This is a genomic window from Pseudomonas sp. GW821-FHT04C07 (assembly GCF_059420325.1).
Genome location: NZ_JBWKTM010000003.1, coordinates 1 through 55,886 on the forward strand (window position 1 = coordinate 1; position 55,886 = coordinate 55,886).

Genomic DNA, 55,886 nt, shown 5'->3' on the forward strand with positions numbered 1-55,886 from the left:
TCGTCAAGATTAACTTCCGAAACCCCTATCTGCATCTGCAGGTAGGGGTTTTGTTTTGCGCGCGATTTGTCGGCGCGAGCTGGCTCGCGATGGCGATTTCCAAGACGCCATGGCGCGCACTCGGGCGTCGACCGGCTGGCTCCTACAGAATAGACTCAATCTTTTTCCGAGCCAGAGCCTTTTATGCCTGATCCGGTTGACGCCTCCAGGGTGTCAGATTTGCCGCTGGACGACTTGGTAGCGTGCCATGAGTGTGATTTGCTGATGCGTAAACCACGGCTCGCTCATGGCGAGAAAGCCCAATGTCCGCGCTGTGGTTATGAGTTGTACGCCCATCGACACAATGTGGTGGATCGTAGTCTGGCATTGGTCATCGCCGCACTGCTGTTATATATCCCTGCGAACTTTTTACCCATCATGCGGCTCAATCTCTTGGGGCAGTCGTCAGAAGATACTGTTTGGACTGGCGTTGTCGGTTTGTTCAATACCGGCATGCAAGGTGTGGCCGTCGTGGTGTTTCTTTGCAGTATGGGGATTCCGCTGCTCAAGCTGATCTGTCAGTTTGTCGTGCTGCTGAGTATTCGCTGGAATATTGGGCGCAGCTACGGCCTGTTGCTCTATCGCACTTATCACCATTTGCGCGATTGGGGGATGCTTGAGGTCTACCTGATGGGCGTATTGGTGGCCATCGTGAAGTTGGCAGATATGGCCGCGATCGCTGTCAGCCTTGGCTTGGCGTGTTTTATCAGTTTGCTATTGGTTCAGGTCTGGCTGGAGGTGGTGATGTCGCCTCATCAAATCTGGCAAGCATTGTCAGGAGAGGATGCTCATGCGGGCGATTGATGCAGGCATTTTGATTTGTGCCGAATGCCATGAGTTGAACAGGCAGGAAGCGGACCGCGATGAGCAGGTCTGCACTCGCTGTGGTGCGCTGGTTCATGCGCGTCGCCCGAATAGTTTGATGCGCACCTGGGCATTGCTGATTACTGCTGCGATTCTCTATGTACCGGCGAACGTATTGCCGATTATGACGGTCAGTTCTTTAGGCCAAGGTGATCCCAGCACCATTATGTCGGGCGTGATTCAGCTGGTTCAGCATGGGATGTTCCCGATCGCCGCCGTCGTATTTATCGCCAGCATCCTGGTTCCCACCTTCAAGTTGGTGGGAATCAGTTTGCTGTTGTTCTCAGTGCAGCGCCACCAGCCGCTTTCGGCCCGCCAGCGCATCATCATGTATCGGTTTATTGAGTTCATTGGCCGCTGGTCGATGTTGGATATCTTCGTGATCGCCATTCTGGTGGCGGTGGTGAATTTTGGTCGGCTTGCCAGCATCGAGGCTAATCTCGGCGCTATAGCCTTTTCCAGTGTGGTGATTTTGACGATGCTTGCAGCAGTAACTTTTGATCCCCGACTGATTTGGGATAACACGGAATCGGACGGCGACCATGACTGATTTGCCTGACGCTAAAACCCGACCGGCTTCCAATTGGTCAGCCATTTGGGTACTACCGCTGATCGCCTTGGTGATTGGCGGTTGGCTGGGCTGGCGTGCCTACAATGAGACCGGAATAGAAGTTCAGGTCCACTTTGAAAGCGGCGAAGGCATTCAGGCAAAAAAGACTGAAGTGGTCTACAAAGGCATGTCGGTCGGTAAGGTTAAAGCCCTGGCCCTCGATGACGAAGGTGATACCAAAGGGGTGGTTGCCACCGTCGAGATGAACAAGGATGTCGAGCAATACCTGAGGACCAGCACTCGCTTCTGGCTGGTCAAACCGAGCGTGACTCTGGCGGGGATTACCGGGCTCGAAACGCTGGTTTCGGGTAACTACATTGCGGTTAGTCCGGGTGAGGGTGAGCCGACCCGAAAGTTCAAGGCCCTGGCGAAAGAGCCGCCGTTATCGGATTCCAAGCCAGGCCTGCACCTGACCATCAAGGCTGAGCGCCTGGGTTCGCTGAATCGCGGTAGTCCAGTGTTCTACAAGCAGATTCAGGTCGGTCAGGTTAAAAGCTATCAGTTGTCTGGAGATCAGAATACCGTCGAGATTAAAGTTTTTATTGAGCCAACCTATGCCAGCCTGGTGCGCAAATACACGCGTTTCTGGAATGCCAGCGGGATCAGTATCGATGCCAACTTATCCGGGGTAAAAGTACGCAGTGAGTCTCTGGCCAGTATCGTGGCGGGTGGTATCGCGTTTGCCACTCCGGATAACCGCAAAGACAGCCCCCCCACTGATCCGAGCCTGCCATTTCGCCTCTATGAAGACTTCGAGGCCGCTCAGGCCGGTATTCGGGTCAAGGTGAAACTCAGTGACTTCGAAGGTTTGCAGGCTGGTCGCACGCCGGTCATGTACAAAGGCATTCAGGTCGGTAGCTTAAAAGCCTTGAAGGTCGATTCTGATCTATCCAGTGCGAGCGCCGAACTGACCCTGGATCCGCTGGCCGAAGATTATCTGGTGAATGGCACCCAATTCTGGGTGGTCAAACCGTCGATTTCGCTGGCAGGTATCACCGGGCTGGAGGCGTTGGTCAAAGGTAACTACATCGCGATCCGGCCGGGTGACAAGGGCGGTGCACCGCAACGCGAGTTCGAGGCGCGTGCCAAGGCTCCGCCGCTGGATTTGCGCTCCCCTGGCCTGCATATGGTGTTGTTGACCGACAATCTGGGCTCGCTGGAGGTCGGTAGCCCGATTCTCTACAAGCAGGTCAAAGTCGGCTCTGTGCAGAGCTATCAGTTCTCGCGTACTCGTAAACAGTTGGTCATCGGTGTGCATATCGAGAAAGAATACGAAGGGCTGGTCAACGGCTCGACTCGATTCTGGAATGCCAGCGGGATCACGCTGTCGGGCGGTTTGACTGGCGGTATTCAGGTCAAGAGCGAATCGCTGCAAAGTCTGATGGCCGGTGGTATCGCTTTCGAAACCCCCGAGGCGAAAGTCCCTCTGAGCAAGCGTATTCCACGCTTTCGCCTGTACGCGAACCATGAAGAGGCGCTGCAGAAGGGCACGCTCGTGACGATCAAGGTCGATCGTGCCGACGGATTGCGAAGTGGCACGCCAATTCGCTTCAAGGGGCTGGATGTCGGCAAGGTTGAGGATGTCGACCTCAGCGATGACCTGCAATCGGTGTTGCTGACGGCGCGCATCACCGAGGTGCCGGAACGTATTGCCCGAATTGGGAGCCAGTTCTGGGTGGTCAAGCCGGAGCTTGGTCTGATCAAGACCTCCAATCTTGAAACGCTGGTCACCGGGCAATACCTGGAAGTTCAGCCGGCCGCGAAAAATCTTGGTCCACAAAAAAGCTTTGTAGCGTTGGCCCAGCCGCCGGAGTCGGCAGTGCCCGAGGCGGGTCTGAGTCTGGTACTGAGTGCCGCTCGCCGTGGTTCGCTGAAGATTGGTGTGCCGGTGACGTACCGAGAAGTGACCGTGGGTAAGGTTACCGGCTATGAGTTGGGCCAGACTGCGGACAGGGTTCTGATTCATATCCTGATCGAGCCGAAGTATGCGCCATTGGTGCGCAGCGGCAGCCGATTCTGGAACAGCAGCGGTTTCGGTGTGGACTTCGGCCTGTTCAAGGGGGCGACAGTGCGCACCGAGTCCCTGGAGACGTTGATCCAGGGCGGCATTGCCTTTGCCACACCGGATGACGAGCGTATGGGCAATCCGGCCCGGCCTGAGCAGACCTTTCCGTTGTTCGACAAGTTTGAGGAAGAGTGGCTGGTGTGGGCGCCGAAGATTTCCCTAGGTAAATAACGTCCCCAGCAGGAGCAGCCGGTCGACGCTCGATTGCTCGCGATTCAGGCACTTCGGCGTGTCTGATTCACCGATCGCGAGCAAGCGGGCTCCTACAAAAAACGGGTAACAAAAAAGGCCGCGATCCAATGGATCGCGGCCTTTTTCGTCTCTGCGCCAGTGAGCGCTTAAACCTCGTCGAGCTCCGGCTCGGTCGATTCAATGTTAACCATTGACTTCACCTCGTCATGCCGACGGATGTACTTCCAGTCCGCCTCATCGATGTAGATCCCGTTCGGCCCGCTGCCGCCTTCCAGGTCGATGGCGACATGGGCGGAAACCTGCGGCTTCACACTGGCCAGAATCGGCACGAAGCCCAGCTGCAAGCTGGTTTCCAGCAACGCCGCCTGGTTTTTCTCGTCGATGTCTGCGGCCTCGTCGAGGTAGTACGGCAGACGCACACGCCCGGCCTGATCGCGGTCCATCAAGTGCAGCAACAAGTACATGTTGGTCAGCGCCTTGATGGTCATGGTTGTGCCGTTGGACGCCGCACCATCGATATCGGTGTGGATGACCGGCTGGCCGTTGACCTTGGTGATCTCGAACGCCAGTTCGAACAGGTCCTTGAGGCCCAGCTGGTTATGGTTCGCCGCTACCAGACGCGCCAGGTATTCCTTGGCCTCTTCGTTCTTGTTGTCCTGATCGGCGCTTTGGCTCAAGTCGAATACCGAGAGGGTTTCGCCTTCTTCATACTGACCGGCGCTGTGGATGATCTGGTCGATATGCTTGAGGGCTTCCTTGTTCGGCGCCAGGACAATGCGGAAGCTTTGCAGGTTGGACACCTGACGCTTGTTGATCTCGCGGTTGAACAGGGCCAACTGGTGTTCGAGGCTGTCGTAGTCGCTGCGGATGTTGCGCAGGGTCCGGGCGATATCGGTGACAGCCGCACGGCGGGCTTTGCCCAGGGTCAGTGCTTCGTCGGTACGGTGCGCGTACGCGTTGATCAGCAGTTGCAGGCGACGCTCCACATCGTCTTCACTGTCGAACTTGGCCACGCCCTTGAGGCGAACCTGAGCATATAGCGCTTCGATCTGTCCATCGCTGCGCAGCAGGCCTTGCCAGCTGTCCTGATAGTCATTGAGCAATGGCAGCAGGTTGTCCATGGAGTCGTCGACCGGTTCCATGAACGGCGTGCCGAACGGCAGGTCGGCAGGTAACAGCTGACGGCGACGCAGGGCATCGTCGAGCGTGCGTTGCTTGGCTTCCATGTCACCGATCTGCCGACCGACGAGTTGAAGTTTGGCCGACAGTTGCTGGACACGTTCGGTGAAGGCATCGCTGGAGCGTTTCAATTCATCCTGAGCGGCTTCCATCTGTGCCAGTTGCTCAAGCTTGTCGTCTTCCTCGGCGCTCAGGGTTTGCGAGCGACGGAAGTCTTCCAGAGCTTTCTGTGCATCCAGCACTTGCTGATACAACGCTTCGGTCTGGGTCTTGCTGGCTGCACGGTCTGCCGCGACGGCCGCTTGAGTTTTCAGTTGCTTGAGTTCTTTTTCCAGACGCTCTTTCTGATCCCGTAGCGCGGCGCGGTCGGCCAGGGCTTGCAGCGCCGGCGGCTCGATGTGCGACAGATCTATGGACAGGCCCGGTACTTCGAAGCGCTCGCCCTTGAAGCCATCGAGAATCAGCTCCATGGATTTGACCCACTCGCCGTTCTCGTCCAGCGCAATGCCGTGCTCGCCCAGCGGCAAGCTGAACAGCGCGCTGTTGAACAGGCGCATCAGGCGCTCGACGTCCTGTTGCGAGAACTCTTCACGCAGACGGGCATAGCTGTTGTTGTCGGCGTGGTCGAGTTGCTGCTTGACCGACTTCAGGCGTTTTTCCAGATCGCGAAGACGTTCTTCCAGATCTTCGGCGCTGAACTGTCGGGACTGCGCGAGGGCGCCGGCCAGCTCATCGTGAGCATCCTTGGCAGCCAGCAATTGCTGTTCGAGGACTTTGACGTCGTCGATCAGGGCGAAACGATGCTTGAGCACCGACAATTCGCCGAGCCAGCGCTGGATGCCGCTGATTTCCCGTTCCAGGCGCATCAGTTCCTGGGTGCCACCGCGTTGGTCGTTTTGCAGGGCGTCCTGTTCATTGCGGTAATGCTCGGATTGAATCAGTAACTCTTCCTTGCGCGCGCTGGCGTAGTCCGACCAGGTTCCGAGCAATGAGTCGAGCAGCGGCGATAGCCGGTGCAACTTGCCGCGCAGGATGTTGCGCTGCGTGACCCCGGAGGCCAGGGCTTCGACCAGGGGACCTGCGGTGACCAGCGAATTGTAGTCCTGCTCCATCCGGCGAACGTCACGGAAGGCTTCTTCGCAGGCAGCGATGTAGTCGACGCTGCCGGAACGCAGGCTGTGCTCGAAGGCATCGAGGAACAGTTGCTTGAGCTTGGCCGCGGTAATTTCACGCATGTGCAGCAGGTTGATGAACAGTGCGCGGAAGGTTTTCAGGCTCTGTTCGCTGGTAGAGCGCAACGGGATCAGTGTCAGGTCCAGCGGAATCGATGTGTGACCGCCTACCAGCAAACGACGCAGTTCCTCGGGCTTGAGCTCGTAGGCTTTAAGACCCTGGCGCTCAAGATTGGCGAACAACTCTTTCTGCCGCAGGCAGGTCTCGTCTTTCTGGTAGTGCGCCAGGTCCAGTTTTCCGGCGTAGGCAAAGAACTGGTGACCGAAGCCGCCGCCCGGACCACGGCCGACCACGCCGATGACGTGCGGACCGTGGGGCAGGGAGACTTCGACGAGGATGTAGCTGGTGTCCGAAGCAAAGTAGAAGCGCCGCGATTGCTCCAGGCTGTACTTGCCGAAGCTCATGTCGGACATGCGCGCCAGGATCGGGAACTGCAAGGCGTTGATCGAGGCAGATTTACCGAGGTTGTTCGCGCCGTACACCGACAATGGATGTTCCAGCGGGAACAGCCCGAGACTGTAACCGGCGGTGTTCAGCAGGGCAAAGCGGCGAATGCCGTAGCGTTCCTGGCTCATGCGTCGATCTCCTGTTCATCGGCAATGGCGCGAGCCAATGCGTCTTCCTCGCTCTCTATCTTGAATTCACTGAGGTCCAGCGGGTCATCGGTTTCCAGCAGTTTTTCGTCACTGTCGTCATCGATCAGCACCGGTGCCGGCAACGGCAACACGCTATGCAGGCTCGCTGCCAGGTCACGGTCCTGCTGCACAGACAGGCAAACATCGAGGAAGCGGTGCATCGGTGGCAGGAACCGGTAGATGCCGTTTTCTTCGCTGGCAAAGCCGAGCTGGGTCATGCGGCGCATGATTTTTTCTTCCAGCTCTTCCTGAGTCTGCACTTCGGCCTGGATAAACAGGTCGCGGTACTTTTCCAGCAGCGATGGCAGTTCATCGCGGCCAAGGCTGCCGCCATCAAGGACCGCGACCGGATCGCGACCCTGATCAGCCAGATGCTCGACGATGATGAAGGTGAACAGCGCCAGACGTTGCGCGGTCTTGTTCACCGCGGCGGCGGCCAGCTCCGGAACGAAGTAGTAGAAACCACGGGTGTCGCAGACCAGCTCAAAGCCCAACGCCTTGAACAGCGTGCGGTATTGATCCTGGAAGTTCGACAGTTGCGCGTACAGCTCCGGGTCCCGGCGGCTGACGTGGTAGCCCTTGAACAGCTCGCGAAAGATCGGCGCCAGCTGGGACAGTTCGGAAAGATCAAGATGCATGGGGAGTGCTCGCAGAATTCTCAGGCGCGTCATCGCGGGCCGAGAGCAGGGCGAAGGAGCGCAGGCTGACCTGGTGCTCGTGTGTGTGGTAGTTGCGACGCTCGAGACGCTCGCGTTTGAAGCGTTTGTCCCGCGAGAGCCGCGAGAACCAGTACAGCAACTCGTCGGTGGCGCCGTCCGGTTCTTGCGCCAGCAACCAGGTCATGAGATCTGGCATTGGCAGGGCGTCTTCGCAGCGTTCAAGCATTTCGCGAACGGTGCGCGGCGCACGTGGGGCCTCGCCTTTTTGGGTGTTGTGGGCTTTGGGGAAACGCGCCGGTTTCGGCTCGAAACGAGCCAGGGCGTAAACATAGGCCTCGACCTGGCTGGCACTGCCCAGAAACGTACTTTGCGGCCGGGTGAACATGGGCATCGCCGCTTGCGGCACCGCATCGATACCTTTGCGACGAATGGCCGACAATGCGAGTGCCGCGCCACGGGTCACGGCATTGTGCCGGCGGGCTTCTTCGCGCAGCGGCAGCAGCAGTTCCCGGGCGTGACGCAGCGTCAATTGGGCGCTGGTCTGCATCTCGAGGATGCGCGCGTGGGTACGCAGCAGCATGTCGTCATCGACCAGGTGGCCGAGGCGCTGCTGTTCGCTGAGCATGCGTAGCAGCACGTTCTCGACTTTGCGCACGCCTTGCTCGAAAGCGCCGTCAGCGTTGACCAACTGGATCATCGGCTCAACGTATTCGTCCCAGGTCGCCAGCACTTCGGCGTAGCGCTGACGCAGCGGGATCTGCCGGTCGCTGGTCTTGGCTCGCTCGGCGACAGCCACCAGGGCCTGTTCGTCGTTGGCGAGTTTCTTCAGGACATCCCGTACCCGCATGTCGAGCAAGCGCAACTGGCGCGCCAGGTCACTGCCGTCGCGAATGTCGAAGGCATCCTGGATATAACCGGCCAACCGCTCCAGATGTCGCAGATAGGCTTCGATTTCCAGGCACAGGCCAAGACGGTGTTCACGTCGCAGGTAGGCGAGGAAGTCGTGGATCTGCGCATTCAGCTCGAAACGGTTCGGGCTTTTCGCCACAGGAACCAGAATATCCAGGCGGATCCACACGTCCAGCAGGCTGGTGATGTCCTGTGGCGTGCTGTCCAGTTGCTGAGCGGCCAGTTGTGAACGCAGTTCGTTGAGGCTCAAAGTGCCTTGGTCGAAGTGCTCGCACAGTGGCTCCAGGAGTGCCCAGTGTTCGGCGAGGGCGCGCAAGACGCGCTTGGGTTCGATCATGGGAAAGGCCGGCTGGTTGGCGATTAAAAGCGGCGATTGTACTGCATCAGACGGGTTGCGATTCACCCCAGGGCGTTTGATGAGACGGGCTGCCGGTTTTCTATTGATCAACTGCGGGCGATCTTGGGCGAAGGGCGGTAGAATCCCCACTCTTTAGTTATCCACAAGTGGCCGACCTTTGCTTATCGAGTCCCGTCGCCGCGCTTATCTGACCGCCATGCAGGTGGTCAATTGGCTGCCGCGCACCGAATTGCCGTTTGCTGCACCATCGCGCCCAGAGTTGCTGGTGATGCCTGAGCCGCTGGTCGAGCCGGTTGCGCATGCTCCAGTCGCCAAAACGGCTGCCGAGCCTGTGGCCAGGCCTGCCGAGCGGGCGAAGATCGAAGTGCCGCGTCCGACGAGCGTGAGCAAGCCGGCGGTCCAGGCCCAAGAGGCTCCAGCCCCGGTGGCCAAGGCGCCGCAAGTGCCCCCGCCACGTTTCGCCTTGCAACTGCTGCGGGCCGGTGCTTGCCTGCTGCTGGTAGAGTTACCCACAGGCGAAGCCTTCCAGACCCGCGATCCTGCCTATTTATTGCTTAAAGACCTGCTGCGCGCCGCCGGTCTGCCGGACAGCCCGCAAATCGTTGGCGAGCCAGTGCGCTGGCCATTGCTGGTGCGCGGCACGATGGATCAAGGCCCTGAAGCGGCCCGCGACTTCGTGCAGGGTTTTGTTTCGGCACGTCTTGAGGACGCGCCCTGCGTCTGTCTATGGCTGATCGGCCTGCCAGCAGTACGTTTTGCTGGTGAAGCGAATGCGCAATCCTACAATCTGGAACTGCAGGTCGAAGGTCTGGGCTCGGTCTGGGCGCTACCTGGCCTGGAACTATTAATGGAAGAGCCACAGCGTAAGGCTGATGTCTGGCAAGCCATGCGTCGGCTGATGGCGCGCTGGAAACGTAACGATGAGTGATGCTGTAACTTTCCGCCCGATGACCGAGGCGGATCTCGATGCTGTACTGAAAATTGAATACGCGGCGTTCAGCCATCCCTGGACCCGCGGCATTTTTCTGGATGGCCTGGGCAAGTATCAAATCTGGCTGATGTTCGAAGGCGAGCAACAGGTGGGGCACGGTGTCGTTCAGATAATCCTTGATGAAGCGCATCTGCTGAACATCACGGTCAAGCCGGAGAACCAGGGCCGCGGCCTCGGTTTGCGCCTGCTGGAACACTTGATGTCTCGCGCCTATGAAGTAAAGGCACGGGAATGTTTCCTGGAAGTGCGTGACAGCAACCGAGCGGCCTTTCGGTTGTATGAGCGCTATGGTTTCAACGAAATCGGCCGCCGCCGCGATTACTACCCGGCAGTGGGCGGGCGCGAAGACGCGGTGGTTATGGCTTGCACGTTGGTCGACTAGATAAGAAGCTCCCATAGGAGCTGCCGCAGACTGCGATCTTTAGCGGGCTGCGCCGCGCTGCAGATTCAGGACCGACGTCATAACGTCAAAGACCTGCGGCAGCTCCTGTGGGTTTGGCGCTTTTCCAGTGATACGGATGCGCTACCGATTACCATCCACGGGGTCAGTTTCCGCCATTTCGGCTTCATCCAGGCCATTGCCGCCACCGATTTCGTCTTCATCGACGATGCTCAGGTCCCAGTCGGCCGGTTCATCATCACCGGCTTCATGGGCGTCGCGCGCTCCGTCTTCAAGTATCATGGTTTCCTGGCTGAGGTCGTCGTCGGTTGACTCATGGTCAGGTGTCGTGGCGCCAGTCATGCCAGCTTCGTGGCCACGCTTGGGCGGTTGTTCTTGATAGCGTTCGCTCTCGGGCGTCAGCCCAGAGATGCGGCCACTGGTTTCTTCATCATCGAAGTGCAGCTCCTCCATCGTGCCCATGCGATCGTCGTTGTCATCAATGGGCTCGGGTTGCGGAGCGCCGTAGGGACGTCGTGATTCGGTCATGGCAATTCCTCATAATGTGGGGCCTATAGGATGGACAGGCCCTACCCTTTAAGATTCCACGGTATTCCCCGCTTGGCTAGTTGCATTCTGAGCGTGACCTCGACCGGCGGTCGTCTGTCAAAACAGCGCATCATTCTTGAGGCTTCAAAGATGAACGAACTACAAGATCTGATTGATAACAACGAGCGCTGGGCCGATGCGATCAAGCAGGAAGATCCTGACTTTTTCGCCAAACTGGCTCGCCAGCAAACCCCTGAATATCTATGGATCGGCTGTTCAGATGCTCGCGTACCGGCCAACGAGATCGTTGGCATGCTGCCTGGTGACCTGTTCGTCCACCGCAACGTGGCCAACGTGGTGCTGCACACTGATCTCAACTGCCTGTCGGTCATCCAGTACGCGGTGGATGTGCTCAAGGTCAAACATATCCTCGTCACCGGTCACTATGGCTGCGGCGGTGTGCGCGCCTCGATGCAGGATCGTCAGTTGGGTCTGATCGACGGCTGGCTGCGTTCGATTCGCGACCTTTATTACGAACACCGTGAGCCGCTGGCCCTGTTGGCTACGGAAGAAGAGCGGGTTGATCGTCTCTGCGAGCTGAACGTGATTCAGCAAGTGGCCAACGTCGGTCATACCAGCATTGTGCAAAACGCCTGGCATCGCGGACAGAGCCTGTCGGTCCACGGTTGCATCTATGGCATCAAGGACGGCCGCTGGAAAAGCCTGAACGCGACTATCAGTGGCTTTGAACAACTACCGCCGCAATATCGATTGCGCCCGGTCGGGGCGATTTAACGTTCGCTGCTCAAAAGAGTCTGTGCCAGTGCTCTATCCTGCGTCAGCAACGTCTGACGCAGGATAGGCGGCTGGATTTACAGGTGCAAGGTGGCCACCGAAGGCGCCGGTGCGGGGGCTTTCAGCTGGTCCAGCTGAGATTTGATTGGGGTTGTAGAGCATTTGGCCTGAGCTTGTTCGGGTGTCAGATTGCGGATTGAGGTGTAGAACAACTCACAGGTTTTTTCTTTCTGGGTGACTTGCCAGGTTTGCGTACAGCTTTTCAACTGCGCATCCGGATTACTTCCTGGTTTGCTGCCCATCCCGGCCTGCCAGCACGCGGCACTCAAATCCTGCCCCATGACTTTCAAGCCGGCGGCATCTGCCTTGGCTTCATCGCCGTTATAAGTCGCAGGGTCTGCCGCATACCAGATATAGCTTGGGTGATTGGAGCCTAGAACCGGCACCTTCACGCCTTCGGTCGGGCTGATCTCTGCCAGGCCCAGCACACTTACGGTCGCACCATACTGCTGCTTGATCCAGTTACGCACCGGTGCGCCGAAGGCAACCATTGGCAAGGCTGCGCCACTGGCGTTCAGGCTGACTTCCTTGACCATGGTGGTCTGGTAGTCCTTGAAGTAGTCGTAGACGCCTTCCAGGTCCTTGCCTGCGGTGGAGGGCGCTGCAATCGGCGCGATGTCGATGATGGTCTGGTAGCCCGGCGTCTGTTCGGCGGGAATGTCGTTGGCCGTCAACAACGTGGCCCAGCGATCGGTGGTCTTGGATTCCAGATAGTCCTGCGCCTGGGTCAGCGAGTAGTCCGGCGGGAAGTGCAGCAACTCGACACTCTTGCGGTTCTCCAGCGCCATTCCCAGCGGCAGGAACAGATACCAACTATAAGCCCACTTGCCGTCGGCATTCAGTTTGCTCGCGCCGTTGTAGGCCAAATCTCCGGCATTGAGCAGCGCCGCAAGAGGTTTCTCATAACCGGCAGGCACACCGCTGATCGCCGCATAAAGCTGATCGTTGTCGGTTTTGACGCTGACTTTCGCCGCACTGTAGCCATCGCGTTGCACGCTTTGGGTCAGGTAGTGCTCGACGGTCTGCTCAAGCGTCCAGTTACGGAAACAAATCACATCGCAGTTGTTGGGGTAGGCGAACAGTCGGGTGACACGCTCGGTGCTGCCCAGCTTCAGGTCGGCGTTGGCGTGTACGGTTGCACTCAAGGTGAGCGCGGTGAGGGTCAGGGCGAGTCCAGCGACTTTCAACATGCTTGGCTCCTTGTCAGCAAAGACCCCGTTTGTACGGGGCGGACGTCCATACTGGAGCAGTAACGGGTGACAAAGAAGTAGGTGGGAGAATCTTTTTTCAAGATGCTGGCGACCGCTCACAAAACGGGTCTGGAGCGGTCAAATGCCAGGTTTCAATCAAACCGCAAAGTGCAACGCATTGCTCAAATCGCCCATTGGCTTCTGCCCGCGGGCTACCATCGCCTCATCTCGCTGCTTGAGCCCGTCGAGTTTCTCCAGCTGAAATACCCGAGTAATCAACCGCAGAATCGAAGCGGTGTCATAGACCGTATGATCCACCGTGCCTTTGCGGGCGAACGGCGAGACCACCAGCGCTGGCACCCGCGTTCCAGGGCCCCAACGATCACCTTGTGGAGGCGCAACGTGATCCCACCAACCGCCGTTTTCGTCGACTGTGACCACGACCACCATGTTTTTCCATTGCGGACTTTCGCGCAGCACCTTCAGGGCGCGGACAATGTGCCGGTCGCCGGATGCGACATCGGCGTAACCGGCGTGCATGTTCAGATTGCCCTGAGGTTTATAGAAACTCACGGCCGGCAGTTTTCCTGCCTCGGCATCGGCGAAGAATTTGTTGGTGCCTGATTCATCGCCCAGGCCAGCGTCCCGCAAGCGCTTGCTGCGCTCTCCGGGATTCTCCGGACCCTGTCGTTTGAAATAGTTGAACGGCTGATGGTGGTACTGAAAGTTCGGAATCTTCGGAATACCGCCCGAGTCCTTGTACGCATCCAGAGTCGCTTGCCAGGCACCGGCGTACCAGGCCCAGTCGATGTTGTTCTTTGAGAGTTTGTCGCCGATGTGCTCGTGAGTCTGCGGGACCAAGACATTGGGCAAGTCGGGTTTGGAGTATTCAGGGCGTTCGGGATCGCGGATCCATGTCGGCCAATACGGCGGAGCCAGGGTATTGACCGCGTAGCCGTCGGGCGTCAGAGCGCTGGGGCCGAACTGCGGCGGGCCGGTCATGGCGCTGGCCGGTGATTTCTCCAATGGCTTGAGGCGAGTGTCCAGCGGGTCATCGCTCTGCAATGAGGCGATCTGCGCTTTGGCCACCGAGTTGGCGGCGTCCGGATAAAACGGCACGGTGGCGCTGATCAGATACTGATGGTTGAGAAATGAACCGCCGAAAGCGCCCTGGAAAAAGTTGTCGCAGAGCACAAACTCTTTGGCCACATCCCACAAACGCAATGAATACCGGCTTTGGGCGTAATGCCCCATGGTCAAGCCACCGGAGTCAGCCCAGGCGACGAAACGGTCGTTCTTGCCACCGTTGATCTGCATCTGATTTTGATAGAACACATGCCACAGGTCGCGGGTGACCAGTCCGAATGGCAAATCCTCACCGTTCGGGCCTTTGAGGGCGAACGGGGCATTGGGCAGGTGTTCCTGAAATTGGGTTTCGTTTGGGTAAGTCACACCATCGAGGGTTTGCGGGCCGATTTGCAGCACTCCGCCCCAGGCCGGTGGCAAAGTTTCCAGCAGACTGCCGTCACGGTCGTGTTGCTGATAATCGGCAGGTTTGAGTGATGACAGTGGCTTTTCCACACCGGGAAAGTCGCCGAACAAATTGTTGAAACTGCGGTTCTCGGCATAGATCACTACCACGGTTTTCACCTGATCGTGCAGTGCCTTGTCCAACTCGGCAGGCGACAGCGGACGCTCGGCAGGTTTACCTCCCTCATCGCCATTGCTGCCGCAGGCGCTCAGCGTCGCGCCGACACCTAAAACCGCAACGCCGCCAAGGAAGCGACGGCGGCTGGTGTCGGTGGGGTTGTCCACTTCAAGAGATTGCGCGCCGTTGCCTTCTTTTTCGTCAGTCATTCGGTTTTGCTCGCTGGTTCGTTAAATAGTTACAAAGTTTTTCGGTCGAAAGGTAGCAATGAAACATGACCGAAAGGCTACACGGGGGCTCTAGGTCAGGGGGCAGTCTGGATGAAACAGCGGAACTTTTGGTTTCGCAGATGTTTCATTAGCTTTCAGGTTGATTGCAGATACGCCTTCGCGGGCAAGCCCGCGAAAGGTCGCGAAGCGGTCTCGATTGACCTACGGCATCACCGGTGGCACATGCGTCAGCGTCGTCCCAAGTGCCCACAGCAGAAACAGCACCAGAGGTGCGTGTACCAGCAACTGCACAAACGAAAAGCCGATCAAGTCTCGTGCCTTCATCCCGAGCACGCCCAGCAGTGGCAGCATGTAGAACGGGTTGATCAGGTTTGGCAACGCTTCGGCAGCGTTATAGATCTGCACGGCCCAGCCCAGGTGGTACTTCAGGTCGTTGGCGACTTGCATGACATAAGGCGCTTCGATGATCCATTTACCGCCGCCTGAGGGGATGAAGAAGCCCAGCACCGCCGAATACACGCCCATCAGCAGGGCGTAGGTATCGTGGGAGGCTATCTGTACGAAGAAGGTCGAGATATGGTGCGCCAGGGCTTGGCCGTCAGAGCCTTTGACCACGGTCATCAGCGCGGCGATGGAGCCGTAAAGCGGAAACTGGATCAGCACGCCGGTGGTGGTGGGTACCGCACGGGCCACTGCATCGAGGAAGCTGCGCGGACGCCAGTGCAGGAGTGCGCCGAGCATCAGAAACAGGAAGTTGTAGGTGTTCAGACCGGAGATCGCACTGATTGCAGGTTTGGTCGAAAACTCATGGAACAGCCAGCCTAGCGCCAACAGCACCAGCAAAATCGTCAGCACCGGACTGTATTCCAGCCATTCGCCAGGGCGTGTGCGTGGTTGCGGTTCAGGGATGCTGAAACCCGGGTCGACACCGCAAGCCTTGGCATCCCGGGCGGTAGCCGGGCCGGGCGCGGTGGCGTAGGCGATGGTCAGCGAGACCACGATCAACGCCAGCAGCAACACGCCGGACTGCCAGAGAAAAATGGTTTGGGTGAACGGAATCACACCTGTGATCGACAGAATCGACGGCGGCAGGCTGGCGGGGTTGGCTTGCAACTGCGCGGCGGATGAAGAAAGCCCCAGTGCCCAGACTGCGCCCAGCCCCAGATAGGCTGCGGCACCCGCGGCGCGGTAGTCCATGTGTAAATCGGTGCGACGGGCCAGTGCGCGAACCAGCAATCCGCCAAACACCAGCGACAGGCCCCAATTCAACAGCGATGCGACCATGGAAATCAGCGCCACCCAGGCCACGGCGGAACGGCCGTTCTTCGGGATGTTCGCCAGACGATCGATCAGCTTCACCGCTGGCGGTGAACTGGCAACCACGTAGCCGCCGATGACCACAAAGGCCATTTGCATAGTGAACGGAATCAGGCTCCAGAATCCGTCGCCGAAGGCCATGGCGGCCTCGGTCGGTTTGGCGCCGATGGACATGGTCGCCACAGAGACAATGATGACTGCCAGCGCAGCAAACACCCATGAGTCAGGAAACCAGCGCTCGGCAAAGCTTGAGCAATGCAGGGCAAAGCGGGCATAGCGGCTATCTTCGATATCAGCGGCCATGAAAATACCTCAAGGATTTTTATGTTTATTGTGGTGTCCGCAGAGCAGCAGTGGCTCTTTTGGTCGTGAGCGAACAGTAGATCAATCCAACTTTTGTTGCCGAAGCTATTTGGGTTTTTTGCAACGACCTTTGTCTGATTGACGTGCTTTATGTGGGGGGATCCCGGCTTTGACATTCATGCGAGCCTGCCTATGGCGACTTTCCTGATTGTGCTGCGGGTTGGAAAGTGCCCGATTATTGGTTTCGCCCGGTTGAATTCAATGTACAGAAAATCGCTAAAAACCAACCCAGTGACCTGGTCGGGTTGTTCCTGAGGGCTTTTGCGTAGACCATTGGCGCCGTGGTTTTGCCTATTCAGGGTTTGTTTTATGACTGCCATTACCGATTTACGACCGGCGCCGTTCTCCCGGTCTGACTACAAAACCCTAGGGCTGGCGGCCCTCGGTGGCGCGCTGGAAATTTACGATTTCATCATTTTCGTATTTTTCGCGCTGACCCTCAGCCAGCTGTTTTTCCCACCGCAAATGCCAGAATGGCTGCGCTTGCTGCAAAGCTTCGGGATCTTCGTCACCGGATATCTGGCGAGGCCACTGGGTGGGATTCTGATGGCGCATTTCGCCGATCAGTTGGGGCGCAAGCGGGTTTTCAGCCTGAGCATTTTACTGATGGCACTGCCGTGTCTGCTGATCGGGATCATGCCGACCTACGCCCAGATCGGCTATTTCGCACCGTTGCTGTTGCTGGCGCTGAGGGTGCTGCAAGGCGCGGCGGTGGGCGGTGAGGTGCCGAGCGCCTGGGTGTTTGTCGCCGAGCATGCACCGGTCGGCCATCGCGGCTATGCCTTGGGTTTTCTGCAGGCCGGGCTGACTTTCGGTTATCTCATCGGAGCGCTGACCGCGACGTTTCTGGCGCAGGTCTACTCCCCGACAGAAATCCTCGATTACGCCTGGCGCTATCCATTTCTACTGGGCGGGGTGTTTGGCGTGGTGGGCGTTTGGTTGCGTCGCTGGTTGAGCGAGACACCCGTGTTCATGGCTATGCAGGCCCGCCGCGAAGCCGCCGCCGAACTGCCGCTGCGTACCGTGCTGCGTAACCATCGTCAGGCCATGCTGCCGGCGATGATCCTGACCTGCGTCTTGACCTCGGCGGTGGTGGTGTTTGTGGTGATTACCCCGACCATGATGCAAAAAACCTTCGGCATGACTGCCAGCCATACCTTTGCCCTGAGCAGCCTGGGAATCGTTTTCCTGAACATCGGCTGTGTACTGGCCGGGCTGATCGTCGACCGCATCGGTGCCTGGCGCACGGTGATGCTCTACAGCCTGCTGCTGCCGCTGGGCATTGGCGTGCTTTATACCTGTCTGATCGCCGGTGGCAGCTGGATCGGCGTCGCCTACGCTATCGCCGGCCTGAGTTGCGGGGTGGTCGGCGCGGTGCCGTCGGTGATGGTCAGCCTGTTTCCGGCGCGGATCCGCGTCTCCGGGATCTCCTTCACCTACAACATCGCCTATGCGCTGTGGGCAAGTATCACTCCGCTGTTGTTGATCGGTTTGATGCCCTGGAGCCCATGGGTGTGCGTGATTTATTGCGCAGTGATGGGCGCGCTCGGAATGGCTAGCGCGGCGTATTTCGGTTCGCGTGTGCAGCGGGTTAATTGTGGCGCGGTGGTTTCTGGCATTTAGAAACGTCATTCACGGGCAAGCCCGCTTCCACACGGACTTTGCAGCCGACGCGGCAAACTGCCACTATTTTTGCAGGGCAACCTCGAGCCGCTCTTCAGAAAAGCTTTGCGTGGCCGATGGCTTGGCTGAATGCCGCTCTTAACCCTGCCCATCGGTAAATTTTCCCATGTTTAACAAACGCTTGAAGCAGGAGCTGTCGGCTCTTCGCGAAGAACTCTCCAGCCTTGTACAAGTGAAAGAAAGCCTGGAGAGCGAGATGCTCGTCATCAACCTTGACCCCGATGGACGGGTTCAATCAGCCAATCAGAACTTCATTGCCGAGATGCTCTATAAGAGCAGTGATTTGCTCGGGCGGCACATCGAAGACATCGTCCCGGCCCATGTGAAAACGGATGAATTTCACCATCGTTTCAAGGCCGCGCTGACCCGCGGTGAGCACTTTTCCGGGGCGGTTCGCTTGCTCAGAGGCAACGGCGAGGAAGCCTGGCTGCGCTCGATCGTGCAGCCTGTCAGAGGCTCGGACGGGCGGATAAAGAATTTTTCGATTTACGCCAGCGACCTGACCCGCACCATTGAAGCTTCCCGTGAGCACGAAAACCTGATCGGTGCGTTGGTGCGTTCAACGGCGGTGATTGAGTTCGATATGAGCGGTAACGTGCTGACGGCCAACGACCGGTTTCTCAACGGCATGGGTTACAGCCTGGCGCAGATCCAAGGTAAACATCACCGTACGTTCTGCGCGCCGGAGGAATACAACAGCGAGGCATATCAGGGGTTCTGGAAACGCTTGAATGCTGGCGAGTTTGTTGCCGACCGCTTCAAACGCATTGACAGCCATGGTCGAGTGGTCTGGCTGGAGGCCTCCTATAACCCGGTGACCGATGCTAACGACAAACTCTACAAAGTCGTCAAATTTGCCACGGTGATAACTGATCAGGTAAATCAGGAACAAGCCGTCGCCGAAGCCGCGAATATCGCCTACAGCACTTCGTTGCAGACCGACAGCAGCGCCCAGCGCGGCACCACGGTGGTCACTCAGGCAGTGAATGTGATGCGCGATCTGGCCAGGCATATGCAACAGGCCGGCGAAGGTATCGAAGCGCTGAATGAGCAATCACTGGTGATTGGCACCATCGTCAAAACCATCAGCGGCATCGCCGAGCAGACCAACTTGCTGGCGCTCAACGCCGCGATCGAGGCTGCCCGTGCCGGCGAGCAAGGTCGAGGTTTCGCAGTGGTCGCGGACGAGGTTCGACAGCTGGCCTCGCGTACCAGCAAAGCCACCGACGAAATCGTCGGGGTGGTGCGCCAGAACCAGGACATGGCTCGTGACGCCGTGGCCTTGATGAGCGATGGCAAACTCCAGGCCGAACAAGGCCTGGCGCTGGCCGCCGAAGCGGGCACGGTGATTGTCGAGATTCAGGACGGTGCGCAGAAAGTGGTCAGTGCGGTGGGGCAGTTTGCGAATCAACTGTCCGCGTAAATGCTTTACGCGGAACTGTGAAGAGTGGGCTATCCCTGTAGCAGCAGGCTCCGCCAGCTGCTACGGACCGCGTAACGACCGGCAATCTCATGCCATGTGCCAGACGAAACCCGGATTTTTGCTTTCCGGGAAGCGCTTAGTCTTTCCGGTGAATTTCATAGTGCAGCAGGTCAAACCATTCGCCGTGCAGCAGAAAACTCTTGCGCGAGTGGCCAAACTGCTTGAAGCCACTGACCTCAAGGACTCGGATCGATCCAGCGTTTTGCGGTCGGGCCGTTGCCTCGACCCGCATCAGCGACAGCTCATCAAAGGCGATTTCCAATCCCCGACGAACCGCTTCTTTAGCGAGACCGCGTCCGGTGTATTTGGAGCCAATCCGGTATCCCAGCGCCGCTGACTGAAAATGCGGCCGCTTGATTTGGGTCAGATTGAGTCGTCCCACGAGAATGTCATTCTCGCGAACAAGAAATTGGTACGCGAGGTCTTGAGCGGCGTCCTGAGCTGCTGTTTCGATTGCTCTCGCCACGCCTTCCCGAGAGTAATAGTCCGCAGGTCGGGCATTGATCCAGCTCTCGAAAAACGCCCGGTTGCCGAGTTCGAACCCGAGCAATTCATCTGCGTCGTTTTCGTGGGGGGCTGCGATATTCAGTATTGGCATGACGTCAGCGCCTCAATCCATTGTGCGAGGGGGCTTTCATCTCACGATCGGCAATCGGATTCAAGCCCGTAATCCACGCCTGCCGTATACCGTTACAATCGGCTCTTTTCTCAGGAGCAGACAGCCATGAGCGTTTCCCACCGTCGTCCGGTTCCCCTGTCCAAAGCCTACCGTCTGCTCAACCACGGACCGACCGTACTGGTCAGCGCTGCCCACGCCGGGCAGCGCAATATCATGGCCGCCGCTTGGGCCATGCCGCTGGATTTCGAACCGCCGAAAGTTGCCGTGGTCCTCGATAAATCCACCTGGACCCGACAACTGCTCGAAGCCTCGGGCACCTTCGTACTCAACGTTCCTTGCGCCGCTCAGGCCGATATCGTGCAGACCGTAGGTTCGACCTCCGGGCTCGAACTGTCTCAGGGCGAAGGTCGCGATAAATTCCAGACCTATGGCCTGCAAACTTTTGCCAGCGATATCGTCGAAGCGCCGATGCTGGAAGGTTGCGTCGCCTGGCTGGAATGCCGGCTGTTGCCGGAGCCCCACAACCATCAACAGTACGATCTGTTCCTGGCCGAGGTGATATCCGCCCAGGCAGACGAGCGAGTCTTCAGCGACGGCCGCTGGCACTTCGAAGGGCAGGATGCGCTACGCACCCTGCACCATGTCGCAGGCGGGCATTTTCTGAAGATTGGCGACCCTGTGGATGGGAAGACGTTGCAGGATTGAACACAGTGGTTCTGATCCAGGCGGGGTCGACTCCGAACTACTTCATGGCTTCAGCATCACCGTGCATATCAAGCAGCATCGGCGCGTCGCTCATGACGATTTCACGCATAAACAGGCGATCAGTTTCGAGCCTGGGGAAGTCGTTCAATGAATGTCCTTATTCGTTGGTCGGGAGGTCCTGGGGCATTTGAAAAGACCACGGCATTTCATCTTGACACAAGCTCAAGGCGAGATCATTTCAGGCTTGGCTCACCAACGGGCTTGCCCCAATGCATCGGCAAATGCCATCAGCTTCGGCGAGTATTGCCGTGACGGCGGGTAGACCAGAGAAAGTGCACGGCTGCGGCCGGCATAGTCCTCCAGCAGCGGCACCAGGCGGCCATCACCTATCGCGTCCTTGACGGCGAACGTCATCAGTTGGGCAATACCGTAGCCGCCGAGCACAGCATCCACCAAGGCGTCGCCGATATCGAAGATCAGCCGGCTACTGACGCTTATGTCGCGCACTTTGCGGTCCAGCATGAACTGCCAGTCCACCAAACGGCCACTGCGCAGATTGCGCACGCTCAGGCAGTTGTGCTGTTGTAGATCGTCGACCGTTTGCGGCGTGCCATGGCGTGCGAGGTAATCCGGTGATGCCACTGTGACCCAGCGTAACGGTTGCATTGGGCGGGCGATCAAGCGCTGGTCCTGGATTTCTCCGGTGCGCAGTACCGCATCGAAGCCCTCATCGACGATGTCCACCAAGCGGTCGGACATCACCGCCTCGATGCACAGGTCGGGGTAACGCTGAGTCAATTCGCCGATGACCGGCATCACCACTTTGCGCCCGAACAACGAGGGAGTGCTGATCTTCAGCAACCCGGACGGCGAGCAACGACGGTCCAGCAGCAGCTTCTCGGCTTCAGCAAGTTCGGCGAGCAGTGGTGCGCTGCGTTCATAGAGCACCTGGCCGTCTGGCGTGAGGCTGACGCTGCGGGTATTGCGTTGCAGCAAGCGCACACCCAGCTCGCTTTCCAGCCGCGAGATGGCTCGGGACAGACCTGATTGCGTGAGCCCCAGATCACCGGCGGCGCGGGTAAAACTGCGAGTCTCTGCGACCCGGACCAGCAAGCGGACGGCGTTTAGATCCATGATTAAAGTCATCACTGAAAGAGCTGGATTGGTATTTATCATTTAATCGGCATCAAAGACACTGGCGCCTCTTCATTTCTGGAAAGGACGCGCAAAGATGCCCTCCAACTGTTTACCCAAGCCCTCAGGCTGGATGCTTTTGCTGCTGGCCGCTGCGCAGCTGATCATCGCCCTGGACGCGACCATAGTGTTTGTTGCGTTGCCTGAGATCGGCAGCCATCTGGGTTTTTCCGCGCAGCAATTGCAGTGGGTGGTCAGCGCTTACAGCGTGGCCTTCGGTGGTTTCCTGCTGTTGGGCGGGCGCGCGGCTGATCTGTTGGGCAAGCGCCGCTTCTACGTGGTGGGACAAGTGCTGTATGCGTTGGCGTCGCTGGCCGGCGGGTTGGGTGGCAGCGCATTGCTGTTGGTATTGGCACGAGCGGTACAGGGCGTGGGCGGGGCGATGTTGTTCCCGGCGACGTTGGCGTTGATCAACACCCACTATGCAGAAGGGCCGGCGCGTAACCGTGCCTTCGCGATATGGAGCGGCGCTTCGGCGGCAGGTCTGGCCTTGGGCGCGTTGTTGGGTGGCGTGTTGACTCAGTGGTGGGGCTGGGAAGCGGTGTTTCTGGTCAATGTCCCGTTGGCTGGAGCCTGTGCCTTGGCGGCACGGCGCTGGATACCGGCCGATGGAGAACGGCAACGCGGGCGCCACTTCGACCTAAGTGGTGCATTGACCGTTACTGTCGGCGGTACGCTGTTGGTGTTCGCCATCGTTCAGGGCCCGGAGTGGGGCTGGACGGCCCCCGCTACCCTCGGTTGTATGGCGTTGGCGGTCGCGTTGCTGGGGCTGTTCGTCTGGATCGAGCACAAAGGCCACGACCCATTGATGCCGCTGCGCCTGTTCAGCTATAGCGAGTTGCGCATGGCGATGCTGCTCACGGCCATATTCATGAGCAGCTTCGGCGTGCAGTACTACTTCTTGACGCTGTACTACCAACAGGTTTACGGCTACAGCGTGTTGCAGTCCGGGTTGGCGTTCCTGCTGCCGACCCTGCTCTGCACCCTGGGCATATGGTTGGCCGAACGTTCGCTGTTGAAACTGGGGCTGCGCACTACTCTGGTCAGCGGCTTGCTGGCTGGCGCTGTCGGAATTGCGCAGGTGTATTTCGCGCTGCCTGACGGCGCGGGCTATTGGCGGTTACTGCCCGGGATCATCATCCTCAGCATTGGCCAGGGCATGACCTGGACCGCCATGTGGGTGTCTGCGGGGCAAGGTATCGCGCCGGGTGAACAAGGTGTTGCGGCAGGTATGGCCTCTACCAGTCAGCAGATCGGTGGCGCTATGGGATTGGCGCTGTTGGTTTCTTTGGCCAACACCGGGTTGAGCGGCGAGGGCAATGCAACGCTGGCGAGAGGGATCGAGCTGGCGATAGGTGCCAGTGCGGTGATTGCCTTGGTGGGCGCGGCGTTAGCGTCGCGACTGCGCAGCCGATTGCAGGCTGGATTGGTGACGATAGGGGAACACGGCTGATGGTTGGAGAGGGGCTGATTAAAACAGCCCCGGTCACATCCAGTGGTTTCAGATCCACACATCATTCACTGCTGTCCGCTCGCCACCTTCGTGCCCGGTGTTCAGCACTCCCTTGGGCTCGATCAGCAGCAGCTTGACCTCGTGCTCGGCAAAGGGTTTGTGCTCGACACCTTTGGGCACGACAAACATCTCACCCTGGGAGACAGACACCTGGCCGTCGCGAAAGTCGATGCGCAGCTGACCTTCGAGCACGATGAAGGTCTCGTCAGTATCGGCGTGGTCATGCCAGATGAAGTCCCCTTGCAGCTTCACCACCTTGAATTGGTAGTCGTTCATTTCGGCGATGACCTTGGGCGTCCATTGCTCGCTGAACAGGTTGAGTTTTTGCGCAAAGTTCAGACTTCGATAATGGTTCATGAGGTTTGTCCGCTGACTGATCGTGAACCCACGATAGCCAAGGCGGCAGCGTGTTTCTTGTACGATTGTGCAGCCATCAGCGTCCGTGCATTTTCAACCAGCGCGCTGGCGACAGGCCGTAGGTTTTGCTGAACTGTCGGGTCATGTGGCTTTGATCGGTGAAACCGGCGATCAGTGCCGCGCTGACCAGTGGCTGGCCCTGCATCAGCAATGAGCGGACCAGATCCAGGCGGCGCATGGTCAGGTAGCGGTAAGGGCTGGTGCCGAACAGCAGGCGAAAATCCCGCGACAGGCCCCAGCGATCCCGGCCGCTGTGCTCGGCCAGTTCCTCCAGTGTCACGGTGCGATCCAGTGCGCTGTGCATGAATTCCCGAGCCCGTTCTGCCGCCAGGTAGTCGAAGCTTTGACGGGGCGCTGTCACGCCTGACACGGCACTCAAGGCATTCGCCAGGTCGAACAGCGCGTCCTGTTCTTCCAGTGGATCAAGGGGGCAGTCCAGGCTCTGCAGCAACACATTGGTTGCCGCGTACAGCCGTGGGTCGTCAGACAGGCCAGTCTTGATAAAGGGCAAAGGCTTGCCACCGAGCACCTGCTGGATCAGCGCCGGCTCGATGTACATCATCCGGTACTTGAAACCATCCTCGGTGCCCGCCTCGCCGTCGTGGACTTCATCCGGGTGCAGCACCATGGTCCCGCCCGGCAGACTATGACGCCACGCGCCGCGATACTGAAAGCTTTGCACGCCAGCAAGCGTGCGGCCTATCGCATAGGTGTCATGACGGTGCAGGTCATACCCGTAACCCGAGAAGTACGCTTCGATGCGCTCCAGGCCACTGGTGCGGGGCGCGCGGTGGAGCCAATCGGTGTGGCTGTTGTGTTTGCCCATGGGTGGCGGTCCTTGCTCTGTGTGCGCAACGAAAATACGGTAACGCACTGCGAACCGGCTGTCTTCATCGGGCGCGAAGGCGTTTTTCGAGGCGCCTTTCGCTCATTGCGGTCATTCGGAAGGGTGAGGGGACTTTTCGGCTTTTTTACCGACCGTTCCAAACTCAATCGGGGTCTTGGTGTAGAACAAGGAAAAGTCCTCGGTCTCCAGACGCTCAAACAAGCGCACGCACTCATCTTCGGTAATCGCCAGCCGAATCTCGGTGGGCTGGTCGGCCAGCTCAAAAAAATGCGCGGAATGCAGGCGGCCCGTATGCCCAAAACCCTCGATGGCGGTTGCCAGTGTGGCTCCGCGCAGCCCCATTTCTTTCGCTAAATCGACGATCCAGTCACCCAGCATTTTGCCGTGGTAGCGACGACTCTGCTGAGTAAAGAAAATCACCAGGAAACCGCTCATGATCAATCTCCCTTAGTGTGCGCTTAACAGTTGGAACGAAAGAAGGCCCCCAGCGATCATCGCCAGCGAGCCTGCGACGTGGAGCAACATGGCGCCCGTTGCCTGCTGAGTCTCCCTTCCTGGATCAAGCCTGGGGTTTGTGCCGAGAACGTAGTCAGGCCCCCGCAGAAACCGGAGATGACCCGTAATTTCAGCATAGCTGCCAACTTCCTCGTTAGAGGCCGGAGCCGACAATCGCGGGGAAGAGGTTGTTTTAAGGTGCAGAGCCTTCTAAAACGGCTGTTGGTCCATACGTCTGAATTCGAGTAGAACTACCCAAACGAGCGCGGTTACCCATGGCGCCATGACTTCACCACAACAACACAAGGATGGTTTGTTCGATGAAGCTACTACATCTGAGGCACGCCGGTCCGTTGTCGTTGCGGGTATTGAAGCGTGGCCAGGCTCTTTGTCAGCAGTCGGGTTGAGTGCGTTTGCAGCTCAATCGCTGAAGAGCAGGATCGCAGCGAATAACCGCGACGACACACGCAAAATGTCAGGAGACTAAAAAATGAAATTTGGCTACCGACCGGTAGAGGAACAGGACGTCCCACGGATTTGCAGCTTTACCCGGAACGAGGAGGAGTTGTTTTTCTTCTTTCCCGCGGCCACCTGGCCGTTGACCCATGAGCAACTGCGCAACTCGATTGCCCAGCGATCAGATTCGACGGTGATTGAGCAGGACGGGCAAGTGGTCGGTTTCGCCAACTTCTACCGTTGGGAAACCGGGGGAGCCTGCACCATCGGCAATGTCATCGTCGATCCCGAAATGCGTGCGGGCGGGATTGGCGGGCACCTCATCAAGCACATGATCGAGATTGCGCTGACCAAGCACCGCGCCAAGGAGGTGACGCTGTCTTGCTTCCACCAGAACCTTGCAGGACTGCTGTTCTATCCCAAACTCGGGTTTACGCCTTACGCCATCGAAGAGCGCAAAGACAAAAAAGGCGCGCGGGTGGCGCTGATTCATATGCGCTTGGCACAGGCCTGAGTCTTTTGCTGGATGCGATTGCCGGGTCAAGAAACCGTATTTTCAAAATGAGGCTGGATAATGAGCAAGTTGCGGGTCGGGTTATTTTTGGTGGCCGCTCGGCAGAACATGAAGTTTCGCTGCAGTCGGTGAAGAACATCGTCGACGCGCTGGACCGCTCGCGCTTCGAGCCGATGCTGATCGGCATCGACAAGCAAGGAAGCTGGCACCTGAATGACACCTCGAACTACCTGATCAACCAGGAAAACCCGGCGCTGATCGCCCTCAACCAGTCGAACCGCGAGCTCGCCGTGGTGCCAGGCAAGTCTAGTGGCCTGTGTGGTTAGTTCTGTTAGTCAACTTCGGCGCCACAAGCCCCTATCCTGCGTTGCTGTTCCTCGCCATAGCGGGCTATGACTCGTCACAGCGCCTTGGCCAGGGACTTCTGGCATCCGAATTTGAACTAACGAACTAACCGTACAGGCCACTGCCAGTAGCTGCTGGGGCATGTCGACGTGATCTTCCCCATCGTTCACGGCACCCTCGGTGAGGATGGATGCTTTCATGGTTTGGGCCACCGAACAGCTTCGCGAATGTAATTGATATCCCACTCGCTTTCGTCGACTCGCACAAATCCATGACGTTGATAAAAGCGATTCGAGTCACTGCCGCGCAATGCGCCCAGACGGATCGGGAGTCCTTCCTGGGCGGCATTGTCGAGAACGGAACACAAGGCTGCCGAGCCAAGGCCTTTGCCTTGATGTTCTGGCATGACGTACAGATGCTCCAGGAACAAGTGATCAGCTTTTCGCCTGATCTGAAGAAAGCCTGCCCGTTGACCATCACTGACGATGAAGCTGCACAATGCTGGTTCAAACGTGGCGAGAAATCTGACGCGCGCCCTTTGCGGATCAAAGCGACCAATGCGCTCAAGACTTTCTTGCATCGACGCAATCCGCATCAGGACAAGGACTTCGGCGTCGTCCTGCGTGGTGGCTTCGAATGCGATGTCCATGCTTACCTCCGTTCAATCCATGAGTACTGAAACGACTTTGCCTCATCGCGATGAGTGCTTCGTCGATAATCGGCAAATTCAGGCATTGAGCTGTAAGTACGCAGTTCGCTGATCTCTTCTGCTCTTTTTGGATGTCAGCAGCCTAACCTCGATCAATCCCCCAGCGCTTCACCCTCACGCCGCGGATCGGCGCCGCCAGCCCATGAAGCTTTGCCTTGAACATCGCGGACACGGACGATGGCTTGGGTGCCGCTGGTCATATCGATCTCGTTCACGGTATGCCCTTTATCTTTGAGGGCTTGCACCAGTGCGGGTGTGAATTGCCCTTGCTCCAATTCGGTCGGGCCGTTGCGGCTGCCAAAGTTAGGCAGGCTGATGGCGGCTTGCGGGTCCATGTTCCAGTCGAGCATGGCCACCACTGACTTGGCCACGTATTCGATGATTTGCGAGCCGCCGGGAGAGCCGACTGTGGCTACCAGTTCACCGCTCTGGCGGTCGAAGATCAGTGTCGGAGCCATGGAGGAGCGCGGACGTTTACCGGGTTCGACGCGATTGGCGACGGGTTGGCTGTTTTCCTCAGGGACGAAGGAGAAGTCGGTCATCTGGTTATTGAGCATGAAGCCCTGAACCATGAGGTGAGAGCCAAAGGCCGCTTCCACCGTGGTGGTCATCGACACGGCACCGCCCTGGTCGTCTACCGCCACTACCTGCGAGGTGGATATCCGCATCGGCGAACGGTCTGGAGCGTACGCCACCTGGATGCCGGCCGGGTGGCCGGGCTTGGCCGTACCCATGCTGTGCTCACTGATCAAGGCTGCTCGACCTGCCAGATAGCTGGGGGCGACCAGGCCTGCGATCGGGACGGGGACGAAGTCTGAATCAGCCACATAGAGCCCGCGGTCGGCATAGGCCAGACGCTCGGCTTCGGCAATCAGGTGCACGGCTTCAAGTGCAGGTTCTGTTCCGGCCGGGGCGTTGGTTTTGACCGGCTTGAGCGGCGGCAGGGCAAAGCGGCTATCCCGTACTTCCAGCGCCTGCAAGGTGCCGAGGATTTGCGCGACGGCTATCCCGCCCGAGGACGGCGGCGGCATGCCGCAGACTTGCCAGCGTTTGTAGTCGGTGCACAGCGGCGTGCGCTCTTTGGCGGTATAGCCTTGCAGATCGGTCATCGACAGGCTGCCGGGGTTGGCGTTGCCCTGAACCTTGGTGACGATCTCGTGGGCGATCGAGCCTCGATAAAGGGCATCCGGACCTTCTTTGGCAATCCGTTTCAGAACGCCGGCCAGGTTTGGGTTTTTCAGCAAGGTACCGATGGCTTTCGGGCTGCCGTCGGCATTCAGGAAATACTCGGCCATGTCCGGCGAGCGCGGCAGGAATGGGTCAGACGCAATCATCGCGTGAAGCCGCGGCGAGATCGGGAAACCTTGCTCTGCCAGGCGAATGGCCGGTTCGAACAATTGCGCCCAAGGCAGACGACCTTGTGTCTTATGGGCCAGTTCAAGCGCACGCAATGCACCTGGTGTGCCCACCGAACGACCGCCAATCTGTGCCTGACTGAACGGCATCGGCTTGCCGTCAGGTTGCAGGAAGAGCTTTTCGGTAGCACCTGCCGGTGCGGTTTCGCGTCCGTCATAGGCGCGCACTGCTTTGCCGTCCCAGAGCATGATCAGCGCACCGCCGCCGATGCCTGAGGATTGCGGCTCCACCAACGTCAGTACCGCTTGCATCGCGATCGCGGCATCGATCGCCGAGCCCCCCTGACGCAACATCTCACGCCCGGCCTCTGCTGCCAGCGGGTTGGCTGCCGCCGCCATGTGGCGCGCGGCGTATTGGGTGCGCATGTCGGTGCGGTAACCCGAGGCGATTTCCGGGGCGACCGGTAGAGCGCTGACGGAGGGTGCAGACGGCGGGGTATTGCAGGCCGCGAGGGTTAAAGCGGCGGCTATCAGCGAAAGGGCAGATAGGCGGTAGTGGCTCAAGTTGAAGGCTGAGAACACGCGGGGCACTCCGTCCGTGGGTAGATGAGGTATCGAGCGCAGCCAATAGATGCGCTCGCGTGCGGGGGAATGTATCGGCCGACAGCGGTAGACGCAACGCGTTGGACGATTTTGCTGGCTGCTCAGGCGAGCGTCTTCGATGCTGCTCCTATCGTTTCAGAGCAGGGTTTTGGAAAAGTATCGACTGGGTGTCTCACCCAGCACCCTGCGAAATACGTTAGTGAACGCGCTGGGACTGCTGTAGCCCAGATCCATCGCCACTCGAGTAACAGGTTCTCCGTTACCCAAGCGAACCACGGCCGCCAGCAAGCAGGCCTGTTGACGCCACTCAACAAAGCTGATGCCGGTTTGCTGGCGAAATAGCCGGGTGAAAGAACGACGACTCATTGCGACCTGATTGGCCATGTCGTCGATGCTCATTTCCAGCGAGGGCTGGTTCAGCAGATCACCGCAAGCTTTCGCCAGTCGGGGGTCAGCGGGTAGCGGTGCATTAAGTGAGAGTACCGGCATTGCCGCGATTTCGTGCAACAACAGCGCCATCAAATGGCCGTCCCGGTTCTCTTCGGCATATAGCGCAGGGACGTCCAGAGCTCGTGTCAGGAGGTGGCGAAGCAGATCCGACACACCGAGCACCTGGCAGTTCGCAGGCAGGCCGAGTCGCGTTACCGCGTGACTGTGAATGTAAGTGTTGAGCATGGTCACAGGTCCGCTCATCAGCATTTCGTGAGGTACGCCTGCCGGTACCCATATGGCCCTATGCGGCGGTACGACCCAGTTGCCTTCGCTGGTGAAGACACTGATGACGCCTTTGGCTGCATAGGCGAACTGCCCGCGTGGGTGCGTGTGCAGAGCGAAGCGCAGCCTGTCGGGGTAGTCATATGCAGTGACCACAGCGTCACGTGGGGTGTTCTCGCAGGGATCTACATGATGGATTTGGCTCATGGCCCGAATTTAATTATTTATGACCTGGTATTGCAAGCAGGCCAATCCCAGGCCTGGTCATAGTGGCGCCTTCGCCGGAGCATCTGCTCGCCGGCACTGCCCCTGGAACGATACATCATGCAGAAGAAACACCTGATCCTGGCCGTGTTGGTGACGGCTGTCTGGGGGGTGAATTTCCCCATCACCAAGCTTGGTCTGACCAACATCGATCCGCTGCTGCTGACAGCACTTCGCTTTACGCTGGCGGCGTTGCCCTGGGTATTCTTTGTCAGGCGCCCGCAGGTCGCCATTCATTGGTTGGTGGCTTACGGCCTGATTTTCGGTGTTGCGATGTGGGCCCTGATCAATTTGGGGATCGAGTTGGGCGTGCCTCCCGGAACCGCGGCATTGTTGATCCAGTTCAGCGTTTTCTTCACCCTGGGCTGGGGGGTATTGCTGTTTCGTGAGGGCCTGAGTGTGGGACAGGTCGTGGGCATGGTGCTGGCGGCACTGGGGTTTTTCAGTATCGTTCAAGGCAGCCCGGGCGAGGCCACAACTGCGGGCTTTGTTCTGTTGATGGTGAGCGCATTCAGCTGGAGCATCGGTAACGTCATTATCAAGCAGTCCAGGGTGCGGGAAATGTTTGCCTTTGTGGTATGGGCCAGCCTGTTCCCGCCGATCCCGCTGTTGCTGCTCACCTGGTTAGCTCACGGGGCAGCGCCGTTCATGACCCTGGTAACGCACCTTGATCGAGTGGCAGTGTTCTCGCTCCTGTTCCAGGTCTATGCCGCCACGCACTTGTGCTATTGGGGCTGGAACCTGTTATTACGTGAATATCCGGTTTCCCGAGTGGCACCGCTGTCGTTATTGATTCCGGTGTTTGGAGTGCTTGGCTCCATATTGATTCTCGGACACAGGGTTGACGTCCGTGAGGGTTTTTCCATCGCGCTTATCCTGTCAGCACTCGTTGTTGGCTTGATAAAAGGCCGGCCCCTGTTCGTGCGCGATGCCCGGTCGGGCGAATAGTGAGAGCCTACGCGGTGTTGTTCATCGGCAATGATGGAGCCTGATTTTGCGTGTTTAATCGGGCAAGCAGCATCAGCCCACGCTTTTTCTCGATAAGTCGGAGTTAGCTACATGGAAGTGATTAATCAAATGCGCCCTGACGAGTGTCAAGGCATGGAAGACATCCGGCGCGAGATCGATCTCCTCGATCGGGCAGTCATCAATATGCTGGGAGCGCGCTTCAAATACGTTCAGGCCGCGTCGAAATTCAAAACCTCTGAAACCTCTGTGCGGGCCCCGGAGCGTTTCCGCGCGATGCTGGGCAAGCGTCGTGAATGGGCGGAAACCGAAGGTCTGAGTCCCGAGGCGATCGAAAAGCTCTACACCGACCTGGTCAATCATTTCATCGAAGAAGAGATGAAACACTGGAAGGCCCATCGCTGATGGAAAACCAATACGACGTCGTCATCGGCTTGGGCGCCATGGGAGCGGCGACGCTCTATCAACTGGCAAAACTGGGCATCCCCGTGCTTCATCCTGACCCACGGCCCGAACGAGAGCGACGCCTGCTACGGTTTCCCACCCATACCGGGTGAGGGCAGCATGAAAGTCGCCACCGAGCAGTTCGACGTCAGCACCTCTGCGCAATCGATCGACCGAACCACTAGCCTGACGCAGGCAGAGACTTTTTATCGTGCGCACATGAAGGGCCGGTTCGCTGGCGTATCAGCGGATTTACTCAAATCCAGCGTTTGCGCTTACACGGTGACCCCGGATTTCGGCTTTATCATCGACGAGCATCCTGAGCTTCGGAATGTAACGGTAGTCAGCGCCTGCTCCGGACATGGCTTCAAGCACTCGGCAGGAGTTGATGAGGCATTGGCGCAGCGATTCGCTTATGGGCAAAGCGACGTAGATCTTCTGGCGTTTTCAGTCGGGCGGTTTGCGCGACTGTTGGAAAACTGATTCCGAGATCATTTGAAGGTTAAACGCCCATTTTTCATGACTGAAAAATGGGCGTTATCAGGTCAGCTGAATCTAACGGATCAGAACTGCCAGCGCACCTGCACGTCACCGGTATTGGCGGTGTAACCGTTCGCCGCTTCCAGGGTGTACTTCGCCCCCAGGCTGAGGTTTTCGCTGTGCAGCAGCGTGACGCCCAGTGCCAGGACCCCGGTGTCATTGACCGGTTTCGCCCCCGGGCTGGTGAAGCTGGTGGCGCCCGAGGTATCGGCGGCATAGTTGGCGACCGATTGCAGGCTGGTGTCGTGGTACTCATGACGCCAGGTCAGTTGCGCCGACGGTACTACGCTGCCGTAGGACGTGGCGAAGGAGCGTTCCAGCTTGGCGCCCAGATCGCTTTTGAGCGAACTGGTGCTGGTGGAATCGACATGTAGTGCCGCGCCGTTGCCGCCGGTTTCGGTGAAGCTGTCCTGGCGCAAGGTGCTGTAGGTCAAGCCGGCAATTGGCGTGAGGACGGTGTGGGCCAGCGCCGCGCCGAGGTCGATCGGGTAACCGGCCTGTGCGGAGGCAATGTACTGCATTCCGTCGTGCTGGCCTTTGGCCGAACCGCTAAAGCCGGTGAAGTCGATTTCACGCGTGGTGTCGTATTGGTGCTGAACGGCACCGGCCGACAGGTCCAGGTACCACGGCTGGCCTTGGTAGCTGGCATAGCCGAACAGGCCGTAGGACTTCACGTCGGCAGAGCTGCCGGTGTTGTCGCCGTCGTTGTTCACCGTGGTTTTGGTGTAGCTGAACAGACCGCCGGCGCGCCAGCTGTCGTTGAGCGCGGCATCGGCCCCCAGCAGCAGGCCGCTGTAGTGGGCGTGGTAGCCGGCCACATCGTCGCGCTCACCCAGTCGGGAACTGCCGCCAAAGGCCTGGCCCCAGAGCCCGGTGTTGCTGGCGCTTTCACCGGTGGCGACGCCGCTGCCGAGGTTGTCGTTCTGCGCGGTGCGCAGGCCTTCGAGGTGCGCCGTGGTGACATTGAGCACTTGCACCGTAGACGCGGTAGACGCCTGAGTGGCAGCCGTCAGGTTCGCGGTCGGACTCAATTGGGCCCCGGCGTGGTTGCCAGCGGTCGGGGAGTCGAGGGCCGCGGCAGTGTTGAACAGGTTCATCAGGCCGGCATCGTAACCGCCGTAATTGAACAGCCCGGCCAGCGGGGCGACACTGCTGGCACTGGTGGCCCGATTGATCGGCGCATAAGAAGGTGTGACCGGACCAACCGGAGGCGTCGCAGGTATGGCCGCACCCAGGGTCACCAGCAAGTCGGCATGGGAGCCATCGGTCACACTGGTGCCCACTGCGTTATAACCCGGGACCGTGTAGTGAAGGCTGCTGGCATTGTAGGTCGTGCCAGCGGTGTTGGCCTGGATCACGATGTATCGCTGGCCTTGGGCAAAACCATAGCTGCCAAGCTTCTGCAAACCGACCGTGGAGCCCGCAGCGATGTTCGCCTTACCGGACACCACCAGGCGCCCATAGCCGCTGTCGGTGCTGATATCACCGGTGGTCACGGCATTGTCGGCCACACCGAGAATCAGGCTGGCGTCGCTGCCTTGGTAGTAATTGCCGGTGATCTTGATCGTATTGTTGACCTGCAGCGTGCCGGTAGTGTCATTGGCGGCAGTTTGAGTGTCGACGTTGATGTGGTCATTGAGCAACTGGTTGCCCGGCCCGAACACCACATTCGAGCCGATACTGCTGATCAGGCCGATGTTGGTGGCGCTCACACCGCCCGTGCCTGCGCCGGTCAGGATGCCAAACACCGATCCTGGACCGCCATTGATCGTCATGTTCGACGCGGAGTCATTGCGGATCGTGCCGGCGATGGTTCCGGAGTTGGTTATGGTGCCCAGCGTCGAGTGTGGACCGGTATAAATGGCGAACCCATTACTTGTGATAGTGCCACTGTTGTTCAGTGTGTTGAGGGTGTCGATGTTGTGAATGCCAAAGGTGCCGCCACTGATGGTGCCACTATTGCTCAACGTATCGATGTCGTAGCTGCGAATACCGGCATTGCCGCCAGAGATGGTGCCGCTGTTGCTCAGCGTACCGATTCTGCCCGAGTTCCTGATACCTGCACTGTTTCCACTGATAATGTTGCCCGCCGGGTTGTTCAGCAACGTGAGCGTGCCGCTGTTGTCAATGCCATACTCATTGGCCCGAGCGACGCTGACCTGGCCAGCTGCCAGTACCGAAGCGGTGGCGATGGCCAGGACTGTCAATCGGCTTGGTGTCTGTGAGGGCTGGCGTGTAAAAGAGTGCATGAGGTACTCCCTGTAATATTCCTGTTATTTTCGTAAAAGTCTCGTTGAGACCTTCGGAATCAGCCATGCAGAACAGCGCAGGCCCGTGATTCACTCCCTGGTTGGCAGTCTAGTAAGGTTCTTGCGCGATTGTGCGGAGCTTTACGGGGAGGGGGGGGCATTGAGCGTGCGTCTGGCCGTCAGGTTTTACTCTGAATGCAGGCCGCCGGGATCCAGCTCGCGGTACTCCCAGGCGTTCGGCTTCAGTCCCAAAAGGGCGGGCTGATAAGGGCAACGTTTGATGTTGGAGCGTTTCATTTCCTTGTATCCCCTTGGTTCAGTTTTCTTGCAAGGAGTCACAGGGGGGACATATGGAAGGAAGGTATGGGGGGATGCAAGGACAGATAGCCAGAAACAAGAAAGCCCGCACTAGGCGGGCTTCTTGATTTGTTTATAGGCCTCGGTAGAGGTCTATAAACAGGTACTTGGTGGCTACACAGGGACTTGAACCCCGGACCCCAGCATTATGAATGCTATGCTCTAACCAACTGAGCTATGTAGCCAAGTGGCGCGCATTATTCGCCGAGAAGGGAAAAGCGTCAAGCGTTTTTATTGAAAATTTATCTACGCTATCAATTGTTTATCGAAATACCTCTGTCAGCCGGGGCGCCGGGCAACGTTGGAACCACTGACTGGCCTGTTCATAGGCGTGGGCCAGCTGCAGTACGGCGAAGTCGGCCTGGTGCCGGCCGATGATTTGCAGACCCATCGGCAGGCCGTTCTGGCTGAAGCCGACCTGCACGTTTGCCACCGGGCATCCGCAGAGGGTGCCGGGGATGACCACTTCCATCCAGCGGTGATAGGTGTCCATGGTCACACCTTCGATGGAGGTCGGCCAGGGAGTGGTTTTATCGAACGGGAAGACCTGGGCGCTGGGCAGCAGCAGGTAATCGTAACGTTCGAACAGTTTGCTGATGGCGCGATACCAGTTGCTGCGGGTCACTGACGCAGCGAAGACGTCGCTGGCAGAGAGCTTCAGGCCATTTTCGATTTCCCAGCAGGCCTCCGGTTTCAACTGTGTGCGCTTTTGCGGGTCGGCATAGGCAGCGCCCAGGGAGCCGGCGACCATCCAGTGACGCAGGCTGCGCCAACTGTTCCAGAGCTGTTGCGCAGCGAAGTCCGGTTGCGTGGCTTCAATGCTGCAGCCAATGGCTTCAAAGTCGGCGAAGGCGCTCTGGCAAAGCTCGAGAATGCCTTTCTCCATCGGCAGATAGCCATTGAAGTCGCCGAGCCAGCCGAGGCGGGTGCCTTTGAAGTCGCGCTCCAGTGGTGCGGCGAAGGCGTTGCCGGATTCGGCGATGGACAGCGGTGCTCGCGCATCCGCGCCGGCCTGTACCGAGAGCAGCAGCGCGGCGTCGCGTACGCTACGGCCCATAGGGCCTTCGTAGCCGAGTTGGTCGATGAATAGGTCGGCGCTGTCATCGAACGGCACCCGGCCCTGGGATGGGCGAAAGCCGAACACGTTGTTGAACGCTGCCGGGTTGCGCAGTGAACCCATCATGTCGCTGCCGTCGGCCACCGGCACCAGGTGCATGGCCAGCGCTGCAGCGGCACCACCGCTGCTACCGCCTGCGGTTTTGCTCGGGTCGTAAGCGCAGCCGGTGGCGCCAAACAATGGGTTGTAGGTCTGTGAGCCGAGGCCGAATTCCGGGGTGTTGGTCTTGCCGATAATGATCGCGCCAGCGGCCTTGATCCGCTCGGTCATGATGCCGTCGCGCTCTGGCACGAAATCTTTGTACAGCGGTGAGCCGAGCGTGGTGCGGATGCCACGGGTCAGCGACAGATCCTTGATGGCATGGGGCAAACCGTGCATCCAGCCACGGCAGAGACCGCGAGCCAGTTCTGCGTCGCGCAGGTCTGCCTGGGCCAGCAATTGGTCAGCCGGTTGCAGGCTGATCAATGCGTTGACCAATGGGTTGAAGCGCTCGATGTGGGCCAGGTAAGTCTGCATCACTTCCCGACACGACACCTGGCGCAGGCGAATGCGTTCGGCGAGTTCGTGGGCCTGCAGCAGGACCAGTTCGCTGATGTTATTGGAGGTCATTAAAACGCTGCCTTGTAGAAGACTGGGAAAACGCCCCGACGCCCTGTCGGGGCGGTCGGGTCAGCGCATCAGGCTGGTCCACAGACGGTCGGCAAGGCGGATAGCGCCTTCGCCGCAGGTCTTGCTGAACACCACTTGGGTGCCCTCCGGGATGTGCAGCTCGGGCGCGTCCTTGAGGCCAGCATCGAGGAAGGGTTCCACGCCCTTGATCGGGCTCTGATGCTTGAGGAAGTTCTGGGTCATCGCGGCATTTTCAGGCTGGCTGAGGAAGGCGATGAAAGCCTTGGCGTTAGCCGGGTTTTTGCTGCCCTTGGGGATGACCATGTTGTCGACCCAGGCCAGTACGCCTTCTTTCGGGTAGAGGTAGCGCAGGCTGGGTTTCATCTCACGGGCGCGCATCGACGATCCGCCCCAGAAGGTCGACATGTCGACTTCACCCGAGGCCAGGTTCTCGCGGATCGAGCCGGCCTTGGAGCTGTAGGTTTTGACGAAGGGCTTTTGCGCTTTGAGCAGGGTCAGCACTTGCTGCATCTGTTTCGGGTCTTCGCTGCACAGCGGAATGTTCAGATACAGGCTGGCCATGTCGACCACATCGCTTACCGAGTCGAACATGTTGATCCGCCCTTGCAGTTCGGCTGGCGGCTCGTACAGCACTTTGTAGCTATCCGTCGGGCCTTTGTAGCGCTCGGTATTGAGCACCACGCTGGTGGTGCCCCAGATGAACGGCACGGAGTACGCACCTTCCGGGTCCCAGGTGGGTTTTTTCAGATTGTCGGCGATGCTGGCGTAATAGGGCTGGTTGACCGGGTCGAAGCGCTCGAGCAGTTGTTCCTTGATCAGGATCGGAATGAACTGGTGCGACGGAATCGCCACGTCGTAGCCCGCGCCGCCCTGTTTGAGCTTGGCCAACAGTGTCTCGTTGGAGTCGTAGGAGTCCACGGTGACTTCGATGCCGGTCTGTTTCTGGAACCTGGCGAGAATCTGCGGCGAGAAATAGCCGCTCCAGCTCACCACGTTCAATTTTTCGGCCGCCTGAGCACTGCCGAGCAGAGGCAATGTCAGTAACAAAGAGGTGCCGAAGCGTGCGATCAACTTGCTCATGGTATTTCCTCAAGGTGGAATTGGCAGGTTCAGACTTTCTTTTTACCCAGCAGCCAGGAGAGGCTGACGAACAGCACCGAGACCCCGAGGATCAAGGTCGAGACGGCATTGACGTCGGGTGTCACGCCCATTCGCAGCAAGCCGAAGATGAAGATCGGCAGGGTGGTGGTGCCGGCCTGGGAGACCATCATCGAGATCACGAAGTTATCCAGCGAGACGATGAAGGCCAGCATCAGCCCGGAGACGATCCCCGGCATCAGCAGTGGCAGGGTGACCTTGCGAAAGGTCCTCCAGGGGCCTGCATAGAGGTCGGCCGAAGCGTGTTCCAGGGACAGGTCCATGTCGTTGAGCCGCGCGCGGATCGGCAGGTAGGCGAAGGGGATGCAGAACACCGTGTGGGCGATGATCAGGTTGCCGTAACCGAGCGACAGGCCGATGGTGGAGAACAGCGCCAGCGTGGCCACGCCAACGACGATTTCCGGCAGCACCAGTGGCAACATGATTGCGCCCATGGACAGTTGCATCCCCTTGAATTTGGCGCCCCGCGAGGTACCGAGTGCCGCGAGTGTGGCAATCGCGGTGGCGATCATGCTGGCGCACACGGCGATCAGCAGGCTGTTACCGGCGGCCTGTCGCAACGCCTGATTGGCAAACGCCGCGCGGTACCAGTCGAGACTGAAACCGGTCCAGACCGTGGCCGATTGATTGGCGTTGAAGGAGAACACCACCAGCACCACGATCGGCGCGTAGAGGTACAGGTAGAACAGCAAGCTGAAGCCGCCGAAGCCCGGGAAGTCCTGCACGCTGAGCCCGTTTCGTTTGAGCAGACGCAACATCATTCACCTCCTTTGGCGATGCGCTGGTGTTCGGCGCGCAGGGCGTAAACGGTCAATACCAGCATCACTGCGGCCATCAGCACTAGAGACAGGGCCGCGCCGAACGGCCAGTTACGGGCATCGCTGAACTGCCGGAAAATCAGGTTGCCGAGCATCATTTTGGTTCCGCCACCGAGCAGTTCCGGGGCAATCATCGCGCCCAGGCAAGGGACGAAGGTCAGGATCGCGCCGGCGAAAATCCCCGGTTTGGCGATCGGTAGCACGACTTTGATCAGCGTCCGCCAACGCCCGGCATACAAGTCCTGCGCAGCTTCCAGCAGGCGGATGTCCATCTTTTCCAGGGTCGCGTAGATCGGCAGCACCACGAACGGTGCGTAGGTATAAACCAGCCCCAGCAGCACCGCGCCATCGGTATAGAGCAGTTGCAATGGTTGATCGATCACGCCGAGCCCCATCAGGCTGTTGTTGATCACCCCGGTGTTACGTAGCAGCAGAATCCAGGCGTAGGTGCGGATCAGCAGATTGGCCCAGAACGGCACGGTGATCAGGAATATCAGCAGCCCGCGACGATGGGCCGGCTGCATGGCCAGCCAGACCGCCACTGGAAAACCGATTAACAGCGTGATGACCGTGGTCAGCCCGGCGATGCCGATTGAACGCAGGGCGATGATCAGGTACGAGTCGGCAAAGGCCAGGCTGTCGTCCAGTTGCCGTTCGAACAGCAACGAGGTGTAGGCATCGCTGCTGAAGACCTTGTTCACCCCGCCATAGGGGTTGGCTTCCATCAGTGAATAGCCGATCACGATCAGAATCGGCACGATCAGAAACAGGCCGATGGCGAGCAGCGCGGGAGTCACCCCGAGGAAGCTGCCGAAGGCCTTGCGTCGTGCCAGAGTGGTGGATATCGGTGAAGCGTGCATGGGAATCCCTTGCTCAATCCAGCAAAACGCTGGCGCTGCCTCGATCGAACAGCAGGCCGGCCCGACTGTTGACCGGGAAGCGCTGGCTTTGGTCGACGCTGTTGGGCGTGCGCACGGTGAGGCGCGAACCGTCGGCCAGGCTGACCTGGTATTGCAGGTCGGTGCCCAGGTAGATCTGCGCGTCGATCCTGCAGGGCAGGGCACCGGTGGCGCCATCTGGCACCAGATGCAGGCGTTCCGGACGCACCGAGAGCGCAACGCTGTCGCCGATGGCTACGTCGCTGCAGGGCTGAGCCGGCAAGGGGTGACCGGCCGGGCCATCGAACCAGGCCAGCCCGGCCTCGACTCGTGAGACCCGGCCTTCGATGAAGTTGGTCTCGCCAATAAAGTCGGCGACGAAGCGATTGCGCGGGCGCTCATAGATGTCTTCCGGACGACCGACCTGCTGCACTTCGCCTTCGGACAATACGGCGATGCGGTCGGACATGGTCAGCGCTTCTTCCTGGTCGTGGGTGACGAAAATGAAGGTGATACCGGTCTTGGCCTGGATGGTTTTCAGCTCTTCGCGCATGGCTTGGCGAAGCTTGAGGTCAAGGGCCGAAAGCGGCTCGTCGAGCAGCAGCACCTTGGGATGCGGCGCCAGTGCCCGGGCCAGGGCAACCCGTTGCTGCTGGCCGCCGGACAATTGTGTCGGGCGGCGCGTGGCGAAGCGTTCCATCTGCACCAGTGCGAGCATTTCCCGCACGCGCTCGGCGATCTGCACCTTGCTCAGGACTTTGCCCATGGGCTGCGATTCGAGGCCGAAGGCCAGGTTCTCGGCGATGGTCATATGTGGGAACAGCGCGTAGTGCTGGAACACTGTGTTGACCGGGCGCTTGAAGGGCGGGCGGTCGGCGATGTTTTCGCCATAGAGCAGAATCTCGCCCTCGGTCGGAAATTCAAACCCGGCGATCATCCGCAGGAGAGTGGTTTTACCGCAGCCTGAAGGGCCGAGGAGGGTGAAGAACTCGTTGTCGCGGATATCCAGGTCGATGCTTTTCAGCGCCACCGGACCGGTTTGCGGATCTCCGTAAACCTTGCGTACCGAGCGAATGGACACAGCCAGCGTTTGCAGCGAATGCAGGGCATTCATGCGTTACCTCCGATTCCCCCATCGCCTGTTCGAATTGCTCGGCAAAGAGCTGCGTCGTCAGGCCATGGATATTATTTTTTTGGGCAGGATCGAGATGTTTTCGGGTGTGCAGCGAGCCGCGTCGGCGGGCTCTTTGTTCTGTTCTTGTTGTTCTGGTGTGGCTCGATTATCAGTGAGGGGTTGCAGGTGCGAAACTTCAATTTTAACATAGGGGCTGTTAAATAATTTAATAGCTAGAGGCGGTTCTACCCAATGCCTACCCACCGTTTGCCGCCACTCAATGCCGTACGCGCTTTTGATGCGGCGGCGCGTCTGGGCAGCTATGTCGAAGCCTCAAAAGCGCTGCACGTGACCCAGCCAGCGATTGGCCGGCATGTGAAGTTGCTTGAGGAGTGGCTTGGCGTGCAGCTATTTGAGCGGACCTCACGCGGGGTTGTGCTGACAGTCGCCGGGCAGAAATACCACCACAAAATCTCCGCGGCTTTGCAGTTGATCGTTGAGGCCGGGAAGGAGTTGCTGCCCAGGGATTCCGAGCGCTGGCTGCGGATCATGGTGGTGCCGGGCTTCGCCAAGCGCTGGCTGACGCCCAGGCTTGAGGCGATGCGGCATCTGCGACCGGGGTTGAAGTTCGCCATCGAACCCAACTCGACCTTTACCGAAGTAGATGGCAAGAGCGCTGACTTGGGCATCGTTTATGGCCTGGATGGGCAGTACGCCAATTCCCGCGCGACCTTGATCTGCCCGCGGGTATTTCCGATTTGTACGCCGGGGTACCTGGCGAGCATCGAGCCGATTCACAGCCCGGTCGATCTGGTGAAACACAATTTGATCCACTTTGACGACGGCGAATGGTGGAACATGTGGTTCGCCGCCAATGATCTGGATATTCACCTGACTTCCGACGTGTTGTACGTCAACAATGACCACGCCTTATCGGTGGCCGAAAGCGGCCAGGGTATTGCACTGGCCAACGAAGTATTGGTACGCGATGAACTCGAGGCCGGCACCCTGGTGCGAGCAGTTGAGGCCCAGGTGAAACTGGAAAGCTATCGCGTACTGACGCCGTCAGCCGCGTTGTCGGCGGATGTGCAATGGTTTATCCAGTGGTTGTCGACGTCGCTGGAGCAAGAGTTTCCAGAGGCGGTGGTCGGGGTTTGATGGCCCCGACCTGACGTCAAAAGTGAAGGCCTGCACCTACCCCGTAGCAGCTGCCAAAGGCTGCGTTCGGCCGCACAGCGGTCGTAATCCGGGCAACTCAAGTGTCCTGTTGAATCGTGTCAGGACTCTTTGCGACTGCTGCGCGCTCGAACGCAGCCTTCGGCAACTGCTACAGAAGATTGCGACACCTAGTTCAACCGAAACCTCCCCGTATTCTCACTCAGCGCCTTACTACCCTGGCTCAAGGTATCCGCCGCGCGGTTCACCGCTCGTGCGCCTTCAAGCAGGCGCATGGCCGCTTGATCGACCTGTTGAATATTGCCGCTGACTTCATCGGCGGTGCTGGCCTGTTCTTCGACGGCAGTCGCAATCTGCGCCAGGGTATTGGTGACGCTTTGCACCGCACTGGCAATTTCTACCAGGCGTTCGCCAAGCCCGGTCACTGCCTGGGCATCGGTTTGTGCCTGATCGCAGGCGGCTTCCATCAAGGCCACGGCCTCGCTCACCGTGGCCCGCAGGCTATCGACGGTACCGGCGATTTGCGCGGTGGAGGATTGGGTGCGCTGCGACAGGCTGCGCACTTCATCGGCCACCACGGCAAACCCACGACCTTGCTCCCCGGCCCGGGCCGCCTCGATGGCGGCATTCAACGCCAGCAGATTGGTCTGCTCGGCAACGCCGCGAATGGTATCCACCACCAGCTGGATCTGCTGCCCTTGCTCGCTGACCCGGCCAAGTGCTGCGGCAGTCTCGTTCAGGCGCTGGTTGAGTTGCTGGATGCTGGTGGTGGTCCGCTGACTGTCGCGGCTGCTGTCGGCGGCAATACGCTGGGTGTGCCGGGCACTGCCGGAAGCCTGTTCGCAGCTGTGTGCGACACCTTGTGAGGTGGCGGCCAGTTGGGTCGCCGCCGCGGCGATCTGGCTGATCTGCAATTGCTGTGCTTCGACTTCGCCCAAGGCGCCGCTGGAGTGGTCGTTGAGGGTGCGTACTGCGTCACTCAGTTGCAGGGTTTCGTGATCAACCCCGAGCAGACTGGTACGCAACTGCACCACCGCGACGTTGAGCGCGCTGCTGATGGCGGCCAGTTCATCGCGCCCGTGTACCGGTACTTGCAAAGACAGGTTGCCGTCACGCAAGGACTCGGCCAGCAAGGTGATGCCGCTGGCACTGCGACGGATCGATGTCTGCAAGCAGATGAACAGGTACAGCGCTGCCAGTAGCAGGCCGCCGAAGATCGTCGCCACCAGGATGAATTGGCGGATGGCCGAGCTCTGGTAGTAATCCAGGCGGCTGTCCAGCGACACCAGGGACTGTTGGCGCAACGATGACAGGTCCATGAGGAGGGCGTCGAGGCTGCGCTCGAAGTCTTGCGGCTTGAGATTGATGCTGCCGCCGAACACGCCGTCGTCGAGCACTTTGAGGCCGTCATCCAGATGCTTCAGGCTGTCGTGGTATTGCCCGGCCCAGGATCGCAACGCGCTGGGCAGCCGGGCTTCGAGCAGGCTGCCGGTCTTCACCAGTTGCTCGCGGGCGTCGCCGATGCGGCTGCGCAGGTCCCGCAGTTGCAGGCGGCTTTGCAGGGTGAATTGCCCGGACACCACTGAGGCCTGGCCGACACTGGCCAGGCGACCAACCCGTTCGATCAGGTCTGGAGCGTGCTGAGTGGAAATCTGCGTCAGCAGGCAGGTTTCCAGCCATGGGGCGAGGATTAGTCGGTTGTCCATGGCTATCTGCTCGCGCAGGGCTTGCAACGCGCTCAATGCGGCGGTGAAGCGCTCGTAGCCGTCCGGCCACCAGCCGACGCTGCTCAGGCTTTTGGAGTCCAATCCGCTTAGAGCCGCTTGCAGCCCTTGATAGCGACTCAAGGTGTCGCCGACGGCACCTTCGGTTTGCAGAGCGGTGCCGAGGTCGGTGACGGCTTGAGTGACTGCGGGCTGGACCGAGTCGAACGCAGCCATGGCGGCAAGGGTCGCCGGTGTAGGCTGACGATTGGTTTCTGTTGCTCGCCAGCGGGCGGCGCGGTCACGCTGAGTGGCCAGCAAGTTGTCCAGACTGTCGAGGGCCAGCAATTGGCGAACTCCGGCACGCTCGCCGGAGATCAGGCTTAACTTGTCGCGGTAGTCCTGGCCGATTATCCACAGGCTGCCCATCAGCGGCAGGATGAACAGCAGAAACAACAGCTGAAACTTGCGGGCAAAGCCGAAGCGCCCAAGCAGTCTGATTCCTGGTGATAGAAAAACCTGCATGCCCGACTACTCCTCTGAGCACCACGCACCAATGGCGTGCAGTCCTGGCGGTGTGGCCTGGACCTGTGCTTGCTGTTAAAGGCCTCGGAAAATCGCAATCGCGAGCCCTGTGCGGTGAGCCCTGTAGCGAAACTTCCCATTCTCGGTCCCCTTTGTAAGGGGCCGCGTTGAAGTGGATAAGCAAGGCAAGATTCAGACCATGGCTTTGAGCTATCACGTTATGCGTTGTAAGGTTTGAAGTTGTTGGCAGGCTAGGGGGATGGCTTTGCTGCACTGAAAAATGGCACATTGACCCACCTGCAAATGCGCACCCATCTGTTGTACGGAAACTCTTATGGCTATCAGTAACCTTCAGACCTCCGCGAGCCCGGCTTCTACCGCCCCGCAAACCAGCCCTTTGGTCATGCGCATCATCGGTGCCGTGGCTTTGGCGCATTTGATCAATGACCTGATTCAGGCGGTGTTGCCATCGATCTATCCAATGCTCAAGGCCAACTATGGACTGACCTTCACTCAGGTCGGTTTGATCACATTGACCTTTCAGCTCACCGCTTCGCTGTTGCAGCCATGGGTCGGGTATTACACCGATCGCCATCCCCAGCCCTATCTGCTGCCGCTGGGTATGGTCAGCACGTTGATTGGCATTTTGATGCTGTCTCAAGTCGGTAGCTTCCCGCTGATTCTGTTGGCCTCGGCGTTGATTGGTATCGGCTCTTCGACCTTTCACCCGGAAGCTTCGCGGGTCGCGCGACTGGCCTCGGGCGGCCGTTATGGCTTGGCGCAGTCGACCTTCCAGGTCGGTGGTAACGCCGGCTCGGCGTTCGGGCCGTTGCTGGCGGCAGCGATCATCATTCCGTTCGGCCAGGGCAACGTCGCCTGGTTCGGGGTGTTTGCGGTGTTCGCCTTGGGCGTGCTGTATGCGATCAGCCGTTGGTACAGCAATCACCTGAATCTGTTCAAACTCAAGCAGGGCCAGGCCGCAACCCATGGCTTGTCGAAAGGGCGGGTACTGAGTGCATTAGTCGTGCTTGGGCTGCTGGTGTTCTCCAAGTACTTCTACATGGCCAGCTTCACCAGCTATTTCACTTTTTACCTGATCGAGAAATTCGACCTGTCGGTGGCCAGCTCGCAGTTGCATCTGTTCCTGTTTCTCGGTGCGGTCGCGGCGGGGACGTTCTTTGGCGGCCCGATCGGCGACAGGATCGGTCGCAAGGCGGTCATCTGGTTCTCGATTCTCGGCGTGGCGCCGTTCACGTTGTTGCTGCCTCACGTGGACCTGTTCTGGACCAGCGTGCTGAGCGTGGTGATCGGCTTCATTCTGGCTTCTGCATTCTCGGCCATTGTGGTTTACGCACAGGAATTGGTACCAGGTAACGTCGGGATGATTGCCGGGGTGTTCTTTGGTCTGATGTTTGGTTTCGGCGGGATTGGTGCGGCGCTGCTTGGGCATCTGGCCGACATACACGGCATCGAGTACGTGTACCTGCTGTGCTCGTTCCTGCCGTTGTTCGGTGTTTTGGCGATCTTTTTGCCGAGAACCAAAAAGGCATAAGTCAGAGATCCTGGAGCGAAGCTTGCCCGCGAAGAACGATGACGCGGTCTAATAGAAAGACCGTAGCGTCTATATCGCGGGTAAGCCTCGCTCCTACGGAATATGTGGTGGTTTGATAATCACCAGGCACAAAAAAGCCGCGTCGAGACGCGGCTTTTTCTTGGGCGTTTCTTTTACACGTTGAAGCGGAAGTGCATCACGTCGCCGTCTTTGACGATGTAATCCTTGCCTTCCAGACGCCATTTACCGGCTTCTTTGGTGCCGGCTTCGCCCTTGTACTGGATGAAGTCGTTGTAGGCGATGACTTCGGCGCGGATGAAGCCTTTTTCGAAGTCGGTGTGGATCACCCCGGCCGCTTGTGGCGCAGTAGCACCGACTTTTACGGTCCAGGCGCGGACTTCTTCAACACCGGCGGTGAAGTAGGTCTGCAGGTGCAGCATTTCGTAGCCGGCGCGGATCACGCGGTTCAGGCCAGGCTCTTCCAGGCCCAGGGCCTCGAGGAACATGTCTTTCTCTTCGCCGTCGTCAAGCTCGGCGATTTCCGCTTCGATCTTGTTGCAGACCGGTACAACCACTGCACCTTCTTCTTCGGCGATGGCCATGACCACGTCGAGCAGCGGGTTGTTTTCGAAGCCGTCTTCGGCAACGTTGGCGATGTACATGACCGGTTTGGTGGTCAGCAGGTGGAAGCCACGGATCACCGCTTTCTCGTCGGTGCTCATGTTCTTCATCAGGCTGCGCGCAGGCTTGCCTTCGGTGAAGTGAGCGATCAACTGCTCCAACAGGCCTTTCTGAACCACGGCGTCCTTGTCACCACCCTTGGCGTTGCGGGTGACTTTCTGCAGTTGCTTCTCGCAGCTGTCGAGGTCGGCGAAGATCAGTTCGAGGTCGATGATCTCGATGTCGCGTTTCGGGTCGACGCTGTTGGAGACGTGAATCACGTTCTCGTCTTCGAAACAGCGGACCACGTGGGCGATGGCATCGGTTTCACGGATGTTGGCCAGGAACTTGTTGCCCAGACCTTCACCTTTCGAGGCGCCGGCAACGAGGCCTGCGATGTCGACGAATTCCATGGTGGTCGGCAGGATGCGCTTGGGTTTGACGATTTCCGCCAGTGCGTCCAGACGCGGATCGGGCATTGGCACTATGCCGCTGTTCGGCTCGATGGTGCAGAAGGGAAAGTTCTCGGCCGCGATACCGGATTTGGTCAGGGCGTTGAACAGGGTGGACTTGCCGACGTTAGGCAGGCCGACGATGCCGCAGTTGAATCCCATGGTGTTTCCCCTCGGATAAGAGTCAGGCCTTCTGGCTGTGCAGGTTTTTCATCGCGCGGTTCCATTCACCAGCGAGAATATCCGGCAGCACGCCGAGGGCAAAGTCGATGCTTGCATCGAGTTTTTCCTGTTCGGCGCGTGGCGCACGACCCAGGACAAAATTTGAAACCATACTGGCGACGCCTGGGTGGCCGATGCCAAGCCGCAAGCGGTGGAAAGTATTCTGATTGCCGAGCTGCGCGATGATGTCGCGCAGGCCGTTATGCCCGCCATGCCCGCCGCCCTGTTTGAGCTTGGCTACGCCGGGTGGCAAGTCGAGTTCGTCGTGCGCCACCAGTATCGCTTCCGGTGGGATGCGGTAAAAACCGGCAAGTGCCGCTACGGCCTGGCCACTTCGGTTCATGAACGTGGTGGGAATCAGCAGACGAACATCCTGACCCTGATGCGTGAAGCGCCCGGTCAGGCCAAAAAATTTGCGCTCGGGCACCAGATTGATGCGTTGGGCCGATGCGATGCGCTCAACAAAAAGGGCCCCTGCGTTATGCCGGGTCTGTTCGTATTCGGTGCCTGGATTTCCCAGGCCAACGATCAGTTGTATGGCAGTCACATCAGGGGCCCTTCTTTGGAGTTGTGGATAGCATCGCCGCTTTGAGGTTGTGCGGCGAAAGTGGACGAAAAATGCTCATTTACCATTATGTAAACTCCGCGTTCTCGCCCGCTTTCTCGCTACGCTCTAGTCCGCGATGTTTCCAACAAACTCCGGCGTACAGAGTGAATTACTCTGCAGCGCCTTCTGCAGCTTCTGGAGCAACACGTGGAGCGTGAACGTTGGCAACAGCCAGGTCGTTACCGTGAGCCAGAGCTACGAACTCAACGCCTTTAGGTGCTTTGAGGTCGGACAAGTGAATGATCGAACCGATTACGGCGCTAGCCAGGTCGACTTCGATGAATTCAGGCAGGTCTTTTGGCAGGCAAGAAACTTCGACTTCAGCAACAACGTGCGAAATTTCGCCGCCTTTCTTCAGGGCAGCTTCTTCGTTGATGAAGTGCACTGGAACGTGAGCGGTCAGTTTCTGGCCAGCTACAACGCGTACGAAGTCAGCGTGCATCACGTGGCCTTTGGCCGGGTGACGCTGCAGAGCTTTGATAACGACGTTTTGCTTGGTGCCGCCAACGTTCAGTTCGATAACGTGGCTGAAAGCAGCTTCGTTTTCGAGCAGTTTGGCAACTTCTTTAGCCAGCATGCTGATGGATTCAGGGGCTTTTTCGCCACCGTAAACTACAGCTGGAACCAGGCTTGCGAGACGACGCAGGCGGCGGCTCGCACCTTTCCCCAGGTCGGAACGCACTTCAGCATTCAGAGTAAAATCGTTCATGTTGTATCTCCAAAATAACCACATTCGCCCCAGCGTTTGCGACCAGCGCTAAAGGCGATATGGGCAAAAAAGCCCCGCCCCAACAAGAATGCCGGGGCGGGGCGCTTTTCGTCATCGTGATGAGTGCGAAGGGCAGGGCCCTTAGCGGAACATCGCGCTGATCGATTCTTCGTTGCTGATACGGCGAACCGCTTCGGCAACTACCGGTGCGATATCCAGTTGACGGATACGCGAACAGGCTTGTGCTGCAGCGGACAGCGGGATGGTGTTAGTCACCACCAGCTCGTCCAGCATGGAATTTTCAATGTTTTCGATCGCTCGCCCCGACAGCACAGGGTGTGTGCAGTAGGCAAAGACCTTGGCAGCGCCATGCTCTTTCAAGGCTTTAGCCGCGTGGCACAGGGTGCCGGCGGTATCGACCATGTCATCGACCAGAATACAGGTACGCCCTTCGACATCACCGATGATATGCATCACTTCAGAGTGATTGGCTTTCTCACGGCGCTTGTCGATGATCCCGAGATCCACGCCCAGGGATTTGGCAACAGCACGTGCACGCACGACGCCGCCAATGTCCGGGGACACGATCATCAGGTTTTCGAAGCGTTGGTCTTCGATGTCATCCACCAATACCGGGGAGCCGTAGATGTTATCTACCGGAATATCGAAGAAGCCCTGGATCTGGTCAGCATGCAAATCAACCGTGAGAACACGATCGATGCCGACTACGGTGAGCATGTCAGCGACGACTTTCGCGCTGATAGCCACACGTGCGGAACGCGGACGGCGATCCTGACGGGCATAACCAAAGTAGGGGATCACCGCAGTGATTCGAGTTGCTGAGGAGCGACGGAAGGCATCAGCCATCACGACGAGTTCCATCAGGTTATCGTTGGTCGGAGCACACGTCGGCTGAATGATGAAGACGTCTTTACCGCGGACGTTTTCATTAATCTCAGCGGTGATTTCGCCGTCGGAGAACTTACCGACAGAAATGTCACCGAGTGGGATATGCAGCTGACGTACAACACGCCGAGCCAGATCGGGGTTAGCGTTCCCCGTAAAGACCATCATCTTGGACACGCGCAGTACCTGAAGGCTGAGGGTATACCTGGATGAGTATAGGAAAATGGCAGGGGCGGCTGGATTCGAACCAACGCATGGCAGGATCAAAACCTGCTGCCTTACCGCTTGGCGACGCCCCTGTATCTGTTGCAACGAGTGCCCAGCACCCGGTTCCTTTTAGAGCAGACTTTGCAGCTTGCGATGCAACATCGAAACGTTGCTTCCCTTTGCTACAAACCCTGTAAGGGTCTCTGTAAGAAGGGCCGAGACTTTATCAGCTTCAGCTTTGCTTGGGAAGCCCCCAAACACACAACTTCCAGTTCCGGTGAGTTTTGCTTCGGTAAATTTACCTAACAAATTCAATGCGTTACGTACATCTGGATAACGCCTTGCTACCACCGGTAAGCAGTCATTTCGACTGTTTCCCTTGGGAACGGGGCGCACTTTAATGGGCGGAGAGTTACGTGTCAACAGTGGATCTGAAAAAATTTCTGCTGTACTTACAGATACTTGCGGCACAAGCACGAGATACCACGGTTCTTCGGGGTCTACGGGGGTGAGTTTTTCTCCCACACCCTCAGCGAAAGCTGCGTGCCCACGCACGAAAACCGGGACGTCCGCGCCCAATGTCAGGCCCAAAGCCGCTAATCGATCTTCATCCCAACCCGTTTGCCAGAGGTGATTGAGGCCGAGCAGAGTGGTCGCCGCATTTGAACTGCCGCCACCGATTCCGCCGCCCATGGGCAGAATTTTTTCGATCCAGATATCGATTCCCAGCGTGGAGCCGGATTGTTCCTGAAGCTTTTTCGCCGCGCGCACGATCAAATTGCTGTCGTGGGGGACGCCGTCGAATTCGGTATGCAGCTTGATGATGCCGTCATCGCGAACGGCAAAGGTCAGTTCGTCGGCATAATCGAGAAACTGAAACAATGTCTGCAGCTCGTGGTAGCCGTCTTCACGGCGACCGAGGATATGCAGCATCAGATTGAGTTTTGCCGGAGCAGGCAGGGTCAGGCGTGGAGTTGTCATGTCATTGCCCCAGCTTGCGCGGTTGCCAGTCCTTGATCACCAGCGTGACTTCAAGGTCGGGACCATGCAGCTTGATTCGTTCCGGTAGCCAGAAACCGCTCTCTTGGGCGTAGCTCAAATACTCGACCTGCCAGCCATCCTGCTCGAGGTTGGCCAGGCGGCTGTCGGCATCGAGGTTCAGGCGGCTTTTGCTATCGGGCGCGGGAAGACCGCGAACCCACCAGACCAGATGCGAGACCGGCAGCTTCCAGCCGAGTTGTTCTTCCAGCAGGGCCTCTGGCGTAGGCGCTTCATAGCGTCCCTGGTTGGCGACTTCCAGTGCCACCCGGCCCGGGCGACCGGTCAGGCGTGCCGCGCCGCGACCCAATGGGCCGGACAGGCGTATGTCGTAGTAGTCCTGACGTTGTAGCCAGAACAAGGTGCCGCTACCCGAATCCTTCGGCGCGCGAATGCCGACCTTGCCGCTGATCTGCCAGCCATCGAGGCTGCTCAACTGTTGTTTGTGCACGCGCCATTGCGCGGGGTTGCCGTGACCTTCGACGGACTCACGGGCGCCAAAGCCCGCGCAACCGGCAAGCAGGGCGATGAAGCTGAAAACGATAAAGTGGCGCAAAAACATAATCTTAAAAAGTCTCGGATCCGGTCAGGCGCTTAATGGTGCTGCGCAGGGTAGGGCTGTCGGGCTGATCCTTGAGGAATTTGCCCCAGATTTGCTTGGCCTCGCGTTGTTTGCCGTTGGCCCACAGGACTTCGCCCAGGTGCGCAGCGACCTCCTGATCGGGGAAGCGCTCAAGGGCCTGGCGCAGCAAGCGTTCGGCTTCATCGAGGTTGCCCAGGCGGAAGTTCACCCAGCCAAGGCTGTCGAGTACCGCCGGATCTTCCGGATTCAGCTGATGAGCCTGTTCGATCAGCGCCTTGGCTTCGGCGTAACGCGTTGTACGGTCCGACAAGGTGTAGCCCAGAGCATTCAGCGCCATCGCATTGTTCGGATCGTGCTTGATGATCAGCCGCAGGTCTTTTTCCATCTGCGCCAGGTCATTGCGCTTTTCCGCCTGCATGGCGCGGGTATACAGCAGATTCAGATCGTCCGGGTACTGCTGCAAGGCTTGCTGCAATACTTTCCAGGCGCGATCGCCCTGATTGTTGGCAGACAAGGTCTCAACCTCGATCAGATACAGCTGTATCGCGTAATCGGGTTGAGTGTCGCGGGCAGTGGCCAAACGGCTTTCGGCTTCGCTGGTGCGACCGTTGTTCATTAGAATATCGGCCTGACGCAATTGCGCCGGCAGGTAGTCATTGCCCGGTGCAACCTGGGCGTATTCGATCAGTGCACCTTGTGGGTCGTTGCGTTCTTCGGCGATGCGGCCCAGGTTCAGGTGCGCCGAATCGACGTGGCTTTCCCGGGCGATCAAGTCTTCCAGATAGCCCTTGGCCTCTTCCCAGGCCTTGGCTTCCAGGCAGACAAGCGCCAGTGAGTAACGCAGCTCGTCATCTTCCGGGTATTGCTGAACCAGCCTGGAAAACTCGACTTTGGCGTCGTGCATGCGGTCCTGTTCGACCAGCATGCGTGCATAAGTCAGGCGCAGGCGTTTGTCGTCCGGGTATTTACGGATGCTTTTTTCCAGCAGTGGCAAGGCTTCCTTGCCACGACCCATGCTTTGCAGCAGGCGGGCGTGGAGCAACAGCGGTGCTACTTCGCCATCTTCCGGTGGATTTTTTTCAAGGAGGGTCAGTGCGGCCCCGGATTCACCATTCTGTTGCAGCAACAACGCTTTGCCGAAGATCAACTGACCGTTTTTCGGGTGTTTCTGCAATAACCGGTCAAAACTTTTGATCAAGCCGTTGCGGGTGTCCTGGTCGGTATCGGCGGCAGACAAGGCAAGAAAGTCGAAATGGGTGTCGCCTTTGCCTTGCAGGACTTTCTCCATGTAGACCATGGAGTCGTCATAACGCCCGCCGCGGGCCAATTGAACGGCTGCGGCACGTTGCGCCTCCAGATCGTCCGGGGCGTTTTTCGCCCAGATAAGAGCGGTGTCCAGCGCTGCCTGATCGGCACCCAGGTACTCGGCGATGCGGAACGCCCGTTCGGAGATTCCCGGATCCTGAGTATTGATGGCCTGGGTCACATAGTTGTCCAGTGCAATGTCGAAACGATTGCGCTGGCCAGCCAGTTCCGCACTCAGCAGACTGAAGATCGTATCTTCGCTGAACGAACTGTAAACCTTGGGCTTTTCAGGGGCCGGAGTGCTGTCTTCGACCGGTGGCGTACCGTCCGATGATACGGGTGCCAAGGCCTGGCAGCCGCTTAGGAAGACAAAAGCGAGGAGCAACGCGGAGGATCTATTCATATAGGAAGAGGACGACTAACCTGCGGTCGGATCATCATGACACAAGCCTTCGGCCAAACATAACCGCCCCGTTAATTCATATTAAAGGGCGCTCGAATGCTTCGTGCAGGGGGATTCGTTGCGGCAATGGTTGTTCTGAATCTGGCGAAGTAGGACAATTGACGGCTTCTCGACATCATCAGCGACCTTGAATGGCCTTTCTTGCACTCGGTATCAACCACAAGACTGCTTCAGTAGACGTCCGCGAGCGCGTGGCCTTTACCCCTGAGCAGTTGGTTGAGGCCTTGCAGCAGCTCTGCCGCCTCACCGATAGCCGCGAAGCTGCGATCCTCTCCACCTGCAATCGCAGTGAACTGTATATAGAACAGGATCACCTTTCGGCTGACATCGTGCTGCGCTGGCTGGCCGATTATCACCAATTGAGCCTCGAGGAGCTGCGTGCGAGTGCTTATGTGCATGAAGATGATGCGGCCGTTCGTCACATGATGCGTGTGGCTTCAGGGCTGGATTCGCTGGTGCTGGGTGAACCGCAGATTCTCGGCCAGATGAAGTCGGCCTACGCCGTGGCTCGCGAGGCCGGCACCATTGGCCCGCTGCTTGGGCGCTTGTTTCAGGCGACGTTCAATGCAGCCAAACAGGTGCGTACCGACACCGCCATCGGTGAAAACCCGGTGTCGGTGGCCTTTGCCGCCGTCAGCCTGGCGAAACAGATTTTCAGTGACTTGCAACGCAGCCAGGCTCTGTTGATTGGCGCCGGCGAAACCATCACGCTGGTCGCCCGACATCTGCATGAGCTTGGCGTCAAGCGTATCGTGGTCGCCAACCGCACGCTGGAGCGCGCGAGCATTTTGGCCGAACAGTTCGGTGCCCACGCGGTGCTGCTCTCGGATATCCCGGCAGAATTGGTTCGCAGCGACATCGTCATCAGCTCCACTGCCAGCCAGTTGCCGATTCTGGGCAAGGGCGCGGTCGAGAGTGCATTGAAGCTGCGCAAGCACAAACCGATCTTCATGGTTGACATCGCCGTGCCGCGCGATATCGAGCCGGAAGTCGGCGAGTTGGACGACGTTTACCTCTATAGCGTCGACGATCTCCACGAAGTGGTCGCCGAAAACCTCAAGAGTCGTCAGGGTGCTGCGCAAGCGGCGGAAGAGATGGTGTCCATCGGCGCCGACGACTTCATGGTGCGATTGCGTGAACTGGCGGCGGTGGATGTACTCAAGGCCTACCGCCAGCAAAGCGAACGCCTGCGTGATGAAGAGCTGCTCAAGGCCCAGCGCATGCTCGCCAATGGCAGCAACGCCGAAGACGTGTTGGTGCATCTGGCCCGCGGCCTGACCAACAAATTGCTGCATGCCCCGAGCGTGCAGTTGAAAAAGCTTTCCGCCGAAGGCCGCCTCGATGCGCTGGCCATGGCTCAGGAACTCTTTGCCCTCGGTGAGGGCCCATCGGATAGCTTTTCGGATAAAAAACCGCAATGAAAGCGTCACTGCTCAATAAGCTGGACATCCTCCAGGACCGTTTCGAGGAATTGACCGCCTTGCTCGGCGATGGCGAAGTCATTTCCGACCAGAACAAGTTCCGTACCTATTCCAAGGAATACGCGGAAGTTGAACCGATTGTCACCACCTATGCACAACTGCTCAAGGTTCAAGCTGACCTCGAAGGCGCCCAGGCGCTGCTCAAGGACAGCGACCCGGACATGCGCGAAATGGCGGTAGAGGAAGTGCGCGAAGCCAAAGAGCGGCTGATCGAGCTCGAAGGCGACCTGCAACGCATGCTGCTGCCCAAGGATCCCAACGACGGGCGCAACGTCTTCCTCGAGATACGTGCCGGCACCGGCGGTGACGAAGCGGCGATTTTCTCCGGCGACCTGTTCCGTATGTATTCACGCTACGCCGAGCGTCGCGGCTGGCGGGTGGAAATTCTCTCGGAGAACATAGGCGAGCACGGCGGCTATAAAGAAGTCATTGCCCGGGTCGAAGGCGACAACGTCTATGGCAAACTGAAATTCGAATCGGGTGCCCATCGCGTGCAACGGGTTCCAGCGACAGAGTCTCAGGGCCGTATTCACACCTCGGCCTGTACCGTGGCGGTATTGCCTGAGCCGGATGAACAGGAAGCCATCGAGATCAACCCGGCGGACCTGCGGGTCGATACCTATCGCTCCTCCGGCGCCGGTGGTCAGCACGTCAACAAGACCGACTCGGCGATCCGCATCACTCACCTTCCTTCGGGAATTGTGGTCGAGTGCCAGGAAGAACGTTCTCAGCACAAGAACCGTGCGCGGGCGATGTCCTGGCTGTCGGCCAAGTTGAACGACCAGCAGACCAGCGCCGCGGCCAATGCCATCGCCAGCGAGCGTAAGTTGCTGGTAGGTTCGGGTGATCGTTCCGAGCGGATCCGTACCTATAACTTTGCTCAAGGCCGGGTTACCGATCATCGGGTCAACCTGACCCTGTATTCCCTTGATGAAATCCTCGCGGGCGGCGTCGAAGCGGTGATCGAGCCATTGCTGGCCGAATATCAGGCCGATCAACTGGCATCGATAGGTGAGTAAATGACGATTATTGCCAGCTTGTTACGCTCGGCCGAACTGCCTGATTCGCCCACGGCCCGTCTGGATGCCGAGTTATTGCTGGCAGCAGCTCTGGGCAAGTCCCGCAGTTTTCTGCACACCTGGCCAGAGCGGATCGTCAGCAGCGAAGCTGCGCTGACCTTTGCCGATTATTTACAGCGCCGCCGCGCTGGCGAGCCGGTGGCCTATATTCTCGGCCAGCAGGGTTTCTGGAAGCTGGACCTGGAAGTCGCGCCGCATACACTGATTCCGCGTCCGGACACTGAGCTGCTGGTGGAGGCCGCGCTGGAACTGTTGCCGGCCACACCTGCCAAGGTGCTCGATCTGGGCACCGGCAGCGGCGCGATTGCCTTGGCCCTGGCCAGTGAACGTCCGGCCTGGCACGTCACGGCGGTGGATCGGGTGCTCGAAGCCGTGGCCCTGGCCGAGCGCAACCGTCAGCGGCTGAACCTGAACAATGTCACGGTGCTCAACAGTCACTGGTTCAGCGCACTGCAAGATCATCGTTTCCAGCTAATTATCAGTAACCCGCCGTACATTGCCGATGCCGATCCGCATCTGGTGGCCGGTGATGTGCGTTTCGAGCCGGCCAGTGCGCTGGTGGCGGGTGTGGACGGACTCGACGATCTGCGTCTGATCATCGCCCAGGCACCGCAACACCTCGAGGCGGGCGGCTGGTTGATGCTTGAACATGGCTACGACCAGGCGCTGGCAGTGCGTGATTTGCTGCTGACTCGCGGCTTTGAAGAAGTACACAGTCGTAAAGATCTGGGCGACCACGAACGTATCAGTCTGGGGCGTCTACCGT

General features: G+C 58.7%; 49 protein-coding genes, 2 tRNA genes and 5 pseudogenes (2 of these 56 only partly in view). 24 read left to right on the forward strand and 32 right to left on the reverse strand.

Features of this window, described 5'->3' with window-relative positions:
- From AC07UI_RS06660 to AC07UI_RS06675, 4 genes are all read left to right on the forward strand, one after another.
- Window positions 1-191 (forward strand): hypothetical protein (locus AC07UI_RS06660; RefSeq protein WP_494991740.1); only part of this gene is annotated, 191 nt, incomplete at its 5' end.
- The gene (locus tag AC07UI_RS06665; RefSeq protein WP_494991741.1) at window positions 184-843 is read left to right on the forward strand and encodes a paraquat-inducible protein A; all 660 of its coding nucleotides are present in this window, start codon (window positions 184-186) and stop codon (window positions 841-843) included. The genes AC07UI_RS06660 and AC07UI_RS06665, both read left to right, overlap by 8 nt.
- Window positions 830-1,453 (forward strand): paraquat-inducible protein A, encoded by a 624-nt coding sequence (locus AC07UI_RS06670; RefSeq protein ID WP_494991742.1) that lies wholly within the window; start codon window positions 830-832, stop codon window positions 1,451-1,453. The genes AC07UI_RS06665 and AC07UI_RS06670 overlap by 14 nt, the downstream gene beginning before the upstream one ends.
- Window positions 1,446-3,749, forward strand: coding sequence for a PqiB family protein (locus tag AC07UI_RS06675; RefSeq protein ID WP_494991743.1), 2,304 nt, complete (start codon window positions 1,446-1,448; stop codon window positions 3,747-3,749). Before AC07UI_RS06670 ends, AC07UI_RS06675 begins: the two co-directional genes overlap by 8 nt.
- Before the next feature lie 167 nt (window positions 3,750-3,916).
- Here AC07UI_RS06675 and mksF read toward each other — a convergent pair whose 3' ends face one another.
- From mksF to mksB, 3 genes are read right to left on the reverse strand one after another with little or no spacing between them, the layout of a single operon-like run.
- Window positions 3,917-6,757: an Mks condensin complex protein MksF gene (mksF, locus tag AC07UI_RS06680; protein ID WP_494991744.1), complete on the reverse strand. Its 2,841-nt coding sequence runs from the start codon at window positions 6,755-6,757 to the stop codon at window positions 3,917-3,919.
- Window positions 6,754-7,455: an Mks condensin complex protein MksE gene (mksE, locus tag AC07UI_RS06685; protein ID WP_494991745.1), complete on the reverse strand. Its 702-nt coding sequence runs from the start codon at window positions 7,453-7,455 to the stop codon at window positions 6,754-6,756. The genes mksF and mksE overlap by 4 nt, the downstream gene beginning before the upstream one ends.
- On the reverse strand, window positions 7,445-8,722 hold the full coding sequence (mksB, locus tag AC07UI_RS06690; RefSeq protein WP_494991746.1) for an Mks condensin complex protein MksB: 1,278 nt from the start codon (window positions 8,720-8,722) through the stop codon (window positions 7,445-7,447). The genes mksE and mksB overlap by 11 nt, the downstream gene beginning before the upstream one ends.
- Window positions 8,723-8,900: 178 nt before the next feature.
- Here mksB and AC07UI_RS06695 point away from each other — a divergent pair, with 178 nt between their 5' ends.
- Both AC07UI_RS06695 and rimI read left to right on the forward strand, forming a co-directional pair.
- The gene (locus AC07UI_RS06695) at window positions 8,901-9,671 is read left to right on the forward strand and encodes an energy transducer TonB (protein WP_494991747.1); all 771 of its coding nucleotides are present in this window, start codon (window positions 8,901-8,903) and stop codon (window positions 9,669-9,671) included.
- Entirely contained in the window at window positions 9,664-10,116 is a 453-nt protein-coding gene (rimI, locus tag AC07UI_RS06700) for a ribosomal protein S18-alanine N-acetyltransferase (protein WP_494991748.1), read from the forward strand. Before AC07UI_RS06695 ends, rimI begins: the two co-directional genes overlap by 8 nt.
- A 141-nt stretch (window positions 10,117-10,257) precedes the next feature.
- On the opposite strand, the gene AC07UI_RS06705 is transcribed toward rimI, so the two are convergent.
- Complete coding sequence (locus AC07UI_RS06705; protein ID WP_494991749.1) at window positions 10,258-10,662, reverse strand: serine kinase/phosphatase; 405 nt, start codon at window positions 10,660-10,662, stop codon at window positions 10,258-10,260.
- Between the two features lie 150 nt (window positions 10,663-10,812).
- Here AC07UI_RS06705 and can point away from each other — a divergent pair, with 150 nt between their 5' ends.
- Entirely contained in the window at window positions 10,813-11,457 is a 645-nt protein-coding gene (gene can, locus AC07UI_RS06710; protein WP_494991750.1) for a carbonate dehydratase, read from the forward strand.
- A gap of 77 nt (window positions 11,458-11,534) precedes the next feature.
- Here can and AC07UI_RS06715 read toward each other — a convergent pair whose 3' ends face one another.
- The 3 genes from AC07UI_RS06715 to AC07UI_RS06725 all read right to left on the reverse strand — a co-directional run bounded on the left by AC07UI_RS06715 (window position 11,535) and on the right by AC07UI_RS06725 (window position 16,205).
- Complete coding sequence (locus AC07UI_RS06715; RefSeq protein WP_494991751.1) at window positions 11,535-12,707, reverse strand: hypothetical protein; 1,173 nt, start codon at window positions 12,705-12,707, stop codon at window positions 11,535-11,537.
- A 156-nt stretch (window positions 12,708-12,863) separates the two neighbouring features.
- Window positions 12,864-14,564 (reverse strand): acid phosphatase, encoded by a 1,701-nt coding sequence (locus tag AC07UI_RS06720; protein WP_494991752.1) that lies wholly within the window; start codon window positions 14,562-14,564, stop codon window positions 12,864-12,866.
- 222 nt (window positions 14,565-14,786) lie between these two features.
- The gene (locus tag AC07UI_RS06725; RefSeq protein ID WP_494991753.1) at window positions 14,787-16,205 is read right to left on the reverse strand and encodes a short-chain fatty acid transporter; all 1,419 of its coding nucleotides are present in this window, start codon (window positions 16,203-16,205) and stop codon (window positions 14,787-14,789) included.
- Between the two features lie 369 nt (window positions 16,206-16,574).
- Between AC07UI_RS06725 and AC07UI_RS06730 the strand changes: the two genes are divergently transcribed.
- The 3 genes and pseudogenes from AC07UI_RS06730 to AC07UI_RS06740 form a co-directional block, all read left to right on the forward strand.
- Window positions 16,575-17,888 (forward strand): MFS transporter, encoded by a 1,314-nt coding sequence (locus tag AC07UI_RS06730; protein WP_494991754.1) that lies wholly within the window; start codon window positions 16,575-16,577, stop codon window positions 17,886-17,888.
- Window positions 17,889-18,144: 256 nt separating this feature from the next.
- Window positions 18,145-18,783, forward strand: a pseudogene (locus AC07UI_RS06735) (PAS domain-containing protein); the annotation flags it as partial.
- A 156-nt stretch (window positions 18,784-18,939) separates the two neighbouring features.
- Window positions 18,940-19,371, forward strand: a pseudogene (locus AC07UI_RS06740) (methyl-accepting chemotaxis protein); the annotation flags it as partial.
- Window positions 19,372-19,507: 136 nt separating this feature from the next.
- Here AC07UI_RS06740 and AC07UI_RS06745 read toward each other — a convergent pair.
- Entirely contained in the window at window positions 19,508-20,029 is a 522-nt protein-coding gene (locus AC07UI_RS06745) for a GNAT family N-acetyltransferase (RefSeq protein ID WP_494991755.1), read from the reverse strand.
- Between the two features lie 126 nt (window positions 20,030-20,155).
- Here AC07UI_RS06745 and AC07UI_RS06750 point away from each other — a divergent pair, with 126 nt between their 5' ends.
- The gene (locus tag AC07UI_RS06750; RefSeq protein WP_494991756.1) at window positions 20,156-20,755 is read left to right on the forward strand and encodes a flavin reductase family protein; all 600 of its coding nucleotides are present in this window, start codon (window positions 20,156-20,158) and stop codon (window positions 20,753-20,755) included.
- A gap of 249 nt (window positions 20,756-21,004) precedes the next feature.
- Here the strand turns inward: AC07UI_RS06750 and AC07UI_RS06755 are convergent, their stop codons facing one another.
- Window positions 21,005-21,889, reverse strand: a complete 885-nt coding sequence (locus tag AC07UI_RS06755) for a LysR family transcriptional regulator (protein ID WP_494991757.1) — start codon at window positions 21,887-21,889, stop codon at window positions 21,005-21,007.
- Between the two features lie 133 nt (window positions 21,890-22,022).
- Between AC07UI_RS06755 and AC07UI_RS06760 the strand changes: the two genes are divergently transcribed.
- Window positions 22,023-23,402, forward strand: a complete 1,380-nt coding sequence (locus AC07UI_RS06760) for an MFS transporter (protein WP_494992134.1) — start codon at window positions 22,023-22,025, stop codon at window positions 23,400-23,402.
- Between the two features lie 48 nt (window positions 23,403-23,450).
- Here the strand turns inward: AC07UI_RS06760 and AC07UI_RS06765 are convergent, their stop codons facing one another.
- The 4 genes and pseudogenes from AC07UI_RS06765 to AC07UI_RS06780 form a co-directional block, all read right to left on the reverse strand.
- The gene (locus tag AC07UI_RS06765; protein ID WP_494991758.1) at window positions 23,451-23,819 is read right to left on the reverse strand and encodes a cupin domain-containing protein; all 369 of its coding nucleotides are present in this window, start codon (window positions 23,817-23,819) and stop codon (window positions 23,451-23,453) included.
- Window positions 23,820-23,895: 76 nt separating this feature from the next.
- Window positions 23,896-24,705, reverse strand: coding sequence for an AraC family transcriptional regulator (locus tag AC07UI_RS06770; protein ID WP_494991759.1), 810 nt, complete (start codon window positions 24,703-24,705; stop codon window positions 23,896-23,898).
- A 111-nt stretch (window positions 24,706-24,816) separates the two neighbouring features.
- A complete protein-coding gene (locus tag AC07UI_RS06775; RefSeq protein ID WP_494991760.1) occupies window positions 24,817-25,161 on the reverse strand; it encodes a DUF190 domain-containing protein in 345 nt (114 codons plus the stop codon).
- Window positions 25,162-25,173: 12 nt separating this feature from the next.
- Window positions 25,174-25,352: pseudogene (locus AC07UI_RS06780) on the reverse strand (CrcB family protein); the annotation flags it as partial.
- A 359-nt stretch (window positions 25,353-25,711) separates the two neighbouring features.
- Between AC07UI_RS06780 and AC07UI_RS06785 the strand changes: the two are divergent.
- The gene (locus tag AC07UI_RS06785; RefSeq protein WP_494991761.1) at window positions 25,712-26,191 is read left to right on the forward strand and encodes a GNAT family N-acetyltransferase; all 480 of its coding nucleotides are present in this window, start codon (window positions 25,712-25,714) and stop codon (window positions 26,189-26,191) included.
- Window positions 26,192-26,251: 60 nt separating this feature from the next.
- Window positions 26,252-26,499 (forward strand): annotated as a pseudogene (locus tag AC07UI_RS06790) (D-alanine--D-alanine ligase A); the annotation flags it as partial.
- Window positions 26,500-26,732: 233 nt separating this feature from the next.
- Here the strand turns inward: AC07UI_RS06790 and AC07UI_RS06795 are convergent.
- The 3 genes from AC07UI_RS06795 to AC07UI_RS06805 all read right to left on the reverse strand — a co-directional run bounded on the left by AC07UI_RS06795 (window position 26,733) and on the right by AC07UI_RS06805 (window position 30,124).
- Window positions 26,733-27,185 carry a GNAT family N-acetyltransferase gene (locus tag AC07UI_RS06795; protein WP_494991762.1) on the reverse strand — a complete coding sequence of 151 codons (453 nt, stop codon included), beginning with the start codon at window positions 27,183-27,185 and terminating at the stop codon, window positions 26,733-26,735.
- Window positions 27,186-27,337: 152 nt separating this feature from the next.
- The gene (gene ggt, locus AC07UI_RS06800) at window positions 27,338-29,182 is read right to left on the reverse strand and encodes a gamma-glutamyltransferase (protein ID WP_494991763.1); all 1,845 of its coding nucleotides are present in this window, start codon (window positions 29,180-29,182) and stop codon (window positions 27,338-27,340) included.
- Window positions 29,183-29,338: 156 nt separating this feature from the next.
- Entirely contained in the window at window positions 29,339-30,124 is a 786-nt protein-coding gene (locus AC07UI_RS06805; RefSeq protein WP_494991764.1) for an AraC family transcriptional regulator, read from the reverse strand.
- 117 nt (window positions 30,125-30,241) lie between these two features.
- Here AC07UI_RS06805 and AC07UI_RS06810 point away from each other — a divergent pair, with 117 nt between their 5' ends.
- From AC07UI_RS06810 to AC07UI_RS06825, 4 genes and pseudogenes are all read left to right on the forward strand, one after another.
- Window positions 30,242-31,129: an EamA family transporter gene (locus AC07UI_RS06810; RefSeq protein ID WP_494991765.1), complete on the forward strand. Its 888-nt coding sequence runs from the start codon at window positions 30,242-30,244 to the stop codon at window positions 31,127-31,129.
- Window positions 31,130-31,240: 111 nt separating this feature from the next.
- Window positions 31,241-31,552, forward strand: coding sequence for an isochorismate lyase (locus AC07UI_RS06815; RefSeq protein WP_494991766.1), 312 nt, complete (start codon window positions 31,241-31,243; stop codon window positions 31,550-31,552).
- Window positions 31,552-31,704: a hypothetical protein gene (locus tag AC07UI_RS06820; protein ID WP_494991767.1), complete on the forward strand. Its 153-nt coding sequence runs from the start codon at window positions 31,552-31,554 to the stop codon at window positions 31,702-31,704. The genes AC07UI_RS06815 and AC07UI_RS06820 overlap by 1 nt, the downstream gene beginning before the upstream one ends.
- Window positions 31,631-32,074 (forward strand): annotated as a pseudogene (locus AC07UI_RS06825) (FAD-dependent oxidoreductase); the annotation flags it as partial. The gene AC07UI_RS06820 and the pseudogene AC07UI_RS06825, both read left to right, overlap by 74 nt.
- A gap of 80 nt (window positions 32,075-32,154) precedes the next feature.
- Here the strand turns inward: AC07UI_RS06825 and AC07UI_RS06830 are convergent.
- The 7 genes from AC07UI_RS06830 to AC07UI_RS06860 all read right to left on the reverse strand — a co-directional run bounded on the left by AC07UI_RS06830 (window position 32,155) and on the right by AC07UI_RS06860 (window position 40,452).
- Window positions 32,155-34,380, reverse strand: a complete 2,226-nt coding sequence (locus AC07UI_RS06830; RefSeq protein ID WP_494991768.1) for an autotransporter family protein — start codon at window positions 34,378-34,380, stop codon at window positions 32,155-32,157.
- A 465-nt stretch (window positions 34,381-34,845) separates the two neighbouring features.
- Window positions 34,846-34,922 (reverse strand) — tRNA-Met (locus AC07UI_RS06835).
- Between the two features lie 77 nt (window positions 34,923-34,999).
- Entirely contained in the window at window positions 35,000-36,463 is a 1,464-nt protein-coding gene (locus AC07UI_RS06840; protein ID WP_494991769.1) for an amidase, read from the reverse strand.
- Window positions 36,464-36,523: 60 nt separating this feature from the next.
- On the reverse strand, window positions 36,524-37,564 hold the full coding sequence (locus AC07UI_RS06845) for an ABC transporter substrate-binding protein (protein ID WP_494991770.1): 1,041 nt from the start codon (window positions 37,562-37,564) through the stop codon (window positions 36,524-36,526).
- Between the two features lie 29 nt (window positions 37,565-37,593).
- The gene (locus tag AC07UI_RS06850) at window positions 37,594-38,403 is read right to left on the reverse strand and encodes an ABC transporter permease (RefSeq protein ID WP_494991771.1); all 810 of its coding nucleotides are present in this window, start codon (window positions 38,401-38,403) and stop codon (window positions 37,594-37,596) included.
- A complete protein-coding gene (locus tag AC07UI_RS06855) occupies window positions 38,400-39,320 on the reverse strand; it encodes an ABC transporter permease (protein ID WP_494991772.1) in 921 nt (306 codons plus the stop codon). The genes AC07UI_RS06850 and AC07UI_RS06855 overlap by 4 nt, the downstream gene beginning before the upstream one ends.
- 13 nt (window positions 39,321-39,333) lie before the next feature.
- Window positions 39,334-40,452 (reverse strand): ABC transporter ATP-binding protein, encoded by a 1,119-nt coding sequence (locus AC07UI_RS06860; RefSeq protein WP_494991773.1) that lies wholly within the window; start codon window positions 40,450-40,452, stop codon window positions 39,334-39,336.
- Between the two features lie 252 nt (window positions 40,453-40,704).
- Between AC07UI_RS06860 and AC07UI_RS06865 the strand changes: the two genes are divergently transcribed.
- Window positions 40,705-41,610, forward strand: coding sequence for a LysR substrate-binding domain-containing protein (locus tag AC07UI_RS06865; RefSeq protein ID WP_494991774.1), 906 nt, complete (start codon window positions 40,705-40,707; stop codon window positions 41,608-41,610).
- A 188-nt stretch (window positions 41,611-41,798) separates the two neighbouring features.
- Here the strand turns inward: AC07UI_RS06865 and AC07UI_RS06870 are convergent, their stop codons facing one another.
- Complete coding sequence (locus AC07UI_RS06870) at window positions 41,799-43,856, reverse strand: methyl-accepting chemotaxis protein (RefSeq protein ID WP_494991775.1); 2,058 nt, start codon at window positions 43,854-43,856, stop codon at window positions 41,799-41,801.
- A 334-nt stretch (window positions 43,857-44,190) separates the two neighbouring features.
- Between AC07UI_RS06870 and AC07UI_RS06875 the strand changes: the two genes are divergently transcribed.
- Window positions 44,191-45,408, forward strand: coding sequence for an MFS transporter (locus AC07UI_RS06875; protein ID WP_494991776.1), 1,218 nt, complete (start codon window positions 44,191-44,193; stop codon window positions 45,406-45,408).
- 173 nt (window positions 45,409-45,581) lie between these two features.
- Here the strand turns inward: AC07UI_RS06875 and ychF are convergent, their stop codons facing one another.
- The 8 genes from ychF to AC07UI_RS06915 form a co-directional block, all read right to left on the reverse strand.
- Window positions 45,582-46,682, reverse strand: a complete 1,101-nt coding sequence (ychF, locus tag AC07UI_RS06880) for a redox-regulated ATPase YchF (RefSeq protein ID WP_494991777.1) — start codon at window positions 46,680-46,682, stop codon at window positions 45,582-45,584.
- A gap of 22 nt (window positions 46,683-46,704) precedes the next feature.
- Window positions 46,705-47,289, reverse strand: a complete 585-nt coding sequence (gene pth, locus AC07UI_RS06885; protein ID WP_489072296.1) for an aminoacyl-tRNA hydrolase — start codon at window positions 47,287-47,289, stop codon at window positions 46,705-46,707.
- Window positions 47,290-47,458: 169 nt separating this feature from the next.
- Complete coding sequence (locus AC07UI_RS06890; RefSeq protein ID WP_494991778.1) at window positions 47,459-48,058, reverse strand: 50S ribosomal protein L25/general stress protein Ctc; 600 nt, start codon at window positions 48,056-48,058, stop codon at window positions 47,459-47,461.
- A 141-nt stretch (window positions 48,059-48,199) separates the two neighbouring features.
- Complete coding sequence (locus AC07UI_RS06895) at window positions 48,200-49,141, reverse strand: ribose-phosphate pyrophosphokinase (RefSeq protein WP_003208392.1); 942 nt, start codon at window positions 49,139-49,141, stop codon at window positions 48,200-48,202.
- A gap of 47 nt (window positions 49,142-49,188) precedes the next feature.
- Window positions 49,189-49,263: transfer RNA gene (locus AC07UI_RS06900), tRNA-Gln, on the reverse strand.
- 37 nt (window positions 49,264-49,300) lie between these two features.
- Window positions 49,301-50,152, reverse strand: coding sequence for a 4-(cytidine 5'-diphospho)-2-C-methyl-D-erythritol kinase (ispE, locus tag AC07UI_RS06905; RefSeq protein ID WP_494991779.1), 852 nt, complete (start codon window positions 50,150-50,152; stop codon window positions 49,301-49,303).
- Between the two features lies 1 nt (window position 50,153).
- A complete protein-coding gene (lolB, locus tag AC07UI_RS06910; RefSeq protein WP_494991780.1) occupies window positions 50,154-50,771 on the reverse strand; it encodes a lipoprotein insertase outer membrane protein LolB in 618 nt (205 codons plus the stop codon).
- 4 nt (window positions 50,772-50,775) lie between these two features.
- A complete protein-coding gene (locus AC07UI_RS06915) occupies window positions 50,776-52,500 on the reverse strand; it encodes a tetratricopeptide repeat protein (protein WP_494991781.1) in 1,725 nt (574 codons plus the stop codon).
- Between the two features lie 191 nt (window positions 52,501-52,691).
- On the opposite strand from AC07UI_RS06915, the gene hemA reads away from it, so the two are divergent.
- The gene (gene hemA, locus AC07UI_RS06920) at window positions 52,692-53,981 is read left to right on the forward strand and encodes a glutamyl-tRNA reductase (RefSeq protein ID WP_494991782.1); all 1,290 of its coding nucleotides are present in this window, start codon (window positions 52,692-52,694) and stop codon (window positions 53,979-53,981) included.
- Window positions 53,978-55,060: a peptide chain release factor 1 gene (gene prfA / locus AC07UI_RS06925; protein ID WP_494991783.1), complete on the forward strand. Its 1,083-nt coding sequence runs from the start codon at window positions 53,978-53,980 to the stop codon at window positions 55,058-55,060. The genes hemA and prfA overlap by 4 nt, the downstream gene beginning before the upstream one ends.
- Window positions 55,061-55,886, forward strand: the 5' portion of a protein-coding gene (gene prmC, locus AC07UI_RS06930; protein WP_494991784.1) for a peptide chain release factor N(5)-glutamine methyltransferase. It continues 5 nt past the right edge of the window; the window shows 826 of its 831 coding nt (coding positions 1-826); it begins with the start codon at window positions 55,061-55,063; the stop codon falls past the right edge of the window.
- Window positions 55,885-55,886, forward strand: partial view of a molybdopterin-synthase adenylyltransferase MoeB gene (locus tag AC07UI_RS06935; RefSeq protein ID WP_494991785.1) — a 2-nt sliver only. 754 nt of this gene lie beyond the right edge of the window; only 2 of the gene's 756 nt are visible here; only part of the start codon is in view: it crosses the right edge, with 2 bases visible at window positions 55,885-55,886; its stop codon lies off the right edge, out of view. The genes prmC and AC07UI_RS06935 overlap by 7 nt, the downstream gene beginning before the upstream one ends.

What these genes read in the sequence shown, in the direction of transcription:
- can (WP_494991750.1), top strand. Translation starts at nt 10,813, where the DNA reads ATGAACGAACTACAAGATCTGATTGATAACAACGAGCGCTGGGCCGAT.
- AC07UI_RS06845 (WP_494991770.1), bottom strand. Translation starts at nt 37,564, where the DNA reads ATGAGCAAGTTGATCGCACGCTTCGGCACCTCTTTGTTACTGACATTG.
- AC07UI_RS06890 (WP_494991778.1), bottom strand. Translation starts at nt 48,058, where the DNA reads ATGAACGATTTTACTCTGAATGCTGAAGTGCGTTCCGACCTGGGGAAA.
- AC07UI_RS06795 (WP_494991762.1), bottom strand. Translation starts at nt 27,185, where the DNA reads ATGGACATCGCATTCGAAGCCACCACGCAGGACGACGCCGAAGTCCTT.
- hemA (WP_494991782.1), top strand. Translation starts at nt 52,692, where the DNA reads ATGGCCTTTCTTGCACTCGGTATCAACCACAAGACTGCTTCAGTAGAC.
- AC07UI_RS06865 (WP_494991774.1), top strand. Translation starts at nt 40,705, where the DNA reads ATGCCTACCCACCGTTTGCCGCCACTCAATGCCGTACGCGCTTTTGAT.
- AC07UI_RS06775 (WP_494991760.1), bottom strand. Translation starts at nt 25,161, where the DNA reads ATGAGCGGTTTCCTGGTGATTTTCTTTACTCAGCAGAGTCGTCGCTAC.
- AC07UI_RS06785 (WP_494991761.1), top strand. Translation starts at nt 25,712, where the DNA reads ATGAAATTTGGCTACCGACCGGTAGAGGAACAGGACGTCCCACGGATT.
- AC07UI_RS06760 (WP_494992134.1), top strand. Translation starts at nt 22,023, where the DNA reads ATGCTTTTGCTGCTGGCCGCTGCGCAGCTGATCATCGCCCTGGACGCG.
- lolB (WP_494991780.1), bottom strand. Translation starts at nt 50,771, where the DNA reads ATGTTTTTGCGCCACTTTATCGTTTTCAGCTTCATCGCCCTGCTTGCC.
- AC07UI_RS06815 (WP_494991766.1), top strand. Translation starts at nt 31,241, where the DNA reads ATGGAAGTGATTAATCAAATGCGCCCTGACGAGTGTCAAGGCATGGAA.
- AC07UI_RS06875 (WP_494991776.1), top strand. Translation starts at nt 44,191, where the DNA reads ATGGCTATCAGTAACCTTCAGACCTCCGCGAGCCCGGCTTCTACCGCC.
- AC07UI_RS06855 (WP_494991772.1), bottom strand. Translation starts at nt 39,320, where the DNA reads ATGCACGCTTCACCGATATCCACCACTCTGGCACGACGCAAGGCCTTC.
- AC07UI_RS06730 (WP_494991754.1), top strand. Translation starts at nt 16,575, where the DNA reads ATGACTGCCATTACCGATTTACGACCGGCGCCGTTCTCCCGGTCTGAC.
- AC07UI_RS06725 (WP_494991753.1), bottom strand. Translation starts at nt 16,205, where the DNA reads ATGGCCGCTGATATCGAAGATAGCCGCTATGCCCGCTTTGCCCTGCAT.
- AC07UI_RS06720 (WP_494991752.1), bottom strand. Translation starts at nt 14,564, where the DNA reads ATGACTGACGAAAAAGAAGGCAACGGCGCGCAATCTCTTGAAGTGGAC.
- mksF (WP_494991744.1), bottom strand. Translation starts at nt 6,757, where the DNA reads ATGAGCCAGGAACGCTACGGCATTCGCCGCTTTGCCCTGCTGAACACC.
- mksE (WP_494991745.1), bottom strand. Translation starts at nt 7,455, where the DNA reads ATGCATCTTGATCTTTCCGAACTGTCCCAGCTGGCGCCGATCTTTCGC.
- AC07UI_RS06850 (WP_494991771.1), bottom strand. Translation starts at nt 38,403, where the DNA reads ATGATGTTGCGTCTGCTCAAACGAAACGGGCTCAGCGTGCAGGACTTC.
- AC07UI_RS06765 (WP_494991758.1), bottom strand. Translation starts at nt 23,819, where the DNA reads ATGAACCATTATCGAAGTCTGAACTTTGCGCAAAAACTCAACCTGTTC.
- AC07UI_RS06705 (WP_494991749.1), bottom strand. Translation starts at nt 10,662, where the DNA reads ATGACCGAATCACGACGTCCCTACGGCGCTCCGCAACCCGAGCCCATT.
- AC07UI_RS06715 (WP_494991751.1), bottom strand. Translation starts at nt 12,707, where the DNA reads ATGTTGAAAGTCGCTGGACTCGCCCTGACCCTCACCGCGCTCACCTTG.
- AC07UI_RS06750 (WP_494991756.1), top strand. Translation starts at nt 20,156, where the DNA reads ATGAGCGTTTCCCACCGTCGTCCGGTTCCCCTGTCCAAAGCCTACCGT.
- AC07UI_RS06770 (WP_494991759.1), bottom strand. Translation starts at nt 24,705, where the DNA reads ATGGGCAAACACAACAGCCACACCGATTGGCTCCACCGCGCGCCCCGC.
- prfA (WP_494991783.1), top strand. Translation starts at nt 53,978, where the DNA reads ATGAAAGCGTCACTGCTCAATAAGCTGGACATCCTCCAGGACCGTTTC.
- AC07UI_RS06670 (WP_494991742.1), top strand. Translation starts at nt 830, where the DNA reads ATGCGGGCGATTGATGCAGGCATTTTGATTTGTGCCGAATGCCATGAG.
- AC07UI_RS06675 (WP_494991743.1), top strand. Translation starts at nt 1,446, where the DNA reads ATGACTGATTTGCCTGACGCTAAAACCCGACCGGCTTCCAATTGGTCA.
- AC07UI_RS06745 (WP_494991755.1), bottom strand. Translation starts at nt 20,029, where the DNA reads ATGCCAATACTGAATATCGCAGCCCCCCACGAAAACGACGCAGATGAA.
- mksB (WP_494991746.1), bottom strand. Translation starts at nt 8,722, where the DNA reads ATGATCGAACCCAAGCGCGTCTTGCGCGCCCTCGCCGAACACTGGGCA.
- ychF (WP_494991777.1), bottom strand. Translation starts at nt 46,682, where the DNA reads ATGGGATTCAACTGCGGCATCGTCGGCCTGCCTAACGTCGGCAAGTCC.
- AC07UI_RS06830 (WP_494991768.1), bottom strand. Translation starts at nt 34,380, where the DNA reads ATGCACTCTTTTACACGCCAGCCCTCACAGACACCAAGCCGATTGACA.
- AC07UI_RS06755 (WP_494991757.1), bottom strand. Translation starts at nt 21,889, where the DNA reads ATGGATCTAAACGCCGTCCGCTTGCTGGTCCGGGTCGCAGAGACTCGC.
- AC07UI_RS06840 (WP_494991769.1), bottom strand. Translation starts at nt 36,463, where the DNA reads ATGACCTCCAATAACATCAGCGAACTGGTCCTGCTGCAGGCCCACGAA.
- AC07UI_RS06915 (WP_494991781.1), bottom strand. Translation starts at nt 52,500, where the DNA reads ATGAATAGATCCTCCGCGTTGCTCCTCGCTTTTGTCTTCCTAAGCGGC.
- AC07UI_RS06820 (WP_494991767.1), top strand. Translation starts at nt 31,552, where the DNA reads ATGGAAAACCAATACGACGTCGTCATCGGCTTGGGCGCCATGGGAGCG.
- AC07UI_RS06870 (WP_494991775.1), bottom strand. Translation starts at nt 43,856, where the DNA reads ATGCAGGTTTTTCTATCACCAGGAATCAGACTGCTTGGGCGCTTCGGC.
- AC07UI_RS06665 (WP_494991741.1), top strand. Translation starts at nt 184, where the DNA reads ATGCCTGATCCGGTTGACGCCTCCAGGGTGTCAGATTTGCCGCTGGAC.
- AC07UI_RS06860 (WP_494991773.1), bottom strand. Translation starts at nt 40,452, where the DNA reads ATGAATGCCCTGCATTCGCTGCAAACGCTGGCTGTGTCCATTCGCTCG.
- AC07UI_RS06810 (WP_494991765.1), top strand. Translation starts at nt 30,242, where the DNA reads ATGCAGAAGAAACACCTGATCCTGGCCGTGTTGGTGACGGCTGTCTGG.
- ispE (WP_494991779.1), bottom strand. Translation starts at nt 50,152, where the DNA reads ATGACAACTCCACGCCTGACCCTGCCTGCTCCGGCAAAACTCAATCTG.
- rimI (WP_494991748.1), top strand. Translation starts at nt 9,664, where the DNA reads ATGAGTGATGCTGTAACTTTCCGCCCGATGACCGAGGCGGATCTCGAT.
- AC07UI_RS06805 (WP_494991764.1), bottom strand. Translation starts at nt 30,124, where the DNA reads ATGAGCCAAATCCATCATGTAGATCCCTGCGAGAACACCCCACGTGAC.